The organism is Mucilaginibacter flavus, assembly GCF_030409315.1.
Taxonomy (GTDB): domain Bacteria; phylum Bacteroidota; class Bacteroidia; order Sphingobacteriales; family Sphingobacteriaceae; genus Mucilaginibacter; species Mucilaginibacter flavus.
Window position 1 is genome coordinate 115,344 of the sequence record NZ_JAUFPS010000040.1, and the last position, 57,671, is coordinate 173,014.

55 protein-coding genes (2 of these 55 cut by a window edge) are annotated in these 57,671 nt (G+C 42.6%); 25 read left to right on the plus strand and 30 right to left on the minus strand.

From position 1 onward, the window contains the following. A protein-coding gene (locus QWZ17_RS19100) for a tetratricopeptide repeat protein (protein WP_290306897.1) crosses the window boundary here: on the minus strand, positions 1-1,197 show its 5' portion. Its footprint begins 267 nt before the window's first position; 1,197 of the gene's 1,464 nt are visible here — the first part of the coding sequence; the start codon lies at positions 1,195-1,197; its stop codon lies beyond the left edge, outside the window. A 543-nt stretch (positions 1,198-1,740) separates the two neighbouring features. On the opposite strand from QWZ17_RS19100, the gene QWZ17_RS19105 reads away from it, so the two are divergent. Further along, complete coding sequence (locus tag QWZ17_RS19105; protein WP_290306898.1) at positions 1,741-4,254, plus strand: hypothetical protein; 2,514 nt, start codon at positions 1,741-1,743, stop codon at positions 4,252-4,254. Positions 4,255-4,344: 90 nt separating this feature from the next. Here QWZ17_RS19105 and QWZ17_RS19110 read toward each other — a convergent pair whose 3' ends face one another. Further along, positions 4,345-5,193: a phosphatase PAP2 family protein gene (locus QWZ17_RS19110; RefSeq protein ID WP_290306899.1), complete on the minus strand. Its 849-nt coding sequence runs from the start codon at positions 5,191-5,193 to the stop codon at positions 4,345-4,347. Positions 5,194-5,606: 413 nt separating this feature from the next. Here QWZ17_RS19110 and QWZ17_RS19115 point away from each other — a divergent pair, with 413 nt between their 5' ends. Beyond that, the gene (locus QWZ17_RS19115; RefSeq protein ID WP_290306900.1) at positions 5,607-6,752 is read left to right on the plus strand and encodes a metallophosphoesterase family protein; all 1,146 of its coding nucleotides are present in this window, start codon (positions 5,607-5,609) and stop codon (positions 6,750-6,752) included. An 18-nt stretch (positions 6,753-6,770) separates the two neighbouring features. Here the strand turns inward: QWZ17_RS19115 and QWZ17_RS19120 are convergent, their stop codons facing one another. After that, on the minus strand, positions 6,771-6,929 hold the full coding sequence (locus QWZ17_RS19120; RefSeq protein ID WP_290306901.1) for a hypothetical protein: 159 nt from the start codon (positions 6,927-6,929) through the stop codon (positions 6,771-6,773). 392 nt (positions 6,930-7,321) lie between these two features. Here QWZ17_RS19120 and QWZ17_RS19125 point away from each other — a divergent pair, with 392 nt between their 5' ends. Beyond that, complete coding sequence (locus QWZ17_RS19125) at positions 7,322-8,746, plus strand: inorganic phosphate transporter (protein WP_290306902.1); 1,425 nt, start codon at positions 7,322-7,324, stop codon at positions 8,744-8,746. Between the two features lie 32 nt (positions 8,747-8,778). Continuing rightward, a complete protein-coding gene (locus QWZ17_RS19130; RefSeq protein ID WP_290306903.1) occupies positions 8,779-9,600 on the plus strand; it encodes a universal stress protein in 822 nt (273 codons plus the stop codon). A gap of 360 nt (positions 9,601-9,960) precedes the next feature. On the opposite strand, the gene QWZ17_RS19135 is transcribed toward QWZ17_RS19130, so the two are convergent. The 3 genes from QWZ17_RS19135 to QWZ17_RS19145 all read right to left on the minus strand — a co-directional run bounded on the left by QWZ17_RS19135 (position 9,961) and on the right by QWZ17_RS19145 (position 14,879). Continuing rightward, a complete protein-coding gene (locus tag QWZ17_RS19135) occupies positions 9,961-12,471 on the minus strand; it encodes a glycosyl hydrolase (RefSeq protein WP_290306904.1) in 2,511 nt (836 codons plus the stop codon). Between the two features lie 195 nt (positions 12,472-12,666). After that, positions 12,667-14,190, minus strand: a complete 1,524-nt coding sequence (locus QWZ17_RS19140; protein ID WP_290306905.1) for a Gfo/Idh/MocA family protein — start codon at positions 14,188-14,190, stop codon at positions 12,667-12,669. Positions 14,191-14,195: 5 nt separating this feature from the next. Then, positions 14,196-14,879 (minus strand): 3-keto-disaccharide hydrolase, encoded by a 684-nt coding sequence (locus QWZ17_RS19145; protein WP_290306906.1) that lies wholly within the window; start codon positions 14,877-14,879, stop codon positions 14,196-14,198. Positions 14,880-15,107: 228 nt separating this feature from the next. On the opposite strand from QWZ17_RS19145, the gene QWZ17_RS19150 reads away from it, so the two are divergent. The 4 genes from QWZ17_RS19150 to QWZ17_RS19165 all read left to right on the plus strand — a co-directional run bounded on the left by QWZ17_RS19150 (position 15,108) and on the right by QWZ17_RS19165 (position 17,953). After that, complete coding sequence (locus QWZ17_RS19150) at positions 15,108-16,445, plus strand: OmpA family protein (RefSeq protein WP_290306907.1); 1,338 nt, start codon at positions 15,108-15,110, stop codon at positions 16,443-16,445. A gap of 227 nt (positions 16,446-16,672) precedes the next feature. After that, on the plus strand, positions 16,673-16,942 hold the full coding sequence (locus tag QWZ17_RS19155; RefSeq protein WP_290306908.1) for a helix-turn-helix domain-containing protein: 270 nt from the start codon (positions 16,673-16,675) through the stop codon (positions 16,940-16,942). A gap of 42 nt (positions 16,943-16,984) precedes the next feature. Continuing rightward, complete coding sequence (tatA, locus tag QWZ17_RS19160; protein WP_290306909.1) at positions 16,985-17,167, plus strand: twin-arginine translocase TatA/TatE family subunit; 183 nt, start codon at positions 16,985-16,987, stop codon at positions 17,165-17,167. 225 nt (positions 17,168-17,392) lie between these two features. Beyond that, positions 17,393-17,953, plus strand: coding sequence for a hypothetical protein (locus tag QWZ17_RS19165; protein ID WP_290306910.1), 561 nt, complete (start codon positions 17,393-17,395; stop codon positions 17,951-17,953). A 9-nt stretch (positions 17,954-17,962) separates the two neighbouring features. Here the strand turns inward: QWZ17_RS19165 and QWZ17_RS19170 are convergent, their stop codons facing one another. From QWZ17_RS19170 to QWZ17_RS19230, 13 genes are all read right to left on the minus strand, one after another. After that, positions 17,963-18,418, minus strand: a complete 456-nt coding sequence (locus tag QWZ17_RS19170; RefSeq protein ID WP_290306911.1) for a DsrE family protein — start codon at positions 18,416-18,418, stop codon at positions 17,963-17,965. A gap of 3 nt (positions 18,419-18,421) precedes the next feature. Further along, positions 18,422-19,432 carry a c-type cytochrome gene (locus QWZ17_RS19175; protein WP_290306912.1) on the minus strand — a complete coding sequence of 337 codons (1,011 nt, stop codon included), beginning with the start codon at positions 19,430-19,432 and terminating at the stop codon, positions 18,422-18,424. 88 nt (positions 19,433-19,520) lie between these two features. After that, positions 19,521-21,473: a glycoside hydrolase family 127 protein gene (locus QWZ17_RS19180; RefSeq protein ID WP_290306913.1), complete on the minus strand. Its 1,953-nt coding sequence runs from the start codon at positions 21,471-21,473 to the stop codon at positions 19,521-19,523. Positions 21,474-21,598: 125 nt separating this feature from the next. Continuing rightward, a complete protein-coding gene (locus tag QWZ17_RS19185; RefSeq protein WP_290306914.1) occupies positions 21,599-24,145 on the minus strand; it encodes a T9SS type B sorting domain-containing protein in 2,547 nt (848 codons plus the stop codon). Between the two features lie 198 nt (positions 24,146-24,343). Further along, entirely contained in the window at positions 24,344-26,065 is a 1,722-nt protein-coding gene (locus QWZ17_RS19190) for a hypothetical protein (protein WP_290306915.1), read from the minus strand. A gap of 20 nt (positions 26,066-26,085) precedes the next feature. After that, on the minus strand, positions 26,086-26,859 hold the full coding sequence (locus QWZ17_RS19195; RefSeq protein WP_290306916.1) for an ABC transporter ATP-binding protein: 774 nt from the start codon (positions 26,857-26,859) through the stop codon (positions 26,086-26,088). 317 nt (positions 26,860-27,176) lie between these two features. Next, complete coding sequence (locus tag QWZ17_RS19200) at positions 27,177-27,413, minus strand: UPF0175 family protein (protein WP_290306917.1); 237 nt, start codon at positions 27,411-27,413, stop codon at positions 27,177-27,179. Positions 27,414-27,536: 123 nt separating this feature from the next. Next, positions 27,537-28,325 carry an alpha/beta hydrolase gene (locus QWZ17_RS19205; RefSeq protein ID WP_290306918.1) on the minus strand — a complete coding sequence of 263 codons (789 nt, stop codon included), beginning with the start codon at positions 28,323-28,325 and terminating at the stop codon, positions 27,537-27,539. 18 nt (positions 28,326-28,343) lie between these two features. Next, positions 28,344-28,745: a DUF1634 domain-containing protein gene (locus tag QWZ17_RS19210; protein WP_290306919.1), complete on the minus strand. Its 402-nt coding sequence runs from the start codon at positions 28,743-28,745 to the stop codon at positions 28,344-28,346. 9 nt (positions 28,746-28,754) lie between these two features. Then, the gene (locus QWZ17_RS19215; RefSeq protein ID WP_290306920.1) at positions 28,755-29,588 is read right to left on the minus strand and encodes a sulfite exporter TauE/SafE family protein; all 834 of its coding nucleotides are present in this window, start codon (positions 29,586-29,588) and stop codon (positions 28,755-28,757) included. 4 nt (positions 29,589-29,592) lie between these two features. Next, entirely contained in the window at positions 29,593-30,243 is a 651-nt protein-coding gene (locus tag QWZ17_RS19220) for a FadR/GntR family transcriptional regulator (protein ID WP_290306921.1), read from the minus strand. 368 nt (positions 30,244-30,611) lie between these two features. After that, the gene (locus tag QWZ17_RS19225; protein WP_290306922.1) at positions 30,612-31,094 is read right to left on the minus strand and encodes a DinB family protein; all 483 of its coding nucleotides are present in this window, start codon (positions 31,092-31,094) and stop codon (positions 30,612-30,614) included. A gap of 84 nt (positions 31,095-31,178) precedes the next feature. Then, positions 31,179-31,607 carry an SRPBCC family protein gene (locus QWZ17_RS19230; RefSeq protein ID WP_290306923.1) on the minus strand — a complete coding sequence of 143 codons (429 nt, stop codon included), beginning with the start codon at positions 31,605-31,607 and terminating at the stop codon, positions 31,179-31,181. A 183-nt stretch (positions 31,608-31,790) separates the two neighbouring features. Between QWZ17_RS19230 and QWZ17_RS19235 the strand changes: the two genes are divergently transcribed. Next, positions 31,791-32,885, plus strand: a complete 1,095-nt coding sequence (locus QWZ17_RS19235; protein WP_290306924.1) for a DUF695 domain-containing protein — start codon at positions 31,791-31,793, stop codon at positions 32,883-32,885. A 26-nt stretch (positions 32,886-32,911) separates the two neighbouring features. Here QWZ17_RS19235 and QWZ17_RS19240 read toward each other — a convergent pair whose 3' ends face one another. Beyond that, on the minus strand, positions 32,912-33,895 hold the full coding sequence (locus tag QWZ17_RS19240; RefSeq protein WP_290306925.1) for a LacI family DNA-binding transcriptional regulator: 984 nt from the start codon (positions 33,893-33,895) through the stop codon (positions 32,912-32,914). A 285-nt stretch (positions 33,896-34,180) separates the two neighbouring features. Here QWZ17_RS19240 and QWZ17_RS19245 point away from each other — a divergent pair, with 285 nt between their 5' ends. From QWZ17_RS19245 to QWZ17_RS19265, 5 genes are all read left to right on the plus strand, one after another. Continuing rightward, complete coding sequence (locus QWZ17_RS19245; protein WP_290306926.1) at positions 34,181-34,939, plus strand: DUF6377 domain-containing protein; 759 nt, start codon at positions 34,181-34,183, stop codon at positions 34,937-34,939. A gap of 75 nt (positions 34,940-35,014) precedes the next feature. Beyond that, complete coding sequence (locus QWZ17_RS19250) at positions 35,015-36,370, plus strand: MFS transporter (protein WP_290306927.1); 1,356 nt, start codon at positions 35,015-35,017, stop codon at positions 36,368-36,370. Between the two features lie 27 nt (positions 36,371-36,397). Next, complete coding sequence (locus QWZ17_RS19255; RefSeq protein WP_290306928.1) at positions 36,398-38,344, plus strand: amylosucrase; 1,947 nt, start codon at positions 36,398-36,400, stop codon at positions 38,342-38,344. Positions 38,345-38,665: 321 nt separating this feature from the next. After that, on the plus strand, positions 38,666-38,893 hold the full coding sequence (locus QWZ17_RS19260) for a UPF0175 family protein (RefSeq protein ID WP_290306929.1): 228 nt from the start codon (positions 38,666-38,668) through the stop codon (positions 38,891-38,893). Then, the gene (locus tag QWZ17_RS19265) at positions 38,856-39,341 is read left to right on the plus strand and encodes a PIN domain-containing protein (RefSeq protein ID WP_290306930.1); all 486 of its coding nucleotides are present in this window, start codon (positions 38,856-38,858) and stop codon (positions 39,339-39,341) included. Before QWZ17_RS19260 ends, QWZ17_RS19265 begins: the two co-directional genes overlap by 38 nt. An 87-nt stretch (positions 39,342-39,428) precedes the next feature. Here the strand turns inward: QWZ17_RS19265 and QWZ17_RS19270 are convergent, their stop codons facing one another. Next, on the minus strand, positions 39,429-39,908 hold the full coding sequence (locus tag QWZ17_RS19270) for a Dps family protein (RefSeq protein ID WP_290306931.1): 480 nt from the start codon (positions 39,906-39,908) through the stop codon (positions 39,429-39,431). Positions 39,909-40,003: 95 nt separating this feature from the next. Between QWZ17_RS19270 and QWZ17_RS19275 the strand changes: the two genes are divergently transcribed. From QWZ17_RS19275 to QWZ17_RS19285, 3 genes are read left to right on the plus strand one after another with little or no spacing between them, the layout of a single operon-like run. Then, on the plus strand, positions 40,004-40,768 hold the full coding sequence (locus tag QWZ17_RS19275; protein WP_290306932.1) for a DUF4905 domain-containing protein: 765 nt from the start codon (positions 40,004-40,006) through the stop codon (positions 40,766-40,768). A gap of 21 nt (positions 40,769-40,789) precedes the next feature. Continuing rightward, the gene (locus tag QWZ17_RS19280) at positions 40,790-41,830 is read left to right on the plus strand and encodes a DPBB and LysM peptidoglycan-binding domain-containing protein (RefSeq protein WP_290306933.1); all 1,041 of its coding nucleotides are present in this window, start codon (positions 40,790-40,792) and stop codon (positions 41,828-41,830) included. Continuing rightward, complete coding sequence (locus QWZ17_RS19285; RefSeq protein WP_290306934.1) at positions 41,823-42,455, plus strand: uridine kinase family protein; 633 nt, start codon at positions 41,823-41,825, stop codon at positions 42,453-42,455. Before QWZ17_RS19280 ends, QWZ17_RS19285 begins: the two co-directional genes overlap by 8 nt. A 189-nt stretch (positions 42,456-42,644) precedes the next feature. Here QWZ17_RS19285 and tnpA read toward each other — a convergent pair whose 3' ends face one another. The 4 genes from tnpA to QWZ17_RS19305 all read right to left on the minus strand — a co-directional run bounded on the left by tnpA (position 42,645) and on the right by QWZ17_RS19305 (position 45,237). Next, complete coding sequence (gene tnpA / locus QWZ17_RS19290; RefSeq protein WP_290306935.1) at positions 42,645-43,106, minus strand: IS200/IS605 family transposase; 462 nt, start codon at positions 43,104-43,106, stop codon at positions 42,645-42,647. A 192-nt stretch (positions 43,107-43,298) separates the two neighbouring features. Beyond that, positions 43,299-43,640 (minus strand): superinfection immunity protein, encoded by a 342-nt coding sequence (locus QWZ17_RS19295; RefSeq protein ID WP_290306936.1) that lies wholly within the window; start codon positions 43,638-43,640, stop codon positions 43,299-43,301. Positions 43,641-43,714: 74 nt separating this feature from the next. Continuing rightward, positions 43,715-44,371 carry a 3-oxoacid CoA-transferase subunit B gene (locus QWZ17_RS19300; RefSeq protein ID WP_290306937.1) on the minus strand — a complete coding sequence of 219 codons (657 nt, stop codon included), beginning with the start codon at positions 44,369-44,371 and terminating at the stop codon, positions 43,715-43,717. Between the two features lie 167 nt (positions 44,372-44,538). Further along, a complete protein-coding gene (locus tag QWZ17_RS19305) occupies positions 44,539-45,237 on the minus strand; it encodes a CoA transferase subunit A (protein WP_290306938.1) in 699 nt (232 codons plus the stop codon). Between the two features lie 246 nt (positions 45,238-45,483). Between QWZ17_RS19305 and QWZ17_RS19310 the strand changes: the two genes are divergently transcribed. Continuing rightward, the gene (locus QWZ17_RS19310; RefSeq protein WP_290306939.1) at positions 45,484-46,050 is read left to right on the plus strand and encodes a hypothetical protein; all 567 of its coding nucleotides are present in this window, start codon (positions 45,484-45,486) and stop codon (positions 46,048-46,050) included. A 138-nt stretch (positions 46,051-46,188) separates the two neighbouring features. Here the strand turns inward: QWZ17_RS19310 and QWZ17_RS19315 are convergent, their stop codons facing one another. From QWZ17_RS19315 to QWZ17_RS19330, 4 genes are all read right to left on the minus strand, one after another. After that, positions 46,189-47,274: an SGNH/GDSL hydrolase family protein gene (locus QWZ17_RS19315; protein ID WP_290306940.1), complete on the minus strand. Its 1,086-nt coding sequence runs from the start codon at positions 47,272-47,274 to the stop codon at positions 46,189-46,191. A gap of 150 nt (positions 47,275-47,424) precedes the next feature. Then, positions 47,425-47,793 carry a VOC family protein gene (locus tag QWZ17_RS19320; protein ID WP_290306941.1) on the minus strand — a complete coding sequence of 123 codons (369 nt, stop codon included), beginning with the start codon at positions 47,791-47,793 and terminating at the stop codon, positions 47,425-47,427. A gap of 31 nt (positions 47,794-47,824) precedes the next feature. After that, a complete protein-coding gene (locus QWZ17_RS19325; protein WP_290306942.1) occupies positions 47,825-50,191 on the minus strand; it encodes an endonuclease MutS2 in 2,367 nt (788 codons plus the stop codon). Further along, complete coding sequence (locus QWZ17_RS19330; RefSeq protein WP_290306943.1) at positions 50,172-50,717, minus strand: DUF4296 domain-containing protein; 546 nt, start codon at positions 50,715-50,717, stop codon at positions 50,172-50,174. The genes QWZ17_RS19325 and QWZ17_RS19330 overlap by 20 nt, the downstream gene beginning before the upstream one ends. 44 nt (positions 50,718-50,761) lie before the next feature. On the opposite strand from QWZ17_RS19330, the gene QWZ17_RS19335 reads away from it, so the two are divergent. The 6 genes from QWZ17_RS19335 to QWZ17_RS19360 all read left to right on the plus strand — a co-directional run bounded on the left by QWZ17_RS19335 (position 50,762) and on the right by QWZ17_RS19360 (position 55,626). After that, positions 50,762-51,451, plus strand: a complete 690-nt coding sequence (locus QWZ17_RS19335; RefSeq protein WP_290306944.1) for a YggS family pyridoxal phosphate-dependent enzyme — start codon at positions 50,762-50,764, stop codon at positions 51,449-51,451. A 169-nt stretch (positions 51,452-51,620) separates the two neighbouring features. After that, positions 51,621-52,088, plus strand: coding sequence for a GNAT family N-acetyltransferase (locus tag QWZ17_RS19340; RefSeq protein ID WP_290306945.1), 468 nt, complete (start codon positions 51,621-51,623; stop codon positions 52,086-52,088). Between the two features lie 3 nt (positions 52,089-52,091). Then, on the plus strand, positions 52,092-52,898 hold the full coding sequence (locus QWZ17_RS19345) for a DUF3298 and DUF4163 domain-containing protein (RefSeq protein ID WP_290306946.1): 807 nt from the start codon (positions 52,092-52,094) through the stop codon (positions 52,896-52,898). Beyond that, on the plus strand, positions 52,899-54,155 hold the full coding sequence (locus QWZ17_RS19350; RefSeq protein WP_290306947.1) for an aspartate kinase: 1,257 nt from the start codon (positions 52,899-52,901) through the stop codon (positions 54,153-54,155). A 186-nt stretch (positions 54,156-54,341) separates the two neighbouring features. Next, the gene (locus QWZ17_RS19355) at positions 54,342-55,193 is read left to right on the plus strand and encodes a YitT family protein (protein ID WP_290306948.1); all 852 of its coding nucleotides are present in this window, start codon (positions 54,342-54,344) and stop codon (positions 55,191-55,193) included. Positions 55,194-55,197: 4 nt separating this feature from the next. Further along, positions 55,198-55,626: a VOC family protein gene (locus QWZ17_RS19360; protein WP_290306949.1), complete on the plus strand. Its 429-nt coding sequence runs from the start codon at positions 55,198-55,200 to the stop codon at positions 55,624-55,626. A 4-nt stretch (positions 55,627-55,630) separates the two neighbouring features. On the opposite strand, the gene QWZ17_RS19365 is transcribed toward QWZ17_RS19360, so the two are convergent. Continuing rightward, on the minus strand, positions 55,631-56,401 hold the full coding sequence (locus tag QWZ17_RS19365; protein ID WP_290306950.1) for an SGNH/GDSL hydrolase family protein: 771 nt from the start codon (positions 56,399-56,401) through the stop codon (positions 55,631-55,633). Between the two features lie 95 nt (positions 56,402-56,496). On the opposite strand from QWZ17_RS19365, the gene galA reads away from it, so the two are divergent. Then, positions 56,497-57,671: the 5' portion of a beta-galactosidase GalA gene (gene galA / locus QWZ17_RS19370; RefSeq protein WP_290306951.1), read on the plus strand. 1,651 nt of this gene lie beyond the right edge of the window; the window shows 1,175 of its 2,826 coding nt (coding positions 1-1,175); its start codon is at positions 56,497-56,499; the stop codon falls past the right edge of the window.

Consider the following 57,671-nt stretch of genomic DNA (forward strand, 5'->3'; position numbering starts at 1 on the left):
CGCCACTATTTCGTTTAAACAATCAATGGAGCTTTTGCCGGTATTTTCAGCTTGTTTTTGGGATAGCGCTTCTATTTTTTCGTTGGTTATTTTCAGCTGTCGTTTATACTTATCAAAAAAGATAATGAACGCTGCAACAGCCACAATAAGTAACCCCAGTACCCCGCTTAATATAATGCCTAACTCTATGATATTTTCAGAAGTTTCTTTCCCCTTCGCTTCTATAATATCATTCAATGGCGTTTTAACGGCGGCTTTATCCACCTTGTTTAAACTATCGGCCAGTTTCATACTCGCCTCCAATAATTTGCGGGAGTTTTTGTCATCTTTTAAAGCTGTGTAAACCTTTGATAGGCCGGCATAAATATCTTTTAAGTCGTAATTATTATCTAACTGTTTCGCGGCAGCAGCGGCTTTATAATAACAGTCTTTAGATTGCGTGTATTTACCCTCGCGATAATAAACATCTCCCAGATCGGAGTTGGCAAAAGATTGCACTGTAGCATCTTTATATTGGGCAGCCAAAATGATTGCTTTTTTCAAATACACCTCGGCCGAATCGTATTTTCTGATTTCTAAAAAGCCGGTGCCTACATTATTTGTTGCTAATGCAAGCCCCACCGCAAAACGACTTTTTTTGCTAACCCAGGTAAACTCCTGGTAGCTTTTCTTTACAAGCGCAAGCGAAACATCCATCTTACCTTTGGCCTTATCATTATTTTCGCTCAACGCCGCGTAAATATTCCCCTGGCGGGAGTGCCGGGTATCCGGATCTGGAATAGTTGGCGCCAGCGATAAAGCCATATTTAATACCTGCTTTCCCTGTTCGTAAAAACCAAGGTTGGTATAACTCATTCCCTTAAGAGTCATGAGGTGAACCCGATATGAGCGGTTGCTTATATTAGTTACAGCGCTTTCGGCCCGGGAAACAAATTGAAGCACTTCCTCATTTCGCCCGGCGTTATAACACTTCAATGCTGCAAGTATAAATCCCTCTGTTACACCGTCGTCGTAATGTATTTTTTTTGCGCAATCGCTTGCCTTAATACCAAGCAGAATAGCTTGTTGAACATTATTTGTTCCTTCGGTTACTTTAAGGATACTGTCAATTTGTTTTCTGCTATTGTATTGCCCGTAAACCGTTGTGTTAAGGGTAAGTAAAATCAATAACGATAGTTTTACACCTATCCTTTTCATGTAAGTTTAATTAATTGGGCTTCAATATTAGTAATAATTGGTATACATATGCTGCAATTGCAACCCTTAATTTTCATTATGTATATAAGTTGTTACAATTAATACCAATAGGAGTACCTGTCAGCTCTACATAAAATAATTAATTGATTAACAGCAATTTAAAACAAAATCACGTATCAAAAAAAGCTGATACTTAACCTTCCTTTTGTTAGAAATCCTTTTTTTCGTAGCCCGGGTAGATGTGGGTAGGCCGTTTTGAGGTTGATTAAGAATTAAAATCCTTCTATTTGGAGTCAGAAAAAATGTGGCCGCTTACAAACCCGTAAAACACGGGTTTAGTAATCTGATTTTTTAACTCTCATTTTTGACAGACTGACCTCATTTAAATTAACAACCATTTATTGGGCGGTACAGACTTCATAAACCATGATTTAGCAATCGATTACATATAAAGTAAGCGACGCATGCCTAAATCGGCCCAAGCTATTGCAACGGCTGCCCAAGGCGTAGTTTTAAGTTTAACGTATTAGCCCAGTTCCAGTTATGCAGCAATACCATTTTGAATTGCTAAAAAAGTCCGTGTCCCAAACAGCATCCATCCCAAACGTTGCCCCTTCAGATTGTAAAAACCTAAGTAGTCTTATTTTAAAAAAAACCAGCCTGTGCGTAAGCGAAACAACATTAAAAAGAGTTTTTGGTTTAGTACAAACCAGGCACAATCCATCGCAGTTTACTATTGAAGCCTTATCAAAATATTGCGGGTTTGCAAACCTTGAAGAGTTTTTGGCGAGTTGCGATTATGAAACACCTGCTTTAGGTTTAGCCAGCTGGTATAACATGGCCAATTGCGCCCATAAAGTAACCAACTTTGTTATCAAAGGACTAAAAAAGCGTTCCGGAATCCCGTTTAACCAAACTATAGATCGTAAATCAATTTCATTTCACCTCAACACTTTTATTGAATCTAACGCGGTAGCTACAGCGCTGATTGCGCCTTCCGGTTTCGGAAAAACAACGGCCCTGCTGCATTGGGTTGACGAACAACTGGAGCTTAACGCCGTCCGTAAATCAAACAACATTTTTCTTTTTTTTAGCAGCCAGGTATTGATGTCGGTAGTACATGGCGGCCAAAACATTCACTGTTGGCTGCTATCGCTATTGGGATGTAGTAACAGTGAGTATCATGACATGATCCACAATGCCGGTGATAAAAAATTCTATTTAATTATTGATGGTTTTGACGAAATAAAATTAAAAGCTTCCATGTTTCAGCTGGTGTTGGATCAGCTTATTGATATATTAAACATCTATCAGGAAAGCAGGTGCTTTAAACTTATTTTAACAACGTTGCCAAATACATGGACTAATAACCAGGGTAAATTGGGCTTCATCAGCAAAAAATGGTTTGATGGTTTTGCTACAGATACTCAAAACGCTATTAATATCCCCTTGCTTAGCGCCCATGAGATTTTAGCTATAAGCCGCTTAACCAAGCCCAAAGCCGAACTCAAAATAGACGCAAATGTTATAGAAACCATCTGCCATCCCCTGTATTTTGAGTTATACTGCAAATTGAATACACAAAACAGCTACTGGAAGAAAATTGATCACTTATCACGCTATGAACTGACCAGCCATTTGATACTCGAAAAAATTTACCTTAGTAAAAATGGCATAAAAACCACCAAGTTCCTATATGAGCTTATTGGCCTCATGGATTTAAAAGCGGAAAACAACACTGTTGGGCAGCTTAACGCCTCTGCATTGATCACCAAAAACGAGGAAATTTATCAAACATTAGAAGGTTTGCACCTTTTAAGAACCATTAATAAAAGCACGGCGCTTTGCCAAAATATACAGATTGAATTCTGTTTAAAAGAGACACTTGATTACTTCATTACCCAATGGCTATTATCAATAAATGAGGGCCGGTTCAATGAATCAATTATCCACTACTTAAACAATTGCCTGAATAATGAACTAAGGCTAAGTGTTGTTAAATGGCTGGTATGGAATATAGTAAACAACGGCGAAAAAAATGAGCTTCATCATCTTACACAAATTAAATTCCCCCTGAATTTGAAGGCTAATCTTTTAACCTTTTTATGTGAGATACTGGAATACGAATATGTTACACTTTCTGTTGACGGATTGGGCATGCATAAATTTTGCATGGAAAACAGCTTGCTTGATTATTTCCTGGGAATTGAGTTTATAAGCACAAACTACTCAAAAACGCTAACCACTCTTCTTAGATTTGATCTGAGCGCCGACCGCTCCTTTTTATTGCATTGCTATAAAGCGGTAGCTGCTGTTATAACCCTTGATTTAGAAACACTGCAGCAGCAAATAGAGGAGCTGAAAGAACTGCCGCCGGCCATTGTTTTAAGCTACCCCGTAAACCCGATAAACTGTTTTGTCGCCATTTTCGATTTTTTAAAATATGGAATTGTAAACAAAGCCGTGTTAGCCCAGATTACCACTTTTAGCTTCAACCCGGTATTTTTTGCACGCAACAAATACGATGAAGCTGCCAATAATATGGCGGGAGTATTAATAGCCTCAACATTAATAATAGGGCAAAACCCGCGAAAGCTGCAAAGGGTGGTAAATATATTAAGCAAATCTTATAAGGCTTCGCCGGTTTCGTCTATAGCATATCCGTTTGTTTTAAAAATGCTTTCTGCTGATGCTTGTTTTGCACTTAACAACCAGGAAAAACTTTCGGAGATACAGGAAGATTTTTCAAAAATAATTACCGGCACCCACGCCATTACTCCTTATATGGAGGTGCTTGTTCATATTCTTAAAATTAAGACTGCCATTGCGCGAAACGATCATGAAACCATTGCCAATGAATTTAGGATAGTGATGCTATTAGCTAATAACCATAATTTAAAGCTGATTAAATTATACACTACCTCATTACTATTAAAAAAACATCCGTTGATAGACGAACCACAATTTATTCGTTTTCACCGCGAGGTAAATTACGAACATACCAAAACACTAAGAGAGAGCCGGGTAATTGATTTTTGGGAGAGGCAAACATTATAAGCCATTTTAATGCGGGTTAAAGCCGCTTGCTTTAGCCTGCATTAAAATAAAAAGCATCACTTGATGGGCTGTTACAAAACAACTTCCTACCTAAAACTCCATCGCAAACTGCAATCCCACTGCCCCGTTATTATAAGAGGGTAATAAGATAGTACTCGTCTGATTTTCCTTTTTTAACTCTTTGGGCACATCCTTATTTTTTTCCTTTTCGCGGCCGGCTTTAAACAGGTTGTTGCGAATGTAAGGGTAAAGCAAATAAGCCGCTTTGGTAGATAAGATACCGAAACCGGCACCCGCAACTACATCACTAAACCAGTGATCCTGGTGATAAATCCTGAACACGCCTGTTGTGGTAGCGAAGGTATAGCCAATAATACTGTAGACGATAGAATTATCGCCCAACTCCTGCGACATAAACTCGGCACCGGCAAACGCGTTTGCGGTATGGCCAGACGGGAACGAATAATAGTCGGCATGATTAGGGCGTTCGCGATGCGTTACTTTCTTTAGCGAAAAAGTAGTAAGCTCCAGCATCCCCTGCGACATAAGGTAAATAAGCGAGCGATCAACAAAAGTATTTTTACCATGTACGCCAACCAGGTTTAAGCCATAAACCAATACGGGGGGAGCAAATTGAAAATAGTCTTCATAATGTTTTTTAGTAGAGAAGTTATGCTTCTCGGCCTGGCTATAAATGTAGCTGTCAAAACGCCGCAAAGGATGAAGCGCAAAGGACGCAGCACCGTAACCAACCAATATAGCGGGCGGTATTAAAGCACCTGTTTTACTATGTAGATGCTTTACTGTATCTGGCGCGGTAAAAAGGTCTTTTTTTAATGTATCAGGAATATTAACTTTTTTGCCGGTATCGGCAGGGGTTTGCTGCGCGTGTGCTTTAAACGCTACCAAACAGATAAGGATGTAAATTACTTTTTTCAATTGACAGGATGTAAATATTTGCAGGTTACTTACTGTTTACAATGATAGGATTTGTTAATAACAATTTTTCATTCATTTAACATATAACTAACCCGCTGTATGTACATGATAGCCCCAGAATCTGTAGAAATTCTGTAGAATGCCGTTTTAGGATTTAGAAAAGAGGTTGCAATGACACTTCACACAAAAAAGTGGACAACTGTTGGTAGCGTTCAACTTGCTAACTTTAAAAAGCTTATCTTCATTTTAATGAATATTTAAACCTAACTCCGGCGCGAGTATGCAGCGAGGGCCAAAAGCGGGGCGTACTCGTGACTTTTAGGTAATATGCCTGTCATAAAAGCCTATAGAGTGACTTGCTGGCTAAAAATTAACGCAGGTTTAATAAAGCCGTTGTATTTTTGTGTAATTACATGGAAGTACACAACACCCCGGTTACCAAACCCGTATTTAAACTAAATCAGCCAAACGATCAGTATAAGTTTTTGCCCTTGCCGCTGCCAACCGGCAACTATCCCTACCATTTAGATATACAGGAGGTTGTGCCTGGTATTGATACTCAAAAAATGGTGTTTCATATGGCAGGCGATACCGGCAATGTTAAGCCGGATAGCCAGGTGCATTTAATTGTTAAACAGATGGCTGCCCAGTTTAATACAATTAATGAAGCAAACCGCCCCCGCTTCCTGTTCCATTTAGGAGATATTGTTTACCATCACGGCGAAGCAGACCGGTATGCTAAGCAATTTTTTAAAACGTTTGAACAATATCCGGCTCCCATATTTGCCATAGCGGGTAATCATGATAGCGATGTTAATCCGGCAAGCGCCGTTCCATACCAAAGTCTGGAGGCTTATACCGCGGTATTTTGCGATACCGTTTCAAAGCCTGTTTCCTTTAGTGGCGGCGCTACAAGGAAAAGTATGACACAGCCCAACCCTTACTTTACCTTAAAAACGCCTTTGACCAACATTATTGGCCTGCATACCAACATACCAAAATACGGCACTGTAACGCCCGAGCAACGGGCCTGGTTTGTAAATGAACTGGTTACCGCCGATGCCGAAAGACCGGATAAAGCGTTATTGCTTTGCCTTCACCACGCCCCCTACTCTGCCGATACTAATCACGGCTCAAGCCAGTTGATGATTGAATTATTGAACGACGTGTTTGAGGAAACCGGTATTCGCCCGGATATGGTATTTAGCGGACATGTTCACAACTATCAACGTTTTAACAAATTATACCCGGATGGTACCGTAGTGCCTTTTATAGTTGCGGGCGCGGGCGGGTTTGATGAGCTTAATTTAATTGCCCAGCCCGATGATGATCGGTATAGCAATGAAAGCGATTTATTTGACGATGTGGTGTTACAAAACTACCGCGACCGCGAACATGGCTTTCTGAAAATGAGTATCGAAAAACGCGCCGAGGGTTTGGCTATCACAGGAGAATATTATACAGTTACCTTAAATAATGGCGAGTCGACCGCGACGCTGGCAGATGAGTTTGCAGTACCTGCCTCACAAAAGCAGGGCGGCGATCTTATTTACAGCTAATAAACAGAAAGCCGCGGTTTAAATCTTAATATGCTTTTCGTGGTATTTCTCGGGCTTCAAATCTTCCAGGGTCATTTCTTTGATCACCTGTTTCCCGTCTTTTATATTTTGCCTTGCAAGTAACACCACAATGCCAAGGGCTATTATAACAATTAAAGCTATCAACAGATAGTTCATGGTTGTTTATTTTTTTGATGTAGAGGAAGGGATCGAACCTTCAGCATGCTGCCAACCAGCGCTCTACGCAATATAAGCTTCGGGCTAACCTTGTCATTATCCCAATTAAACTATTAACTGACCTTATTATTAATACTAAAGAACGTTTTACAAGTATTTATTAACGCCACAAAAATAGCCAGGCTATGATACCTCATCGTTAAATCCACATGATATAATTGTTGTATCCGGTAATTTTTTATCGTTTAAATTGACGCTGCTTTTTATAGCCCAAAAGTCTTTATGCATATTTAACACAACTCAATCAATAACATAACAATTTGTTAATCAAATATTTTACATAATTAGCTGTTTTTTGTAGCAGTTATTAAGCATTATAAATAAAGCAGGCTATGATCTCATTGTTTAGTATGGTTACCCTCCCTTTTATAGGCGAAATTGACCTGAGTGGTTCCGTACTTATCGTATTTTTCATTTGTTTTTTGGCGGTAGTTGCTTTTGAGTTTGTTAATGGTTTTCATGATACGGCCAACGCCGTTGCTACGGTTATTTATACCAGGGCGCTAAAACCGGTGTATGCCATTCCCTGGTCGGGTCTTTGGAATTTTCTTGGCGTTTTTTTAGGTGGTGTGGCGGTTGCTATGGGCATATTAAAACTGGTACCCCTAAATGAACTGATGGGTTTGCCGGTTAAAGTAGGTGCCTGCCTGGTATTGGCAGTTTTATTAGGTTCCATTATCTGGAACCTGGGCACCTGGTACCTTGGCATTCCCTGCTCCAGCTCACATACGCTTATTGGTGCCATGATTGGAGGCAGCCTGGCCTTTACCTTATATTATGGAGGCAGCGGTGTAAACTGGGCAAAAGCAGGCGAAATTGGTTCGTCGCTGGTGCTATCGCCGGTAATTGGTTTCGGCGCTGCCTGGCTGGTGATGTACCTGCTTAAAAACGTATTCAAATCGGCACACCTTTTTCATATCCCGCAGGGCGATGATGATCAGCCACCATTGTTAACCCGACTGCTGCTGATCACTACCTGTACCTTGGTAAGCTTTTTTCATGGCAGTAACGACGGGCAAAAGGGGGTTGGGTTATTGATGCTGATCATGATCGCTTTTCTGCCTGCAAAATTCGCGGTTAATCATGCCATCCCTAACGATAAAATATTGCTATCGCTTAACCAAACTGAGCAGGTTATTCAAAAATACACGGGCACTAACCGGCCCGATCAAAGCCTGTTTGTAAAGCTAAATACCTCCATCGAACAAACCAAAGCGCAGATCAGCAATAAAGACCCTAAAAACGCTGCCAAAAGCTACAGCTTTCGTAAACAGATACAAGCGGTAATGAAAAACATTAAAGCCGTAACAGAAGATGAAAAGATAAAATTGGACAACAACGATAAAGCTGAATTGAGCAAAGCAGCTAAAGACTTAGATAAGATAACCGATTTTGCACCTATATGGGTTATTGCCACCATCTCCATATCGCTTGGCCTGGGTACCATGATAGGCTGGAAACGTATTGTGGTAACCATAGGCGAAAAGATAGGCAACCAGCACCTCAACTACGCCCAGGGTGCCACTGCCGAAATTGTTGCCGCGTCAACCATTGGCCTCAGTACAGGGTTTGGTTTGCCGGTAAGCACCACGCATGTTTTATCAAGCGGTATTGCCGGGGCGATGGTAGCATCCGAAGGCACAAAAAACCTCAACAGCGGTACCATAAAAAACATTGCCATCGCCTGGGTACTTACCCTACCGGTATCTATAGCGCTATCATTTTTGCTGTTTATGCTTTTCCATTTGTTTGTTTAAAAACCGTATTAATTGTATATTAACATATCACGATGAAACAGATTCTTGTAGCTTCCGATTTTTCAAAAAGCGCCGCCAATGCCATGGAATACGCCCTGGGGCTGGCCAAGGTATTGCATATGGATATCTGTGTGATACACGCCATTCACCCTACCGAAGGCATCGATAATAATATCTACAACGCTATTTTTATTGAAGACTATTACAATAACAAACGCCAGGCCCTTAGAAGCTGGGTTGACGAGCATACCGATAAAGAAGAGGTTAAAGATGTTGAGATAACAACTCTATGTGGCGTAGGCTTCCTAAAAAATGTAATTGGCAAATATGCCGAAGAAAATAAGGTAGAGCTGTTGGTTATGGGCATTACCGGCTCAACCGGGATAGCCGGCATAGTGGGCAGCAACGTAAGTATTATGGTTTCTAAAATGAAGATCCCTACACTTATTATCCCTTTGGAGAGCAAGCTTCCCAAAATGCCCACCATTACGCTGGCTACAGATTACGAAACCCGCTTATCTGCCGAGGATGTAAAAGCGCTTAACGAAATGGTCAGAGCTTTTGGATCTGAAAAAATGCAGGTGTTATATGTGGTAGAAAAATCGGGCAGTCATTACCTTAAAAGCCGCGAGGAAAAATTACGCGACCTGATAACCCATGCCGACCTGGAGTTCAACTACATTAACGATAGCAAACCGCTAAACGGCATCATGGAGTTTGTAGAAAAACAAGAAACCGATTTGCTTTGTCTTGTAAAACATCATCATAACATCGTTTACCGCCTTTTCAACAAAAGCACCGTTAACCAGGTAATGAACCGTTCTGTTAAAGCGATATTGGTTTTGCACGAGTAGGTGTTGGCAATGTAAAATCACGTTAGGGCTCCATTGAAAAAAGGAAATCACGTGATTTATAGAACTGTCACGAGGCACGAAGCAATCTCCCAACATTACAGAGTGAACCTGTGAGGCCGATGTGCATGTGTAGAGATTGCTTCGTACCTATACATGATAAGTTGAAAAAAACAAAGAGGACCGTCAGTCTGAGCCTGTCGAAGACTCGCGCGCAGAGGCCTTCGCCCGCGTGCTTCGACAGGCTCAGCATGACCCCATTTTTTTGATGTTGTCATTTCCACTTTCAGAGTTCCTGGATTTACAAACTCGCAATTACGATTCTTTTTGTACTATTTTACTTTTACAAAATAAGAGTCTTCATCAATACCTCTCTTCCACCAACCTTACCGGCCCAAGCAATCCCGAAGCCACTAACTCAGATTTTTTATCAAAATATTTCCAGGTGGTAAAGCAAAACCTGCCGGAAGATGGCCGGGGATTGTTTTGCAAAAACCAATCGGGAAACTCTTTGAGGTACTCGCCGCCCTTTTGATGACCGGGGAGCCATTCACAATCGGCAGGCTCCTGCTCGTCGCCTATCAACCGGTTTGCCCAAACATTGCTTACTTCTATTTTAAGCTGATTAACCGTTTTTAATTGCGATACAGGCACTTTGATACGCCATGGGGCAGTCCAAACTACGCCTACTTCTTTATCGTTAACAAATACTTTGGCTATACAGTTCACAATACCCAGATCCAGGTATAGGTTCCTGTTCGTCTTTTTTAAAATAGAATCGGGGAGATTAAATGACTTGGAATACACCGCTGTTCCGCTGTAGTATTTGATGCCTTTGTTGGTATTATCTGTCCAATCGGTTAAAGCGGCAAAAGTAACGGGCGATTGAGGGCCGCCCCATTTGCTATCAAATTTCACTTTCCAGGGCCCGTTTAATTCCAGCAATGATTTATCCGATGGAAAGTTTGGCCGCTTACTAACAACCGCGGCCACTTTTTTGCGAAATACAATAAAAAAACTTTGCGAATTAACAAACCTGAGGTTGATAACAGTGTGTTTCCCTTCCTGTTTAAACTGAGCAATTTCCCGCATTTCACCGCTTACGGGGTCCCACAATTCGGGTTGCATACTGGTTATGTTAAAGCTGCAATTTACCTGCCCGCTGTAGCGCGATACGTTGGCTACAAAGTAGATGTCGGCATTGTCATCCTTACGATGGATATCTTTAATCACCATATTACTGCTGCCAATTGCAGCGCTAAAATCTTCAATTGATTTAGGCACATAATGCCCCCATTGTAAAACGCCATCACAGCGCTGCAAATAGCTTACAAAAGCTTTGGCCGGTTTCCACCAGGTTTGGGTACGATCAAAATGGGTACCCCATTGCCCCATGCTGTTGCCGGGCTGATACTTATCGTCCCAGGGTTGGTGTACAAACCTATGGATCATAATTTTATTAACCCCTACGCAAAAAGCTTCATCGCCAATCGACTTGAGCCAGGCAGGGGTTTCGGTCCATTTACTATCCTGGGGTAAACCGGTAAATGCTTCGGCCGCCAGTATATTTTGCCCATATCTCCTTAATGAAGTAATCACGGGTTCCAATTCATAGGGCGCATAAACACCATCGTGCGTCCAAAATTCGCCCATTACATTGGTAACGTTTGGCAATACATCATCTGAGCGCCAGGGGCCGCCATAAGGCTCACAAAAGAATTTAAGATTTGCCGCTTTTAGTTTTTTAGCAATGGTTGCAAAATAAACCTCGTGATACAAATCCTGTATTGTTTCATAAAAATCATCTTTAAAACGCGAGGTTTGTTCCCTTCCCTCAATAATGCGACCAGCAAAAGCGGCCAAGTATGGATAAAGGTCATAACCCCGCCTTAGTGAAAACTGCTCGCGCATTTTGGGTGTCCAGGTAGGGTCGTTTTCTTCGGCGCTATCAAAATAAACATGGTCTACCGTGTTGCCTACAAATTCGCCAAGGTGGCTTTTCAATTCGCCAACTATATGATCAATATGAAAATCGACAGCTTCCTGGCTCATTTTATCGCACTCAAAGCCGGTGGCCTGCCATTGCGCGGGCTGTACTTTGGCCCCCATGGTGGTATGCCCAAAACGATAAATAGTCCAATCGCCGGTTGGTGGCTCCCAGGTTAATTTACCGGAGGCATCCATTTTGGTTGATAAATCAATAACCTCCAGTTTAGTTACTACATCTTTGGCGGGCATAGCCAACACCACAATATCCCTGTAATAACTCTTACGTTCGGGCACATCCGGAATTTCTACCTTGCCGCTTTGAGGGTCATAAACCGGGAACCTTTCGTTTGATTTAAGGTTTACTGTTGGCCTGTCCAAATCAATCACCTGCACACCCTTGCCGCCGCTGACATTCTTTTTTGAAAAGCACAGCTCCTGCATAGATAGCTCGGGCGTAATCCAAACGCCGCCGCTGGTGGCGTAGCCCGCGCCGTTGAATAGCCCCATGGTCATGTTCAGTCGTTTTGATTCGCGGGCGGCATGCTGTACCAGTTTCCACCAGGGTTCCGTCCAGGCTATAACATCTGGTGTTGGGTCTTTAGCTATCTGGTTGGCCCAGGGTGTGGTAATATCGGCAAGGCCAAGCATGGTGGTTGAGTTAAAGCCTTCGTCCTTTAAAGCTTCCAAATCTTTGGTGATCCCTTTTTCGGTTACATTGGCACCCATCCACATCCAAAGCACACCAGGTTTTGCAGACTCGGGCGGATTAGTAAACAGTTTTTCGGGATTAACCGCAAGTGTTTTTGAACTGGAGGCAACAACCTGGGCATTGGATGGATTTGTAAAAAGCAAAAACAGTAACAAGGCGGTTATAGGCAGTTTCATTTATGGATTATTGTTATAAGGGGAAATTACTGAAAATTAAAACAGGAAAAAAATGAAAGGCAGTAAATGTCCGCACAAGCCCCCGACGGCGAGACGCATATTTGCGCCTCCCGCAGGTAATTCGGAATTACGTGAAGTTAACGTGATCAATTTGCACACGGGAGACGCAATTATACCTCTCTACAAAAAAGAAAACTACAACTTCAACTCGCCCCAACCCTGTCGGTAACTCCGGCGGATGTATTGGTTGGCAGGTTCAAAGTTGGTGATCTTCATATTTTCACCATCCCATTTCAGGCCGGTGTACCTGCCGCTAAACTTATACCCTTCCATGTTGCCATACACCGGGTCATTTCGTTTTATCTTTTCACGCAGGTTAAATGTACGCAACAGCAGGTTACCCATCAGCACGGTTTCTGTAAGCGGGCCGGCATACCCCTCAAATGGCGAATCAACTTCCATTTTACCGTAACCTGCAATGCTGGCATCAACCCATTGCCACCAGTGGCCATCCATACCACCGGCTATGCGTGGATATTTTTCGGGCACGTTCACATCTTTATTCAATGAAAGCGGCAACAACCTTGGGTGACTGCCTCCCCATCCGCAGGAAACCTTCCCTTTGGTGCCTATAAAAACAGTGCAACCCTCAAAATCATTCTCGCCGGGAAAATCGCCTAAAGCTTCGTTCATATTCAAGGCCGGGTCAAGTTCTGTAAGGCGTTCGGGGGTTATGCCGCCGTCCATCCAGTGCAGGTCCAGATTTTTACCGTTTTGTTGTTTAAATTTAAACTTAATAGAGCTGGATACCGGGCCGCTTTCGGGGTAAATCCCTTCTTTAAAAATACCACTGTAAACGGTGCTGGCACTGCCCGATACTTCGGTTGGATATCCTAAACCAAGCAATTTGAAAGGCGGCCCCATAATGTGGCAGCCCATATCGCCCAGGGCACCTGTGCCAAATTCCCACCAGCCACGCCAGTTAAAAGGGACCAGGTTATCAATGTAGTTAGTTGGTTTGGCGGTACCCAGCCAAAGATCCCACTTGAGCCCCTTAGGTATTGGCGGACTTGCTTTGGGCCATTGAATGCCCTGCGGCCAAACGGGCCTATCCGTCCAGCAATAAACTTTTTCAATATCGCCAATCAGGCCGGCCTCAAACCATTCGCGCATGGTGCGCATACCATCGCATGATGCACCCTGATCGCCCATTTGGGTTACTACTTCATATTTTTTTGAGGCCTCGGTTAATATCCGCGCCTCGTAAATATCATGTGTTAGCGGCTTTTGCAGGTACAGGTGCTTTTTAAGCTGCATGGCACTCAAACCAACCAAGGCGTGGTTATGGTCTGGAATGGCCACGGTAACGGCGTCAAAGTTTTTGTGGTGTTTATCAAACAGTTCGCGCCAGTCGTGGTAAAAAGGGGCTTTCGGAAATTCCTTCCGGCGCGGCGCGGCCTGCCTGTCGTCAACATCACATAAAAAGGCGATGACAGCGTTCTTCTTGGGCGCTGTAGCAAAATGGTGAATATCATTCTCCGCTTCGCCACCGCACCCTATGGCGGCTATATATAATTTATCGCTTGGCGCGGTATAGCCTTTGCCGCCTAACACAAACCGGGGCACTATATAAAAACCAGCTGTTGCAATAGCCGCTTTTTTTATAAAATCGCTACGGGTAATGTTGTTTGTTGATTTATTTTCTTCGGTATTTTCCATGGCTATTATTTATGCAATGGTTTTACGGCCACCTCTTTAAAAAACACAATATCATCATCACCATGATTTTGCAGGCCTATATAACCTTCATTAGGGCGTACGCCCCTGAAAGGTTCAAAATCAAACTTGCGGGCCGGCGTTGGGTCACCTTCTTTATAATCAGTAACTTTTTTGCCGTTTACATACACAATAGTGCGCGGACCATCCAAAGTAATTTCCATGGTATTCCATTCTGGACCGGGCTTGCCGGGTTTAGCCAATGGCTTGGTTAAGGAATACAAAGTGCCGGTAATATGGTAATCGTCTTCTTTTGATGTTTCGGGATGATTATCTATCTGCACTTCGTAACCGTAAAATACGGGCATCCATTCCTCGCGCGGCTCTATTGGTATGCGGATGAATACGCCCGCGTTACTGTTAAACTTTTGCATCTTATAAACTACACGAATGGTGCAATTGCTAAACTTTTCTTTTGTCCAATACAGTAATCCCATACCGCCATGGCTGCCGGTTAGGCCGTCTTTTACGTAACGGCTGCCTTTGCCTACCTGTTTCCAGCCATTTAAATCCTTCCCGTTAAAAAGCTGTCGCCAGCCATCATTATTCTGTGCCATGGCATTTGTTGCAGCCAATAAAAAAACTAAAAATGCGCAGGCAATGCCGCCTTTCCGGAGGTGTTTTTTGATCATAACAAATAGGTGTAAAAGGGTTTTACAATTGGTTGTACTAATGTAGTTAATATTTTTTTAGAACATTAAAACCTATACTATCGCTATACTATAATTTATTGCCGCAACCGCTTCACTCCATTTTAGCGTGAGATAGTTTTCTTAATCGGCAAACTTTTATCCTAATGGTAAGGTTCTTGGCTATATTATTGATATGAACTTATCAGAAAGTTAAATTAACCCACAACTATGAATAACTCTACATTAAAGAAAACACTCGCATTATCGTTTGCTTCCCTGCTGGTAGCAGGCATGGCTAATGCACAAACCGACACTACAAAAACAATGAGCGCCATGAGTACCGGCTCAACTACCGCCAAAACATTTGGTGGTATAGGCCAGTACAATACCTTTAGCATTGGTATTAATGCCGGTATTACAGATGGACTTGTTCCGTTTTCGATTAACACTACCAATAAATTCAAGGTTGATTTGGGTTATGGCGCTTCGTTAAGGCAACAACTATCACATACCTTTAGTTTACAATTAGATTACAACGGTGGTAAGGTTCATGGTATTGACAAAGACGGAACCAGCAAGTATGGCATTACCGAATATAAAACAGATTTCAACGCGGCCTCATTAAGCGCAGTATTTAATATTGCCAGCGTAAGCTTTTTACACCGCAAAAACAGCGTTAATTTTTACGGTTCTGCCGGTGCAGGTATGGATTGGTATAAGACCAAAAGCGTAACTCAGGATGCGGCAAGCGGTGGCGGCACATTTGGGCCGGCCGAAACTACCCGCAAAGTATTTGCCCCGGTTGGTGCAGGTGTTAAATTTCGTTTAACAGATGCGGTTGCCTTAAACTTAGGCTACACTGTAAACTTTGTACAAGGTTACGCTTTCTCTGGTGTTAGCACCTACCCTACTTTTAGCCATTACTCTTATACCTATGGTGGCTTAGAGTTTACCTTAGGTTCAAAATCAAAACAAAACATTGAGTGGGTAAACCCGGTAGCAATGATGTATGATGAATTATACGATGCCGCTTTACGCCAGGAAGTTGAAGTATTGAAAACCCGCGTTGGCGCTGTTGAAGGTGCTGTGAGTGATTTGAAAAAAGACTCTGACGGTGATGGCGTTGCAGATCAGTTTGATAAATGCCCGGGTACTGCTGCTGGTACCGTAGTTGATGGTTCTGGTTGCGCTATTGTGTTCCCTAAACCTGATACCGCTATGGCAATGAAAGCCCCTGCTACTGCCTACTCAAACATACAGTTTGAATTTGATAGCTCTGTATTGCGTACATCATCATACCCGGTATTGGATGCTACCTCTGCCGATTTACGTTCATCAGGTAAAAAAGTTGAAGTTGATGGTTTCGCATCTGCCGAAGGTACTGCTGCTCACAACTTACAATTATCAAAAGACCGTGCTAACTCAGTAAAAACTTACCTGGTTAACTCTGGTGTTGATGCTAAAAAAGTTAAAATAAAAGGTTTTGGCGAAAACAACCCGATTGCTGATAACTCTACTGAAGATGGCCGCGTACAAAACCGTCGCGTACAGTTCAAACAAAAATAGTCTTAATAAATTATCCGCGTATAAAGAGGTTGTGCGTAAAGCATAGCCTCTTTTTTTGCACCATTATTAATCACAGCTGGCATCTAACATACACCTAACAACATGTATATAACTGTTTGTCAAAACAATATAATCAATACCGAATCACAAACACAACAATTAGTTGTTAATACTAAAACCGGCCACTGCTTTTTATCGTTACTTATCAATATAACCAATACCCAATTATGCTAACCGAACAGATCATTGCAACAAAGATCCGCACCATCAGGGAGGCAAAAAACTATTCACAATTTTACGTTGCGTATAAGCTAAACATATCGCAAAACACCTTCAGTAAAATAGAATTAGGTTATGTTAAACTTACCGTTGCCAGGCTGATAGAGATAGCCCGGATATTGGAGATAAGTGTTCCCGATCTGCTAAACGAAAACTTATTGCTTTTGCAGCCCGAACTCGCGGTCATCAATCAAACAACTACGATCAACAATAATTAATTTATTCATTCATTACATCATCATATATTAAATCATCAACTTATGGGCGGACTTGGAGCACCAGAAATCATTTTAATACTCGTAGCCATTTTATTATTATTTGGCGGTAAAAAAATCCCCGAACTTATGCAGGGCCTTGGCAAGGGCATGAAAGAGTTTAAAGACTCACAAAACCAGGAAGAGAAAATTCCCGCGCCGGTAAAGGTTGAAGAGCAAAAGCTATAATATCCTTTGCGTAAAAAGTTGTATTGTAAATTGCAAGGCATTGAATATTAACACCAGCCTGGCCATGTTGCCGGGCTTTTTTATTGCTGTGGTTTTGTATTGATAAACAATGTATTCGCTTTAGGCTTTGTGGATTCTGCTTTTAGCTTCAATATAAACAAGTATTTGTAAAATAGATATAAGCTATAAACGTAGTAGTTTTATAACTTTAGCAAAATTTCTAACATGATTAGCGCATTTATAAAGTTTGTGAAGGATACCGAAACCACCATCGTAGCGTGGAAAAGCCGGAACAGCCTTCACCTGCTTAGAATTTGCCTGGGCATTGTATTTACCTGGTTTGGCGTACTCAAATTTTTTCCCGGCTTAAGCCCGGCCGAGGTTATTGCCGGTAAAACTATTTTAAAGTTGAGTTTCGGGCTTATCAAACCCGGTTTATCATTACCCATACTGGCTTGTTGGGAATGCACCATAGGTATTGGACTAATAACCAGACGCTGGCTTAGCTTTGTATTGGTATTACTATACTTCCAAATGGCGGGCACCCTACTGCCATTGTTTTTCTTCCCACATGAAACCTGGACCACCAATTTGTTTGTACCCACCTTATTAGGGCAGTATATTATCAAAAACCTGGTTTTGATATCTGCCGGTGTGGTAATTGGTGCCACCGTACAAGATGGCACCCCGAATGATAAACAAGTAATTGCTGTAAATACGCGGCAATCGGGATTACCTGCCGAAACGCGCCGCGAATTACTTGAAGAAGCATTGATTGATAACTAATCGCGAATTTTACGGGTGCACAACCGCCCAGCCTTCATACTGCCTTATAATGATCTCGCCATTGCCGCTTGGCACGTAAGAGATAAAGGGGAATAAATCGTTTTTGTCAATTTTACGCTCCCTTACGGTATTGCTGCATTGGGCCATTACAACGCCCTTTGCCAACAAATCTTTTAGAGTTTGTTCGTAGATACCCGATTTCATATAAACAGCCACGCCATCGCCAAAAACAATCAGCTCTATGTGCAGCTTTCCTTTCAGACGAGGGTCTTCCAAGGCGTTATCCATGTTGCGCAACGTACCTTTAATCTTTTTTTCATCGGCCGAATTGAGGATATACAGGGCATCATAATGTTTAAGCTTAGCGGTAGCACCGGTAAATTCGGCGGGGTCTGTTTGCGCTTTTACCTTGCCGATGAATCCCATCAGCATAAAGGCGGCTAAAATAAAGGTGTACTTTTTCATGGTTTATGATTTTAAGTTTGATTGTATTTTCTGAGCATCCTTAATGGCTTTAAACGGACCATATTTATGCTGTTGCTCGGTAAATTTATCCGCATAAGGACCAAAAGGAAAGTCGATAGGTTTTTTGTCAGTTGCCGGCCAATCCAGGTGCTGATCTTTATGGGGACGTGGTTGCGAGTTGATAAACGCCGCCACATTCCAGGCTTCCTCATCAGTTAATTGCGGGCTTTGATAGGTAGCGCCAAAAGGCATATTGTTTTTTACGAACCCGGCAAGGCTGCCAACTCTATACATCCCCGCGCCATCGTTATAACTATTGCTGCCCCATAAAGGCGGGTTGGTATATGTAGCTTTATTAGCTGCAAGCATACCTTCACCATTGCGGCCATGACAAACGGCACATTTAGCTATAAATACATTTTTCCCCTTAACAGGATCTGCCGCACTATTCATAAATGCCAGTTTTGGAGAAGTTGTACTTGCTATTTTTTGTCCTTTAACATCTTTCCCAATCCAGGCCATGTAAGCCATAATAGCCTGCATTTCTTTTGACGATACAGCAGGGGCTGTACCCGCAAGGCTTCGTTCAAAACAGTCTGTAATGCGTTGGGTGGCGGGCTCAACCTTTCCAGATCTGCTGCTCATTTTAGGGTAGCTTGATACAAAAGCTACATAAGCATTTCCAAACATACGTGTCCCCGCATCGAGGTGGCAGTTTTGGCAATTCATACCGTTACTTATTTGCGCAACACTACCTTTAGGACCAAGATATTGTGCTGTATGCACTATAAGTTCCCTGCCATACCGAATCAGTTCGCCGGTTGTTCCCTTAGGTATTGTACTGGTATCGGGAGCCTTCCAGGTAATAGATTTATTTCCCGTTGCAACTGTTGAATTATCCTGCTGATAGCCATTGCATCCAACCAAACCAATTATACCTATTAAAATAACCAATACAATACCCGGCATAAACCTTTGTATTTTATTGGGTACTTTTTGTTTTGGCAAATGCATAATAAAGGCACAGGTAATTGGTGGCAGTATTTACCAAAAGTAAACAACTACAGCAACATGTGTCTCGCCGGACAAAAAATAAAGTTTATTATTCTCCTTTTGAGTTTTCGACAGGTTTTGAGCTTTGTTGATGCCAGTAAATCATATACCGGGCATCATGCAGTTTGTAAAAAGGGATAAGTTGCAGGTTTTTAAATTTATCCTGCACAATTAATTGGGGCGCTATGTAGGTTTGCGACTTTCCTTTAACGGGTTTTAGTGCTTGCGAAAGATCCCAGTTATTCACGGCTACTTCCGGGGCCTCGTTCAGTGGATATAATTTACCTCTGGCACGGTATCCGCCAAACTGATCCCCATCAGCAATTAAATTATCCAAATCGGTAGTATCTGTTTTGGCAGCCAAAACTATCGGTCCGTGTAAAAACGCGATGTAATGTGAGCTATCCGGCAGGACTTCGGTAGTTATTTTCATAGGTAGTTTCACTTCAATAAAGTCGCCCTTTTTCCATTTGCGGTATAAATTCAGGTATGATCCCGGCTGGGCATTCACTGCTATGCTCCTGCCGTTAATTTTAACAAGAAGCGCTCCTGCGGATACCCAATTTGGATATCTTATTTTAATACCGAAAGGTTTTGGCCTTGCCTCATCAATTGAAATTTTAGTGGCTTCATCATCCGGAAATTTAGTGGTTTGCGATAGTTTTAACCCTTGTGAAGCCCATTTAAGGCGCGATGGGATAAACAGGTTTACGTATACATCGGTGGCGTTATGGCTATAAATCAGCTCGCCATACTTGCCATGGTTCTCCATGCCCGAGCCTACACAGCACCACATATTTACCTGCGGTTGCGAGTATACCCGGTAATGCCTTGGCCGCATTGAGGTATAATAAACAAAGCCGCCATGTACAGGGTGCTGGCTCGATAAAATATGGTTATATAAAACCCGTTCGTAAAAGTCCATATACTTAACCGCCCCTTCCTCTTCAAACAGGTGCCTGGTTAGTTTGAGCATATTGTAAGAGTTACAGGTTTCGGGGCCTGCCACATCGGTAATTAACTTTGAAAAATTGCCCGTAGGATTAAAATGCTCGTTTACGCTATTCCCTCCGATAACTACCGTACGGTTATTAACAACGGTTTGCCAGAAAAACGCGGCAGCATTGCCATAATCCGCATCACCGCCTACTTCGGCAATGCGTTGAAAACCCACGGCCTTGGGAATTTGCATATTGGCATGCAGCCCGTTAAGGTGATCCTGATGCTCAATTAATGGGTTCAAAATTTGCTTGTCCGAAAACCGGCGCGCCAGGGTAAGGTATTTTTGCTGATGGGTAATTACCGATACATCGGCAAATACCTCATTTAACCCTCCATGTTCTGAAATTAACATGGTTTGAATTTGAGCGTCAGTTAATTTTCGCGATACGCCGTCTATATAATCCGTTAGTCGCACCAATATATATTTGGCTTGCGGCTTACCGGCTATAACATAGGCATCCCTTAAACCAGCCATCAATTTATGAAGATTATAAAGCGGTACCCATTTTTTATTGAGCGCGAAGGTATCGGCCACAATTTTGCCGGCCTCGATATCCTTCCACATGCCAATACCGCCCGGCATGCCGCCAAGGTAACCGCTCCCTATCTTATCCTGGCATTTTTTCAATTGTGCAAGCATGTAATCCAGGCGCCTGTTTGTTTCGGCATTTTGGGTGGCGGCATGCATGAATGATAAAGCCGATAGGTAATGCCCGCCAATATGGCCATCCAAACCGGTATTTTCCCAGTTATCATAATTAGGCTTTAAGGGTTTTAAGCCTGCTTCTTTAAGGTAAGGCGCCAGCAAACGGTCGGGATCTAAGGCAAGCATGTATTTAAGATCAGTTTGCTGAGCATCTTTAAAAACGCCGGGCAAAAGCTTAACATCCTGTAGTTTGAAAGACTGGATAGCAGCTTGTGCCAAAGCTTTACCAGGTAATATCAATAAGGCTATACCGGTAACCAGGTATAGCGGGTAAAAAACAAATTTACGCAGCATTCAGGGCTATTTTAATAATTGTACAAAACACACTAAATTAAACAAAGCCAGTCATCGGTTATAATAGTTTTTTATCCTTTGTTATACTTTTTTATCCAGTCGTCAGTGCATTGTTTTAAATATCATTAACGCACAATCATCACCCAACCGCTCACCGGTTTCATTTGGCCGTTGTTAGGCGCTATGATGTAGTAATAAGTGCCTTCGGCTAATGGTCCACCGTTAAAACGCCCATCCCAGGGCACATGATAACCTTTGGAGTAAAAAACAGCCTGCCCGTATCGATTATAAACACCAACCAGGCAATTAGGATAATATTGCAACGAGCTGATTTCCCAAAAATCGTTAACGCCATCGCCATTGGGGCTAAAACTGTTTGGCGCATCAATAGGGATCACCACGTTTACGGTAACAGGCACTTCTGTTGTACAGCCGGCTGTGGATGTAACCAGCAAGTGATAAACAGTAGGAATAAGCGGACTGGCAACCGGGTTGGCTATCGTAACGTCACTTAATCCTAAAGCCGGCGACCATTGATAACTCATAATATCGCCCGTTATTACCGGTTGCAACTGAATGTTTTTCCCAGGTTTGGTAACGTATTTATCGGGGAAACTCACCTTAGGCAGAGTGTTGATGTGTACCGTTATAGGGTCGCTGCTTTTGGGGAGGATGCAGCTTACGTTATTGGCAGTTACGCAGGTTACTATATCGCCGTCATTAAGCTCTGTTGATGTAAACGTGGGTGTATTGGTACCTACCTTATTGCCATTAACCAGCCATTGATATTTTATAGTGGCATCCGCGGGTTGTATAGTAGCATTAAAGCTAATGGGATCGCCGGCACAGGCCGTAGCATTTTGCGGAGTTACCGTAACCGAGGGCGTTACAACCTGTGCAGGCAAATCTGAACCCAGCGAGTTAAGCACCGTTACCGGGAACGACATAGCGGTTTCAATACCTACCGTTGGCGGTGTATTAGCGTTCCCGTTATGGTTACCTACTACACCATTACCTGTAATAAGGGTTAAATCGCCGGTTGGGGTAATACGCACCAGCCGCTCGTTGTAGGAATCAACCACGATGAAATTATCAAACAAGTCCAATTTTATCCCTACCGGGTTGTTTAAAAGCGCTTTATTATTGGTACCGGCTATGAACAGATCAAGCGTTGTTACATTGCCCAATGGGTCAATTTTGCGGATGGCGTTGTTCTCAGAATCGGTAACGTACAAATCGCCATGTTTATCAAATATGATGCCTTTAGGGTTATTGAAACTTGCCGCCGTGCCCTTCCCGTCATCGGCACCGTTCCCGCTATGGCCGGCAACAATGGTAACATCTCCCTGGGGACTTATCTTTTTTATCGCGCTGCTAAAATCAGTCACATACAAATTACCGGCAGCATCAACAGTTATACCCGTAGGTATTGACAGCTTGGCCGCCGAAGCAGGCGGCGTTACCGTAGTAACCACACCAAAAGGCGATACTTTGCGTATCAGGTAATCGGTGCCCTGGGTTACAAATAAATTGCCGGCGGCATCAATGGTTATTCCCCGCGGGTCTCGAAAGCTGGCTGCCGTTCCAATACCATCAACAGATTTATCCATGCCGTTACCGGCAAGGGTGCTCACTGTTCCATCAGTGGTTACTTTACGGATACGGCTGTTTTTATCCACAACATATAAATTGCCGGCGGCATCAATGGTAAGTCCGTTTAAAACGCCAAATTTTGCTACGGGCGCTATGCCATCGGCAAAGCCACAATCGCCCCCTGCAAAGGTTGTAACGGTGCCATCCGTAGCAATTTTTCTTATTTTACAACTGTAGCCATCGGCTATGTACAAATTGCCCTGCCCATCGGTAACCACATCTGTAGGCACGCTAAAGGTAACCGCCTTGGGGTTGGGCCGCGAAGTGCTTGCCGTAAGCGTTATACTGGTTTTGCCCACATCGGCACAGGTTACATCTGGCGGACTTATGGTTGTGGTGATGGTTCCGTCATCGCAGGTACTTACGCCGGCAAGGTCGCTTAGCTTAATATCGTACTTGCCATTTTCATCAAGCTTAAAAGTAATGGGCGTTTTTACAGGATCAATCACCGGTTTACTGAATGACGTAACCGTAAAAAAGATAGTAGTAGCACCACCGTATTTATCACGGGCGGTAAGGCTTACCGTTGCCGGCTTGTTTACAGTTAGGGCAGTGCCTGCCGCCGGCTCCTGGGTAACGGTAAGCAAAACGTTGGGGCATAAATCTGTTACCTGCGCGGTCGACGCGTAATCGGGTATAACAGCCTTGCAATCGTCATCGGCGGTTATTATTACATCATCGTAAATGGCAAATATGGGCGTACTGGCAATGGTAATATCAATTTTTTGGGTAGATGTGTTGCCGGCGTCATTAGGATAGGAGCTTACGTTGCTGGCAGTAACTGTTATGGTTTGCTTACCCAGCGATGAGCAGTCAAACGTATTGGGGCTAATTTTTACAAACGGTAATGCATTGGCGCCACCTGCCACCGTTACCACATCCGAAGGCTGCAACACCCGCGAGCCAGTGCTATCCAACGTAAAAACAAGATGATTTTTGGGGGTTATTACCGGGGCTTGCGCGTTTGCCGGTGCTGCCAAACACAACAAAAGCCCCACCGTTAAGGCAAGCCCTTTCATAAGCTTAACCAAGGTATATGGAGGTCTTTCTATTGGTGCAACGGTGAAAAAGCAGGCGGTAAACATTTTATCCCTTGTCAAAAAAATGAACAGAGATAAACAACTAATTAATAGATGGTTAAAGGTGAGTTTTTTTGTTTATTTTAACGTTGTTCGTGTTATTCATTTTTAGGAGAAAAGTTGACGATTAGTCTCCGTTTAAATTTCCTCCAGTTCGATATTATCCCAGGTTTGTTTCTTGTAATACCTAAGCATAATCCAGTAAATGAGCAATGCCGGCACAATGGCTATCCATACCACCATTTCCCAACGCATTAACAAATAATGTCCAAAACCTATCCCGCCAATAAACAATAACATCAACAGCGAGGTTATCAATTTGCCGCCCCCCTGTTTTACAACTACCGGCTTTGAAAAAGGCAAACCTTTTACCATAAACAAAGCCATCAGCATACCATAAATAAGGCTCACAAAAAAAGCGAGGATAATATCGTTAATGGCCTGCGGCCCCCATACAACCGCTATGCCGATACTTAAAACCAGGCAGTAAGGTAAAAAATAAAGCGTGATGATGGCTTTATACATGCCCGATAATATTTTACCAGGCTTATCAATTGGCAAGGCGTAATACACCCAGGCCGACTTATATTTTTCAGTCATGGAAATATTCATCAACATAGCCGAAAGTATAAACGTACACAGATAGATCAAAAAGACATAGTAATGCCCGTTTTGGAGTTTATTCCATCTATCGCTAAGGTTATCACCCTTCCCGTTTAAAGCAAAGTATAAAAAGTAAATAGGCACATAAGCAAAAGCAGGGTACACTTTCATTTTGAACTCGCGCATACGGGCAGCTAATTTCCAGGTGATGCGGAAGCCGGCATTCTCAATAGGATCTGGCGCTACGATGTTTGCCAATTTCGATATCAGGCTGAATTTTCCGGCCTTTTTAACTTCAGTATTGGCGTTGGCGTTACCATCAGAAGTTGCGATAACCGCCAGTCGCCTGTTGAAACCGGGGGCTAATACCTTAGCTACAAACCATAAGCCTAAAAAAGGTACGGTAAAGCCAATAATGGCCAATATGCGGGTAATGTAATTTGCATGGGCAGCATGTATAAGTGATTCATTCAAGGCGGCTATCCAAACCGGCGGCAGCAAATAGGCCCACCAGTGGCTCAGCAGTTCTACGTTGCCCAAAACTGATACGTTGATCAGCCTTGGCAGCAGGTAATAAGCCGCGAAGATCATCACCGAAAACGCGATTTGGAAATAGCTGATCACATCCTTAAAACGCTGCGGACTTACCGATTTCATCAACAACAGGTAAATAATATTCACCAAAAAGATGCTGAGGAAAGTAGCTTCCAGTATCTGGAAAAAGAACAAAGGCACAGCAAAGCCCCCATCAACAAAGCCCACGATAACCAGGGCCGGGAAACCCTGGATCAACGCTATCCTCAACACATAGATACTAATGTGCAGGATTCGCGATACCGCCACAGTACGGTCACTAGCCGGGCGCGGTAATAATATAAATTGATCGCGGGTATCTATTAATACGGTGGTAAAATCTGATATAAGGGTAAGCGCCATAAGCACCATAAATACCAGGAAATAGTAAGTTTCGCCTACGTAAGGCTTTTGGTTTAACATAAGCAGCAAGCCGATAAAAAAACCCATGAGCAGGGTAAGAATGCTGACAAGCCAGGGTGATTGCTGTCCGTCTTTTTTAGCGCCCTTACGTACCGCGAACATGGCTTTGGGGCGGCGGTTATCCATCAGTATTTTTACCCGCAGTATTTGATCCAGCTGTTCGGTATCAACACCTGTTTTTGCTAATACCGGGTAAAAAAGAGAAACCAAACGTAAAAGCAGTTTATCCATTGATAAAAACATTAAAAGAATATCGTTCATTGTAGCAGATAGCAGCTTGATTAATCAAATGCGTTAATGATGGCATCAGTTTCGGTATGGGAATCGTCGCGGCCGGTAAGCTTAGAAAAAATGCGTTCCAGCGTATCGCTATGGTTTTGTTTTAATGATTCAAATGTGCCATCGGCAATAATTTCGCCTTTGTTAATGAGCAGGATACGATCTGATACCTTTTCAACCACATCCATCATATGCGAACAATAAAATATGGTTTTCCCCTCCTGCGATAAGCGCATGATCAATTCTTTAATCATAATCACCGCGTTAGCATCAAGACCGGATAACGGCTCATCCAGGATGATGATCTTTGGGTTATGGATAATGCCCGAGATAAGCAACACCTTTTGTTTCATCCCTTTTGAGAAGGTATCCATCCGGTCATCACCATTGGAGCCCAGGCCAAAGGCCATGAGTAGTCTGCGTGCCCGGTCGTTTAGTACGTTCTCTTCCATGCCGTATAGTTTACCTATAAAATCCAGGTATTCCATTGGGGTAAGTACATCGTAGATCTCGGCGTTTTCGGGTACGTAGCCTATTAGTTTTTTAATATCGAGGGCATTCGTGGCCATATTAAAGCCATCCACAATAACCTCGCCCTCAAAATCGGGAATTAAACCGGTGAGGATTTTTACCGTGGTTGATTTACCGGCACCATTAGGGCCTATATAACCAATTACCTGCCCCGGATAAATATCAAGGGAAAGCCCCTTTAATACCAATTTGGAGCCGTACGATTTAGTTAAATTACTAATTTGAATAAGGGGTTGATCAGACATAAAGATGTATTACAATGCCCCGGTAAATTAGCAAAAAAGCGGATGTTATTGTAAGGAAATCTCTTTAATAAACGCAGAGCCTAATTGGGCTAAAGCCACCCTACTTATTGCTATTTTTTCGCCCCATAAATGGGACGGCAATGAATTTTCAGCAGGCTTTGGTTCAGACTCTTTTATTTCATTGCCGTTTTGGCTTCAGCCAACGGTTCATAACAACAATCAAACAAGCGGCTTTAGCCCAAATCTTACTGGTTAGATTTTTAAAAGTATTTTTCTTAAATGTTATTACGACTGGGAATAATTATTATTGAGGGTGATTATATTCCTGAGATTCCGTTGAGTTCATCTTTCAAATCTTCAACTGAGTAATTGATGTAGGAAACGCCGTAATCGTTAAGCAATTCAGCAAATGTGCGTTTAGTAAGGCCAGACATTACAGCGGCCTGCCCAAGAGATAATTTACCCGATTCATAAAGCTTGGCAGCAATAAAGCGGACGGTATCTTTTTCATACTCTCCAAGGCTATCAGGTACCTCTAATGTAATCGTAGTCATATCGTAAATATACAAATAAATAAAACCTGAAAAAATAAACGCAAAACAAAAAGCCCATGCTTTTGCAAAGGCTTTCTGTTCAATTAAAGTTGAATATATTCAGCTACAATTACCAGCTAAAGATCATTTTATCTCAACATGGTGCGATGCCATGATAATAAGCCCAGCCACCTTTTTAGGCTGTGATTCAAAAACAGAATGGCTGGCGCCCTTTACCTCAACGGTAGTACTATTGGCTCTTTTGGCATACATACGTTCCAGTTCTGGATTGATGATCCTATCTGCTCCGGCCACCATGTACCAGCTTGGCTTGGTACGCCAGGCCGGATGCTGAATAATGCTGTGGAACACGCCATCAGCTGTTGGCATTTGGGCGTTGGCCATAAATTCAGCTTTTTCGCGGGGCAAATCTGCTGCGAAATCAGGATAAAAGCGGGTAGGATCAATATAGTCGAAGCCGTTGACAGGCTTCTGTAATGATTTGTAGGCAGGTGGATAGCGCTTGCCATTATCGGCTTCGCTTTCGCCTTTATCCGGCGCGTGAGCCGCTATATAAACCAGTCCGGCTACATGGCTATCATTACCGGCTTCGGTAATCAGGCCGCCACCATAGCTGTGCCCCACTAAAATACAAGGACCGGTTTGCATATCAAGCACGCGCTGCACTGCCGCCAAATCATCCTGAAATGAAGTTAAGGGCTGTTGTACAACGGTAACGTGATAGCCCTTTTTAATCAGGATATCATAAACAGGCTGCCAGCCGGAACCATCAACAAAAGCGCCATGCACCAACACAATATTGTTAACCGGAACTGCCCCCTGCGCATTAGCGACTGCCGAACTAAAAATAAAACCAAAAGATAAGCTAAGCCCCATCATTATATTGATGATCGTTTTATTTACATTTTTCATGGTAGATAATATTAATTTTTAAACTTTTAAACCACCAAACACACTAAACATCATTACAGAAAGCACAACAATAGTTATGGCGATATACATTTTATCTTTTTCCATAATGAAACCTATGAGCGAAAAGAAGATCCTTAAAATAGGGGTAGCAATCAAAATAACTACACCAAACTCAATAATACCTTTAGGGTTAAGGCTCAATACCCCTTGCCATAATTGTTTGCCGGTAGTAAACCCGGCTTGTTCGCCAATAAACTTTGCATAATCCGGCAGGCCCTGGCTACCGGTATTGATGAGGTATAACACGCCGCCCGCAAGTACCGTAAGACTGGCTATTATAACGCCATACCTCAATTGCAGGCCAATAAATTGTTCAATATCATGATCGGCAAAGCGATGTTTGGAACTTACATTTTTCATAACTGATTATTAAAATTTGTGGTTATAGCCGTTAAAGATCATCTCGACAGCAACGAATACTATTGCTGTACAAAAGATGTATTTGAGCACTTTGGCATCAATACGGCTTAATAACTTCGAACCGGTAAACGCGCCAGCAAGCACACCCAACACTACCGGGAAAGCGATACCGGCATCCATGTACCCGCGTTGCAGGTAAACCACCGCGCTGGCTGCCGCGGTTACCCCAATCATAAAATTGCTGGTGGTTGTACTTACCTTAAAAGGGATGTGCATGGTAGAATCCATGGCCAATACTTTAAGCGCGCCCGAACCAATGCCCAGCAGACCCGAAAATACACCGGCAAGCGTCATGATAGAAAAGCCCGCTCCAACGTTTTTCAGTTGGTAATTTACCAAACCATCTTTAGCTGGATAGTTATTATTGAGCTGTAGTACTGCTGCCGCTTTACTGCCAACGGCCAATGCGTCCTGGTTCTTTTTTCTAAGCGTCATGGCGGCAGAGAAGAGCAGGATACTACCAAACAATATGGCTATGGTATTGGTGGGCGTATAAACTGCTATTAAGGCCCCGATAACCGCGCCCACCGTGGTGGCAATTTCTAAAAACATTCCTAAACGAATATTGGTGATCCCCTCCTTAACGTAGGCGCTGGCCGCGCCTGATGAATTAGCTATAGATGCCAGCAATGCCGCGCCGATTGCGTAACGGATATCAACATGAAAAACCAGCGTAAGCAAGGGGATAATTACCACCCCGCCACCTAAACCGGTAAGCGAGCCTACAAGCCCAGCAAGGTATGCGCCGGCCAACAGCAAAAGTGTAAATGTGAGTATAGTCATGATATTAATAGTTATTGTTTAAAATGTGCCTGGTAATTTCCAGGGCAAGGTTCTTTTTCTTAGTGCGGATGGCGTTGTATAAATCTTCATGCAGGTGGTGGCTCATGGCAAAGTTGCCCAGCCCCAGTAATTCTCTTTTTGCAAAAAAAGCCCGTATGGTTTGGGTGAAAGTTTGATACAAGCCGCATAAAACGCTATTGCCGGATGCATTAGCTATGGCGAGGTGAAAAGCGATATCTGCATTGGTACAAGCCTCCCTGTCTTCGGCCAGGATGGCTTGCTTGCGGTCGGCAAGGTGGAGGGCTATTTCTTCCAGGTCTTTTGGGGTGTGGTTTACGGTGGCAAGGCGCACAATTTCTTCTTCCAGCAAAATCCTTACGGCGTTAATCTCATCAAAATCGGCATTACGGATGCGCTGATCCATGGTGATATCCGGGCCGGCTTCCCTGATGTAAGTACCATCGCCCTGCCTTACCTCCAATATCCCCGTCATGGCCAGGCTTTTTATCGCTTCTCTTACCGACGACCGACCAACGGCGTATATTTTCATCAGTTCAGGCTCGGCGGGAATCTTCTCGCCAGGCTGGTATTTTTTCTCTTTGATATCCTGCCGGATTTTGGCTGCTACCCGGTCAGAAAGTTTTTCCTTTTCCATCGTGTTTAATTACAATACAAACATCATACTTTTAATTTAAACATCAGATGTTTAAATTTTGTTTTAATATTTTGTGACGGTGTGTTGACAATAGCTGCGCGGCTAATCGATCATTTTGAATAGACTATTGCAGTGTTAAAGAAGGTGTGATTACGTGGAATAGCCTGATTTTCAAAAGGCCTGTAAAACAAAAAAGCCCTTGCATTTGCAAAGGCTTTTTGTTTTCCCACATGGACTCGAACCACGATTGTCTGAACCAGAATCAGAAGTGCTACCATTACACCATAGGAAAATAACAAAACTGGATTATAACACCCGGAATAGTGCAAATATAGCATGGATGCCTCATTTGGCAAAATTATTTTAGGCTACCGCTCCCAGTTGATACCCCTGATTCCCACCTGGTGCAAGCGCTCCGTAAGCTGCCCCGTATGGTGTTGCACATGCCTTATGTTGTATAAATGCAGACCAAAACGATTAAGCGCTATCCATTCAAACCCGGTTGCATCAGTAAAATTGGCGTTGTTAACCTTATCTTCCAGGCTATTAAAAATGACATCGGCGTAACCAAGTAAGTCGGCTTTTGAATAACGGTGTTTGATTACCAAAGGCTGCCCATCATGCGCTGTAGAGCCCAAAACATGGTAATTAGGCTGATGTTTATCCCAGGGAATAAACCCGTCCGGCCCTGCTGAAAGATAAAACGCGGTGTAAAAAAGCGTATGGTAAACAATGCGCCAGTAAGGATTTTCATAAGCTGCGCTTTCCCACAAATCATCGGGGCATTTATGTACCGTATCTATAAGCATTTTTAGGCTGCCTTTGTATTCGGTAACAATTTCGTTTTTCATATCGGCGGCTCCTTATTTAAATTAAAAGCCCGGTTTATAAATATACACCAGGCTTTTATTGATGAGTAACTTAAATAATAAATTTTAAATACTTGCTTCTGTATGTTTTTTAAAGTTATTTAAAATAGCCTGCCATCCGCCGCGCTGCATTTCAATGGGGTTAATAGTTTCGGGATCAAAGCTTTCGGTTACTTTAGTAGTATCACCCAGGCTTTCAAAATTAATTTTTACTTCGCGGCCATCGCCCAAACCGTATTCTATATAGCTATTTTCAATAACCTTGCTGTAAACACCCTCAAAATCAAAGCTAAAGCTGCCATCTTTAGCGGCCATGGTTGTTTTAAACTTGCCACCGGTTTGCGGGTCGTTGTCGGCGTAAGGAGCATGCCAATCGTCAGATGCAAAGGCCCACTGGGTAATATGTTCGGGGTTTGTCCAGCATTCCCAAACTTTTTCAATAGGCGCGTCAACAGTAGCTTCAACTGTTATGGTGTTTTTGTTTGCAGTTTCCATTATAATATGAGTTGGTTTTATGATGATAAAATTAGGGCAATATTTTTAAAATAAACATGGGTGAATGCGACAATTATGGGGTGGGAAAAATCACTTACAATAGCCATAAATATCAGTATGGCGCTTATATTTGGCAAGCGGACGTAATTCTAATTCTTACCCGCTAACAAACATCTAAAATCAATGGGACTACTAAATACCTTATTTAAAAGAAAAGAAGAACCGATAAAATCATATGCCGATTTTTGGAACTGGTTTCAAAAAAATGAACAAGATTTTTTTAAGGTAGTGAAAGCCCAGGGCAACATTGAGGAGCTTTTTTTCAATAAACTTTCGCCCAAACTAAATGAGCTTAAAGACGGCTACTTTTATTTAACGGGCATGCTTAGCCCGGATACTGCCGAATTAGTTTTCACTGCCGATGGCGCCATCAAAAACATCCCTTTTATTGAAGAGTTCGTAGCTGCCGCCCCACAAATTAATAGTTGGAAGTTTACCGCCCTTAAACCGGCACTGGATATTACGGATGTGGGTATCAAGATGGCAGGCTACCAGTTCAATGCTGAGAACATCCACTTTTACGCAAACGATACCGTAGGTGCTCCTGATGAAATAGATATAACGCTGATACATGATGACCTTGATGAGCAAAATGAAGCAGCAATTACCAACGGCATTTACATTTTTTTGGATAATTATTTAGGCGAACTCAACTTTGCTACTGCTATTGATCACATTAGAATCGTCATCAAAAGCGATGCCGAAAAGGAACTGGTACCGATAGTAAAGCTTAAGGATTTTTTAATTTGGAGGGAAAAAGAATTTATTGAAAAATATGAGGATGTAAGACATAACACCGATGAAGACGAATATGCAAGCCTGACTGCCGATTTAAAAAGCGGTAATAAATTGATAGCTATTGTTAACACGGCCTTACTTAACTGGGATAGCAAAGCTTCGCACCCATGGATTTTAACTGTGGAAATCAAATACAATGGCGAAAAGAACAATGGCATGCCTGATAATGCTACCTACCAATTATTGGATGAAATTGAAGACAAAATGAGGGAGGAATTAAAAGACCATGATGGTTACTTGAACATTGGCCGACAAACAGCCGATAGCGTAAGGGAAATTTATTTTGCCTGCAACGATTTCAGGAAACCATCAAAAGTGTTATTTAATGTAAAGCGGCAATATGCTGACAGGCTTAAGATAGATTACGATATTTATAAGGATAAGTATTGGCAATCATTTGACCGGTTTATTCCCCGGTAAAATTTCAACGCTGCCGGCTTAACAACCTACAACGATCCCCCTTCAACCATTACCGATTCAATTTTCAACTCCTGTATATAGGCGCTCCCGGCCACGCAGGCCAGCATTTTTGAAAAAGCCATTTTTGCCAGTTTAAAACCGCTGGTTTCTATGTAGGTAATTTGTGGGTAGTAAAAAGTCGGGATCAATCCACCGCTAATTGCTATTACGCCTACTTGATTAGGAATTTTTAAACCAAGTGTTTGTATAGCCTTCATCACCCCTATCAGGATTTCATCGCTCATACAAAAAACAGCATCAGCTCCATCTAAGCCCTTCATCGCTACATCAAAGGCTTCGTTGGTCGAGCTTGCATGGTAAATGGCAATAGCAGCCTCTGAGTTGTATTTAATAAAGGTTTCATCGAACGCCTTTAGTCGTTTTTGGGTGATGGATAGTTGATCGTTGCCAAAAACGGCGAGTATATTTTTCTTCTTTTTAAGTATTAATGCTTCGGCAGCAAGCGTTGCGGCATGTATATCATCAACACAAATTTTATTGCAAGCCTCATAAGCAGGCACCTTGTCAAAAAAAACTATGGGTATGGGAGGTTCGCCCAGTTTCAAATAACTGCTTACATCATTGGTTTTTGCTGTTACAGAGATAAAAATACCCGATACCCTGTTTTGCTTGCAGCGCTTAAGGTTTTGAAGTTCAATAAGCGGATCATCGCCCGATTGCAGGATAATGAGCGAATACCCATTGAGCCGGGCCTCCTCCTCCAACGAACTGATGAACGACTGGTAAAAATCGCTGACAATAGCAGGCACTATCACCCCAAATTCTTTACTGTGATTGGTGCGCAGGTTTATTGCATAAGTATTAGGCTCATAGTCCAATATCAAAGCCAGCTCTTTAACCTTAAGCCTTGTTTCTGCAGAAATATCGGGATGGTCTTTTAAGGCCCTTGACACTGTGGATACACTTAAGTTAAGCATATCAGCAAGCTTTTTCAACGTAACTTCTGACATCTGTTTTTTATAATCGGCAATTAAATATAGGATTATTTTGGTAATGGATAAGGGGATCACCCTTGCAGACGATTGGGGTTTATAAAGGAGACACGTACGGAGTCAAATCGCAATATAACCCAAACTATTTTTCCACCGCAAACATTACCGCAATCGTTTGCGGTGAATTATTTACATACGAAGCCTTTTCTGCCAATAAAAACATCAAAACCAAGTATTAATTTTAGGGACAATACCAATTGTAAGCCATTTACACCTTTTTAACTGCTGCAAAAATTATAAGAAATGAAACGTTTCCTTACCTGCGTATTTGCTGTGTTATCCGGTATCCCAGTGTTTGCTATCACGCCAAAAACCGTCAATTATGCATCATTAATTTTCAACCGCACGATGGCCATGTCATTGATCTTTGCCATTGTGGTGATGATGGTGTTAATCGCTGTAATCATTAGGGGCTTATTGAAAAGACTAAAGCAAAAGGATTTAATTATTGAAGATAAAATAAACCAGTTAGAAGGCTTAAACGAAAAGCTAACCACCAACGCGCTGATTAACGAAGAATACATTGGATACTTTGTGAGCATGATATCTACCTATATTTCCAAATTGGAAAGGTTAAAAAGGGTGACAGAGCGAAAGGTAGCCACCAAAAAGTATGAGGATATCCTGTTGCCTTTTAATGAAATAGATATCAAAGAAGAGCGCAGGGCGCTTTACCAGAATTTTGATGATACTTTTTTAAAAATCTTTCCCAATTTTATAACTGAGTTTAATGCCATGCTTAAACCGGAGGATAAAATATGGCCCAAAAAGAATGAAGGTTTAAATACCGAACTCCGAATTTTTGCCTTGATGCGATTGGGCATTACTGATTGCGAAACTATTGCCGGTATACTTGAATATTCGTCAAATACCATATATGTATATAAAATGCGTATCAAAGCCAAGTCGATTATTGAGGGCGATGCTTTTGATCAAACCATCAAATCAATAAAAGCGACAACTTTTGAGGAGCCGCCTCTATTGTACATTAAATCGGCATAATTAATTAAATACCCCTATATTATACAACCAATTGATGGGCACCATGTTGCCCAAATAACCTTATAACCTATACATATGGCGTTTTCAAAACCGCGGCTAAGTTTTTGGCAAATCATTAACATGAATGTGGGCTTTTTTGGCATTCAGTACAGCTTTGGGCTGCAGCAAACCGCCATTAACCCGCTTTACACGTTCCTGCATGCCCGGCCGGAAGATTTGCCCCTGCTTAACCTGGCCGGCCCCATGACGGGTTTACTCATCCAGCCACTAATAGGCGCGCTAAGCGATCGTACCTGGCACCCGCGTTGGGGGCGGCGTAAACCCTTCTTTTTAATCGGGGCTATCTTTTGCAGTATCTGCCTGTTCGCGTTCCCGTTTAGCAGGGCATTGTGGATGGCCGTTGGTTTACTCTGGATTTTGGATGCCGCCAACAATACCGCCATGGAACCTTACCGCGCCTTTATTGCCGATAAACTGCCCGAAAAGCAAAGGGCATTTGGCTTTTTAACCCAAAGCTTTTTTACGGGGTTGGGCATTACGCTCGCTAACTTATCATTAGGTTTTTTCAAAAACATCATAACCGGCGAAACCCATACATCGGATGGGCAATCGGGTATTCCATATTGGGTATTCGGGTCGTTTTTTGTTGGCGGGGTTTGTTCTATTGTTTCGGTAGTATGGTCAATAACCACCACGCCCGAAATCCCGCCTACGCCCGAGGAACTGGCCGAACTCCGCGCTCGCAAAAAGGGACTATTTGAACCCATAAAAGAAATTTTTGCCGCCATCAATAATATGCCCGGCATTATGTGGAAACTGGCGCTGGTTTACCTGTTTCAATGGTACGCCATGTTTTGCTACTGGCAATTTGTATCGTTAAGTATCGCCAAATCGGTATTCCATACCACGCCCGATGGCAATAAGGAACTTTATGAACAGGCTGTGGTTTGGGCCGGCAAAGTGAATGGATTTTATAATATTGTTACCTTTTTATCGGCCTTTGGCCTGGTTTGGCTGGCCCGTAAATTTAGCGCCAAGTATGTGCATATTGGCTGCTTGGCTATGGCGGGTATAGCCTTACTTATCTTCCCCCACCTTGCCGATAAGGATTTGTTATTTGCGCCGATGGTTGGCTTTGGCATTGCCTGGGCCAGCATGATGGGTGTGCCCTACATAATGGTTATTGGCAGTATACCCAAAGAACGTTACGGGGTTTATATGGGCATTATTAATATGATGATAGTGGTGCCTATGATACTGCAAACGGTAAGCTTCGGTTATATTTATAAGCACTTTTTGGGCGATAACCCATCAAATGCCATAACCTTTGCAGGTGTGTTGCTGTTATTGGCTGCCACCGCTACCACCCGCATTAAAAAAGATAGTGTAACAGATGAAGATGTATTAATGCCCGCCGGGGCCGGGCATTAATTGTTAAATAATAAGTATAAAATTCACGTGTATAATTATTCCTTACATCAGCATATCAACGCTTTATTAAGCAAGCATAACATAGCCATAGCAGGCGATGATAACCTGTTTTATGTCCGGATGATTGCCAACGCCGATGCTATTCAGGATCTTTACAATGAGATCTACGGCGACCATCCAAAAGCGACGGAACTGTTTAGCAACCTCATAGAAAGCGTCATTCGGGCCTATGTAAATCGTTCAGAAAACTTCAGAAAAAAAGACTCGGATAAAGCCCAAAAAGGCGATTGGTTTTTAAGCAACACCATCACAGGCATGAGTTTATATGTTGATCGCTTTTGTGGTTCCATTAACAACCTAAGTGATAAATTAGGCTATTTTGAACGCCTTGGTGTAAGCTTTTTGCATTTGATGCCACTGTTTGAAAGCCCCGAGGGTAAAAGTGATGGCGGTTACGCGGTATCAAATTTCAGAAAAGTTGATGAGCGCTTTGGAACATTAGATGATCTTAAAAAACTAAGGCAGCACATGGACCAGCAGGATATGTACCTGATGATTGATATTGTGCTTAACCATACATCCTACGTACACGAGTGGGCCACAAAAGCCAAACAAGGCGATAAGCAATACCAGGATTATTTTTACATGTTTGACGACCGCCGGCTTCCCGACGAGTACGACAAAACCATGCCCGATATTTTCCCGGAAAGTTCGCCCGGTAATTTTAGCTACGTGCCCGAATGCAATAAATGGGTCATGAGCGTTTTTCATGATTACCAGTGGGATTTAAACTACACCAATCCAGCTGTTTTTTTGGAGATGCTGGATGTTATCTTCTTTTACGCCAACCTTGGCGTGGATATCCTGAGGATTGATGCGCCCGCATTTATATGGAAGCAATTAGGCACAAGCAGCCAAAACCTGCCGCAGGCCCACACGCTTTTGCAGCTTATTAAACAATGCATCCTGGTGGCTGCACCCGGTATGGCCTTGTTAGGCGAGGCTATTGTAGCCCCGAAAGAGATCATGAAATACTTTGGCACGGGAGCTTACACAGCAAAAGAATGCGATTTTGCCTATAACGCCACCCAAATGGCCCTGCAATGGGATATGCTGGCTACCGGCGATACCCGGGTAATGCTGGCCGCACAAAACGATATTTTGCAAAAACCATACGGTACTACATGGCTTACGTATACCCGCTGCCATGATGATATTGGCTTAGGCTATGGCGATGATATGATTGAAAGCGCCGGCTATAACCCATATCAGCATCGCAAGTTTTTGCAAGATTATTATTCTGGCAGTTACCCTTCAAGCCCCGCGACAGGCGCCTTATTTTCATCCAACCCCAAAACAGGCGACGCCCGCATCAGTGGCTCGCTGGCATCACTTTGCGGGTTGGAAAAGGCGATTAATGAAAATGATGCGGATGCTATTGAAATTTCTATCAGAAAGATTTTGCTGATGCAAGCCCACAGCTTTTTCCTGGGCGGCGTACCCATGATTTTTTATGGCGATGAGGCTGGTTATACTAACGATTACTCCTATTTAACCGATCCCGGTAAAAGTTATGATAACCGCTGGATGCATCGCCCGGTTATCAACTGGCAAAAAAATGAACTGATCAACGAAGCAGGGACAATAGAAAACCGCATTTTTTCGGACACGCAAAAGCTTATCGCCATCCGCAAAAAACTGCCCGTAATAGCCGATCATAAAAACATTACCTGGTTAAATCCTTACAACATCCATGTAGCGGGCTATTTAAGAAAATATGGTAAACAGGAGCTTTACTGCGTTTTCAACTTCAGCAATTCGGTATCGTACCTTGACTGGGCGGCCTTTAAAGAACAAGGCATGAACTCAACCATCATGTATGATTACTGGACAGGAATGATGCTCCCCGTTGGCTATAATGACGATTATCTGATTATGGAACCGTATAGTTTTCATTTGTTGGAGCCGCAATAATTGACTTGCACCAAAGGCAGGGAAGTTTTTAGAATTTCATAGCTCATTTAGGCTAAAGCCACTTTGCTTATTCCTTTTTTCCGCCCCATAAATGGGACGGCAATGAATTTTCAAATTGCTTTCAAGTCTGATTTTTAAAGTTCATTGCCGTTTTGGCTTTAGCCAACGGTTAAGGAGAGTAACCACAAAGGTGGCTTTAGCCCAAAATTGTAGTATTAGGTTTTAAAAACGATCCTCTTATACCCAAAATACATCGCACATTTAACTTTACGATTTATTTGTATCTTTAACTAATCAATAACTATTACCATTATGACTACAATGACACTTCAGGTTCCTGACGCGCTTGAAAAAGAGCACGATGAAACCGTACGTTTCCTTGCAGCTAAGCTATATGAAGCCGGCAAACTGTCCTTAGGGCAAGCGGCTGACATGTGCGGTATAAAAAAATGGGACTTCCCGGCCGTGTTAGCTCAATTTGAAGTAAATTACTTTCAATATACTGCCGAAGATGTTATTGCCGATGTCGAGAGAGTATCAAAATATTAATACCATCATCACCGATGCCAGTTGTTTTATCTTACTGGAAAAAATAAACGGCCTTGATATACTTGAAAAACTTTACGGCACGGTTACCACTACACCAGAAATTGCTGCTGAATATGGGAAAAGGCTTCCCCTTTGGGTAAATGTTAATGCGGTAAATAATAGAGACTTGCTTTATACCTATGCAGAATTAGTAGATATAGGAGAAGCCAGCGCTATCGCGTTAGCGCAAGAAGTAACCTCGCCATCACTTATCCTTGATGATCTTAAGGGGCGAAAATTAGCACAGCAATTGAATCTTGAATTTACCGGAACAATAGGGGTGTTGGTACTTGCACGCCAACGAAAAGTTATCCCCCTGCTACTACCATATTTTGAAAAAATAAAGAGTACCAACTTCCGTATTTCGAACGATTTTCTGCAAACGCTTTTAGATAAATACGACATCTAAGTTGAGTAAAGCTCAAAAGTAATCACCTTCAACAAAAAAAGCCGCCTGTTCATCACAAGCGGCTTTATATTTTCAACCACACGTTACTTAGTCCTCATTTACAAATGAGCGTAGCATCCAGGTATTTTTTTCGTTGAACTGCATAAAGCGGTTTACCATATCATTGGTACCGTCATCGCCTGCATCAGCGGTAATGTTTAGAATTTCGCGCTCTTTTGCAATCAAAAATGCAAGATCGTCAATAATGGCTTTAACCATTAAAGTATCCTTTAAGCCAATGGTTTGGATCTCTTTAATTTCGGCAGTTTTAATGTAATCGTTAAAAGTACTGTAAGGGGCTTTACCTAATGATAAAATCCTTTCGGCAAGTTCATCAATAGTTAAAAGAGCAGCAGTGTACAGCTCTTCAAATTTAAGGTGCAGGGTAAAAAAGCTTGGGCCTTTTACATTCCAGTGGCATCCGCGCAATTTCTGGTAGTGAATATGGTAGTTGGCTAACAGATCATTCAGGTGATCTACAACGGGTTTTACTTTTACTTCTTCGAGGCTGATTTCTTCGGCATTCATGTTATTAGTGATTTTAGTTTTTAAACACAGGTTGGGTATCAATGTTTGGTAAAAATAAACAGTTTTGAACATAAGTAAGCATATTTGCAAACTTTATGACAAAGCTGCTACCAACCATACAACATCAATGCAAACTACCTATCTGGCGGTTAGAAATTGACGAAATAAGCAATCTTATTTTTCTTGAAATAAGGGATACCGCAAATAAGCAGGTAAGCTTTACGTCGATAGAATTGAATAATGGAACAGTTAATTTTGAAGATATAAGCATGCCCGAGCGTTGGCTTACAGGCATTGAAGCCGCTTATGATGGCGTACTGCTCATCCATAATTATCAATCAGAAAACGGACCTGTGCACAAGGGCTTAACAGCCATTGATGGCATCACTGGGCAAACCTTATGGAGCAATTACACCCTGGGCTTTGATCAGCTATCGGTAAACGGTCCGGTGGTTTATAATTCCCAGATCCAGCCTAAAAGGCCGGCGTTAGTCGATATTAAAAATGGAACTACTTTAAGGGCCTATGAGCCTGTAATCGATACGCTTTTACACAACCAAATATTTGCCGCCCAGCTACTTCCCACAGCCTTTTTAAACACGGTTGAACTCCCTGCCAAACCTTACGGAAATACGGTGCATTACATGGAGTACAATAGTTATAGAATTGTATCTTTGCACACGTTTTTGGCCGAACAGCTTGAACAGCACCTTTACATTTTTAATGGCGAAGGCAATGTTGTTTACCACGATTTATTGCAAAGCGGTATACAAAAATTACAACCCGAGGCGTTTGTAGTACATAAGAATAAGCTGATCTACCTCAAAAACAGATCGGAATTAATAATTTTAAATTTATAAAATACTGTATTGTAACATATTATGAAATTAAAGATCCTTTTATTGATCGCTCCTTTATTAACCATCTCTGCGTCACTTTTCGCCCACACCGCCAAAGATTCTATCGGTGTTGAAAATCAAAACGGCAAAAAAGTTATCCTTCACAAACTTGATCCTAAAGACAATTATTACTCGATAGGTCGCCGCTATAAAGTGAGCCCGAAAGCCATTATTCAGTTCAACAACAACGCGCCACTTAAAATTGGCGGTACCGTTAAAGTACCTACCGATTTGCCATTTGATGGTTCGACAGCCCAGGTTGCAGAGCAGGTACAACAAACTAAAGCCGCTGTGCAACAAACTGTAGTTCAGCAAAAACCACAGGTACAGCCAGCGGTTACCAAACCGCAGGTACAAACGCCGCCGGTTACCCAACAACCAGCTCCTGCTGTACAACAGCCGGTTGCCGTTGCTCCAAAACCGGTTACACCAGCATCCACTCCAGCACAGCAAACAACTGCGGCTGTTAATTTAGATAACGTTCAACAGTACAAAGTATCGGCCGGCGAAACTGTGTTTTCTATTGCCAAACGTTTCAATACTTCTGTTGATGACATTCGTACGCTTAATAATTTGCCTAACGACGACCTAAAAGCCGATCAGATTATTAAAGTGCGTACCGGTATGCCGCCAGAAGATCGCCCGGTAGCAAAACAGGATGCTTTAAAACCGGATTCAAATACCATGGCTACGGATACCGCTGGTGCTGATGCCAAATTTAAAGCCAATCGTTTTGGCTTATATGAAAAGAATGAAAAAGGCGTAGCTACCTGGATTGATGATACCAGTCTTGACCCTAAAAAAGAATTGGTTTTACACCGCACCGCTCCTATTGGCACGGTAATTAAAATTACCAACCCCATGAATAACCATACCACTTACGCAAAAGTAGTAGGCCGGTTTACGGATAGCGAGGCTACCAAAAACGTACTCATTGTAATGACCAAAAATACCGCCGATGCATTAGGCGCTTTAGATAAACGCATTAACGTAAATATCAGCTACGGTAGTCCGAATGAATAAACCATATATTATTGGGATTGCCGGCGGAAGCGGGTCTGGCAAAACTTTTTTTTTGAAGTGTTTTTTGGAGCATTTTACTGCCGAAGAAGTATCACTTGTTTCGCAGGATGATTATTACATCCCCGTGGCCCATAACATGACCAAGGAGGAAAATAAGCTGTACAACTTCGATTTGCCATCAACTATAGACGACCGGCATTTTCATGATGATATTGGTAAGCTTTTAAACAAAGAGCCAATCATCAAACATGAGTATACCTTCAATAATCCCGATGCTATACCCAAGGTGCTTGAAATAAAGCCTGCGCCGATACTCATTGTTGAAGGATTGTTTATCCTTCACTTTAAGGAAATTGCCGGCATGCTGGATATGAAAATATTTATTGAAGCTGATGATGAGGTAGCCCTTCAACGTCGCCTTAAACGTGATTTAATAGAGCGCGGCTATTCGCACGATGATGTGATGTATAAATGGGAAAACCATGTTGTACCGGCCTACAAAGAGTTCCTGTTGCCTTATAAATACGAGTGTGATAAAATAATCACCAACAATACCCACGTTGCCGATGATATCATCGCGGTAACGGAAGAGATTTCAGCAGATTTGAGGAAGAGGCTATTTTAAAAGAATTTGAGGATTTTAGAATTTGAAAATGATTTTTCAGGTGGATATTCATTAGTTTAATATCAATAAGAGTTTCGACGGTATATGCCAAAATATTAAACCACCAGTTTCTCCTGCTCCATAGGAGCAAAAGCTTTGTAGCAAACAAAACCACAAGAATTTTGCTCCGTAGGTGCAAAACCTGACAAACTATTCGGGCAATCTGAAAATGTATTGTTCTTCAAAAGGGATATCGAAATTCTTTAACATTTCCCGGTATTCGTCTAAAAAGGTTTTCTTTTGATGATGTTCCTGCTGACTTAATATGTATTTCACCACCTGGTCTATTTGCGACCTGCTATGACTAAAAGCGCCGTAGCCTTCCTGCCATTGAAATTTCCCCAATGTTAATTTTTCTTTATTGATCCATTCGGAGGAATCGCCTTTAACCTTTCGCATCAGATCTGAAATGGATTGATTTGGGTTTAGGCCGACGAACATATGCAGATGATCGGGCATATTGTTAATGGCAAGCATTTTATGCCCGTGATTTTGGGTGATAGCAGTGATGTATAAGCGCAGTCGCTCATCCCAATCGGTATTTAATAATGAAGCACGGTATTTAGCGGCAAATACGAAATGAATATAAAGTTGGGAAAAGGTGTTAGGCATAAGGTTGAAATGGCACGAGGGTTTAATTAAAATATATGTCGAAATGGCGATTAGGTCGAGGCCCTACGGGACTCCAAAATGAGGCTTACATTATTTCTACAAAGCTTTTGTCCCTACGGGACATTTCTATCGAATAATTTTGTGGTGAATACTGTTATATCAAAACTATTTTCAAATCCTCAAATTCAAAAATTAAATCCTGTTCCCAATCAATTCCCGTGTTTGGTTGTGGTAGTCTTCTTTGTTGATGGCACCAGTGTTGAACATATCCCTGAGACGGATGAGTTCGGCTTCTACTTTGGGACAGCAATCGGCGGTGTTTGAGCGGTATGCTCTAAGTGGATCTTTATCGGTATTGAGGCCCCATACCAGCGAAATTACCCAGCCGATGATAGTCCACCCTAAAAAGATGTTCAATAGCAAAACAGTCCTGTAGTTACATTTTTCGCACGCCAAAATCGACGGCAAAAAGTAAATCGGTGTTATAATTACCAGAAATACAAACAGTAGTATCAATTCAGAAGATCCTATCATATCAATGTAAACTTTTGTACTTATACGCAAGTTAACAATTTTAAGATATGATTTGATTTAAAATTTATTTTTTATCAAATTAAAATTTCGGGTATCTCCCCCTCTACCAGCAATTTCCCGGCAGTTGCATTAATAATTTCTTCCACGCTGACGCCCGGGGCACGTTCTAATAACTTAAAACCTCCCTGCGGCAGTACATCAAATACACCCAATTCGGTCACAATCTTTTTAACACAGTGTACTCCTGTAAGCGGCAGGGTGCAATTGGGGAGTAATTTAGATTCTCCGGCTTTATTTACATGCTGCATGGCTACAATGATATTTTCGGCCGAGGCCACCAAATCCATAGCGCCGCCCATTCCTTTCACCATTTTTCCGGGAATTTTCCAATTGGCTATATCGCCGTTTTCTGACACCTCCATGGCCCCCAAAATAGTAAGGTTAACTTTCCTGGCCCTGATCATGCCAAAGCTCATGGCAGAATCAAAAGTAGCCGAGCCGGGCAGCATGGTAATGGTTTGTTTACCAGCGTTAATCAAATCAGGGTCTTCCTCCCCCTCAAACGGAAAAGGCCCCATACCCAGCAACCCGTTTTCTGATTGTAAAACCACATCCATAGTTTCGGGAATGTAATTAGCCACCAGTGTGGGAATGCCAATACCCAGGTTTACATAGTACCCGTCTTTTATCTCTTTGGCGATGCGTTTAGCTATGCCTTGTTTGTCTAACATAAATCTTTTAATTTGAATTGTTGATGAAGTTATGCCGAACTTGTTTCGGCAACCCACTTGCTAAATGTACTTCATGCTAATTACCTGTTCCGTGGGGTCCCGAAACAAGTTCGGCATGACTTACACTTTTCATCAATAACAGGGTAGTTGTCCTTGTTCCTTTGTCCTTACTCCTTCTTTCTCACCGTCCTCTGTTCAATCCTCTTTTCATAATTCACTCCCTTAAAAATCCTATGCACATAAATACCCGGTGTATGAATATGATCGGGGTCTAACTCGCCAGGTTCAACTAACTCTTCCACTTCGGCAATGGTGATTTTGCCGGCCATGGCCATTACCGGATTAAAATTGCGGGCTGTCGACTTATAGATAAGGTTGCCCATGGTATCGCCTTTCCAGGCTTTTACAATAGCGAAATCGGCATCAAAGGCCATTTCCATCAGGTAATCTTTGCCGTTAAAGTTTCTTACTTCTTTGCCGATGGCTACTTCGGTGCCTACGCCGGCGGGGGTAAATATAGCTGGCATGCCGTAGCCGGCTGCCATACAACGGGTAGCAAGGGTTCCTTGGGGAATCAGGTCCACTTCCAATTCACCGCTTAACAGTTGCCGTTCAAATTCGGCGTTTTCGCCTACGTAGGAGGAGATCATTTTTTTTACCTGCCGCTGTTTCAGCATCAGTCCGATACCGAAGTCATCAACGCCGGCATTGTTGCTGATACAGGTGAGTTGCTTTACACCTTTTTTTACCAGGGCGGCTATACAGTTTTCGGGTAATCCGCACATGCCAAAACCGCCCAACATCAAAGTCATACCATCCTCAATGTCGCGGATGGCCTCATCGGCACCACTAACTACTTTATTCATGTTTTATAATTGGTTATATCAAAGCTACGTGAATAGAATCAGGAATCAAGAGTCAAGAATTAAGATTTTATGGGGTAACCAGGAAATTTTGTATTTACAATGCATTTGATTTAACAGCAACGATTTACCGTGCCGAAGCTGTCCTAATTCTTGATTCTCAATTGTATTTATGTCGCCGTAATTAAATAAATAAAACAATTAGAAAATTCAGGCCTTATAATTATTACATCAACACTATAAAAACCAATGGAATTAAGAGATGACGAGACCCGTGAGGAGAAAGTTCTTCAAAACGAGCAAACACAGGGTAAACCTAATGCTTACCAGATAGATGACGACAGCAACCTTACCGAAGAAGATTTGCAGCGCGGTTTTTTCACCTCAAAAGAGGATATGAAAAAACAGGATGCACCGGGGATGGAAGGACATGGGATGGGGGGCCAAAATTTCGGCGAAAATAACCTGACGCCATCGGGTAATGACCCGGCAAATCCATCACAAATGGCGGGGGATAACAATGAATATTTTAGACGAACCCAACCGGCTGAAGAACATCCGGAAAATAATAACTTTAAAGACCCCAAACAGTTAGGGCAATCAAATTATAGCGGAACAATGACTGCATCGCAAAACGGCAGATCGGACGAAGACAGCGGAGAAACTACAGCAAGCGACGACGAAAAACAGCCCGATCCGCAAACTCAGCAACCTTACCAGGAAGGCACCGCCGATGACGATGGAAAAACAAGCGACGACCAACCTAACATCCCCGGGCCAAACGAGGTACCGGACCAGCAAAAGGTGGGGGAGTGATTTTGAGCGATGTGCAGATGAAGGGTATGATGTGCAGATATGCAGATTTCAAACATGAAGATGAATTTAAAACAGATTCCGATTTTTAAATCATTTTTTCATCTGAAATCTGCACATCTGAAATCTGCACATTTAATCTCACCATTTAATGTTCTTATCCATATACCCAATCAAATCATCGGCCATGGCCTGTTGTTCTTTGGCGCTGGGGTGGCCGGGGGTATTTTTATAGGGGATCATGTGGGTGTAAATGGCTTTATCATTTAAGCCGGCGACTGCTTTTTCAATATATCCCGGCCATGGCGAACCTTCTTTAGTACCATCCATGGCTCCAAGTATGCAAAGTATTTGCGCCTTAGGATACTTTTTGCGGATGTTTTTAACCAGTTCGCGGTAGGCCTTTACAATCTGATCCGGCTCGGGAGCCTTGGTGCCAAAACGCTCCTTAAATTGCGGATTATCCGGCATTTTAGTTATCCACGAGTCGTTTTGGAACAGGTTGATCACAACCACATCCGGCGTGTATTTGCTAAAATCCCACATGCTGGTTGGGTCAGTAGGATCTAAGCGGTTGTAAAGCTCGGGCATAATAAGCGGGAACCAGCTCACCAGTACACCTATACCACTTTTAGCTGTGCATACGTAAGAGGCATCGTAATGGCGGGCGGTGATGGCGGCATAGCTGATATAGCCGTTTTCATAAGGAGCGCTACCCCTATCCTTGCCGGTGGTATCCTCATCGGCGTAACCACAGGTAATGGAATCGCCAAAAAATTCAACTTTGCGTTTCTTTACCGGCGGCGGTGCTAATACCGAGGCTCCTTTATCTAAAATAAACTGGTAAAAAATGGTTTTGCCCATCTCCCACTCACTGCGCTTAAAAATTTCGACGCTATGAGGACCGTTGGATAAGCCTTCGGCAAGGGTGTATGTTCTTTTGGTATTATCCAGATGAATAGTGTTGGTTACTTTACCATCAACTATTACCGTAAAATAGTTATCCCCCCGCTCATCCTGCAAAAGTACCGATGCGCCGGTACCATTAAAATTAATCATAGCTGAAGACCCAGTCCAATAAAACTCGGCCGCTTCGTCAGTTTGATTTATCCGGCCGGTATACCGAATGTGGGCATCCTTACTTTTAAGCACCAGGCTTTGGGCCCTACAGTCTGAAAGCGCACCAGTGGTAACCAGGAACAAAACTATGAGGTATATCTTACGCATATTTTAGGACTATTAGACTGTTGGACAGTTGGACTGTTAGACAAAAGAGTAAAGACTTAAAGATAAAGGACTATATTATTAAATTAACTATACTTTTTCACCAATGGCCAATGACGCGAAGCAAATGACCAATGACTGCGAAGCAATGAACTAATCCAAATCCATCGGGGTGCCAAACTGCAATAGGTAACCGTTATAATCATATACGGCAAACTCGCGCATGCCGTAATCAAAGGTTTCTATAGGATAACAGATGACGGCATTGTCTTTAAGTTCGTTCCAAATGGCATCAACCTTATCGGTACGGATATACAATGACCCTGTAAACTTAGGCATGTTGAATGGCTCATGCTCAATAGGTAAAGAAAACATTACCTCAACTTCATCCCTGCTCACCGTGGCCCAGCTCCAATCATCTGCATAACCCACGCAGGTAAAGCCCAGGTTATTGATATAAAAATCGACTGTCGCCCGTACTTCACGGGTGTATAACATGGGGGTAATGTTCTTTAAGGCCATTGGTTCTATAATATTTTGAAAATATACTAACTTATTTCAAATAAACATAAGTTATGCCATCGCCGCCCCTATCCGCGTGTTCATCTTCCATGCGGTCAACCTGGTCGTATTTTTTGAGATATTGGCGTATCATTTTGCGTAATATGCCATCGCCTTTGCCATGAAGAATTTTCAGGTTGTTAAAACCCATCATCAGCGCACGGTCAAACAGTTTTTCAATATTATGCAACGCATCCTCGGTACGCTGCCCGCGTACATCAATCTCCGGACTAAAACTGGCAAAATCGCTGGTGTGCGAGTTCATACTCCGCCTGATTTCCTTAGGGACCGATGATTTGCTTACCCTTTCAACCTTTTTCTTTTTGGCTACCGTGCGTAAATCGCCAATGGCAATCACCACGTTATCTCTGATGATTTCAATCACCTGGCCCGTGGTTTCAGAGTCGACTAATTTTACCCAGTCGCCTGCTTTCAACTCTTCATCTACAGCAGCCGGGTTGGGCTTCGGCGCTTCAACTTTAACGGTGTTCTTTTTTAGTTCGATGTTTAAGTTTTCACGCAGGTTACGGGTTTTCTCTTTATCGGCATTGTTGCTTTTAATTTCGGCAATGGTGTTTTCAACCAATTTGTTGGCGTTCAGGATAATGTTTTTGGCCTGGTCTTTAGCATCTTTAATGAGTACCTTTTTATTTTCTTCCAGGTAGCTTTTCAGCTTTTCATTTTCGGCCTGCAGCTCGTTAACGCGGCGTTGCTGTTTATCCAGTTTTTGCTTGGTTTCAAAAATTTCGCGCTTCTCTCGTTCCAAATCAACCAGTAAAGTATCTACCTTTTTTTGCCCTTCGCTTATCTTGTTTTTTGCCAGGTTAAGCACGTTTGGTGGTAAACCGATTTTTTGCGCTATTTCAAACGCATAGGAACTACCGGGTTTACCAACTTCCAGCCGGTAAAGTGGCTTCATCTCCACGTTGTTGAACAGCATCGAGGCATTTTCAATCCCCTCAGTATTGCTGGCAAATATTTTGAGGTTACTGTAGTGGGTGGTTACCATGCCACGCACTTTTTTATGGTTAAGCGATTCCAGCACTGCCTCGGCAATTGGACCGCCAAATTGCGGATCGGTACCTGTACCAAATTCATCAATCAGGATCAGCGTTTTGCCATTGGCCTGCTCCACAAAGTTTTTCATTTTGGATAGGTGGGCGCTGTAGGTACTCAAATCGCTTTCAATGGATTGATCATCGCCAATATCAACAAACATCTGCTTAAACACCCCAACCACACTGGCCTCGGCGGCAGGGATCAATAGCCCCGCCTGCACCATCATTTGCAGTAAACCAACGGTTTTCATACAAACCGATTTACCGCCTGCGTTAGGCCCCGACACCACAATAATGCGTGTACCTTCATCTATCTGCACATTAAGTGGCACCACCGTTTTTTGCTCTTTTTTAAAATTGAGGAACAACAACGGATGGCGGGCATTGAATAACTTAAGCTTTGGCTCGTTTACCACCTGGGGCATATCGCCTTCAATATCTATGGCAAACAAGGCCTTAGCGCGCACAAAATCCAACTTGGTGAGCAAACTATGGTACGATAGCAAAAGCGGCGTATAAGGCCTTAATTCATTTGTTAAGGCAGTAAGTATTTTTACAATTTCGCGGCGACGTTCAAATTCCAGATCGCGCACACGGTTATTGAGCGTAAATACCTCCTCGGGTTCCATGTAAACGGTTTGGCCCGATGCCGATTCATCATGAATAAAACCTTTCAGTTTTCGTTTGTTTTCGGCAAGCAAAGGGATACATAAACGGCCATCGCGCACGGTAAGCGATCCATCAGCCGTCCAGCCGCTTGATGACGCGTTTTTAAAGATCATGTCAATCTTTTTGCGTGCTTCCTGCTCGGCCTTCGCAATACCGGCTGTAATTTCCTGTAGCTCGCGCGATGCGTTTGGCCTTATCTTTCCCTTCGGGTCAATAACGGCATCTATCTTTTTAAGGATAGCCTTTTCAATAGGCAGGTGTTCAAATAAGGCTTCCAGATTAGGGTATAAGCCCTCGCGCTCACTAAAGTAAGCTATAACGGCAAATACGGTTTGCAGGGAGGCCTGCACCTGGTAAAACTCTTCCTCGCTCAAAAAAACACCTTCAATACGTGCTTTATTAGCCAGGGATTTTATATCAAAAAAATGGTGAATGGGTAGTGCGGCATCGTTTACCAAAATATTTTTAAACTCGTTGGCCTGGCTTAAAAACTTGGCTATCAAATCAAAATTGCTCATCACCTGGATCTTGTCGACCATTTGTCGACCCATATCGCTCAGGCAATGTGCTTTTATCAGTTCTTTTACTTCGGTAAACCCAAGCTTATCTACACTATTTAATGGGTACAGCATTAGGTTTTGTTGTGTGTTTAATTTTTTTCATTGAATCTATTTTTGCATCCATCGCCTTTTTGGTTTTGGCCTGCTTAACAGAGTCGGCTTTTTGCGCGGGTATTTTATGCAGCAAGTTTGCCTTTTTTGTTGAATCGGTTTTAAGCGAATCTTTTTTCAATTGCCGGGTACGTTCTTTAGCCTGCTCGGCATTAAGTGAATCGCTAAGTGCTTTTATCTGCTTATCAACTTTATCATAAATAGCCGTCAACTTATCAGGTTCACCCGAATAGTAGTTCATACTTTTCCTAAACTGGGCCGAATCTGTATGAAATTTACGGAAAGCATCCAGGTACTTGCCCATGCCGTATTTGTACAGGCTATCGGGTGCTTGCGTACCGTTATACAATGAGCCATCAATAAGATGAATTTGCACTAATAAACCCGTCATTGCATCGGGCTGAATAAATTTACCGGGCACACTATCACTTTTACAACCGCACCAAAAAAGTGTAACTGAAAAAAACAAGATTATATATTTATGCATTCTGTAATTTAGCGGCTGAATTAATTAAGCAAATTTAAGGATAAATGAGCATTGCAGATAACATCAAAGGCTTAAAAAAAGAAACGGAGGCCGATAAGGTAATATTGTTGGCCGTATCAAAAACAAAACCAGCCGCCGAAGTACAGGAGGCTTATGATGCCGGGCAACGTTTATTTGGCGAAAACCACGTGCAGGAGTTGGTTGAAAAATACGAGCAATTGCCTAAAGATATTGTGTGGCACCTGATAGGGCACCTGCAAAGCAACAAGGTAAAATACATAGCCCCTTTTGTGAGCATGATACAATCTGTTGATAGCCTGAAGCTTTTGCAGGAAATTAACAAACAGGCACTAAAAGCCAACCGTGTGATTGATTGCCTGCTGCAAATTTACATTGCCGATGAGGAGACCAAGTTTGGGCTGGGTTTTGACGAAGCGATAGAACTGCTACGATCTGAAGAATTTGCCTTGCTTAAAAACATACGGATTTGCGGTTTAATGGGCATTGCCACCAATACCGATAATGAAAAGCAAATTAAAGAGGAATATTACGAGCTGAAGACATTTTTTGACGGCATTAAGGTGAGCTATTTCAGAAAAGATGATAGTTTTAGCATTTTATCGATGGGCATGTCTGCCGATTATAAACTGGCCATTGAACAGGGCAGTAACCTGGTACGCCTGGGCAGTACCATATTTGGCAAAAGGGTGATTAAGCATTGGAAGAATAATTAGCCGTTAGTTGATTAAGTGAATGGTTGATTGGGGTGATTGGGTTGTCTGAATCAGAATTTACAGAATTTAAGAATTTACAGAATTGAAAAAGGAGTTGATTGAGTGAGTGGTTAACTGGGTTAATTAAGTTACCTGCAACTCACCAATGAACTGATGAATTAATAAACTAATGAACAAAAAAATCCGTGTTGCCACTATTGATGATTGCCCACGCATGATGGAACTGATTCATGAGCTGGCTTTATATGAAAAAGCGCCGGAGCAGGTTACTGTTACCTTACAGGAATTTGAGGAGGCTGGCTTTGGGCCTAAACCTGTTTGGAAGGCTTTTGTGGCTGAGGTTGACGGTCGCATTTTGGGTTTTGCGCTTTACTATGTGCGATACTCGACATGGAAGGGCAGCCGCCTTTACCTGGAAGATTTAATAGTTACCGACGAAAGCAGAGGCATGGGGCTGGGAAAACTTTTGTTTGCCCAATTGTTTGAAGAAGTTAAAGAGCAAGGCTTTAGCGGCATGGTTTGGCAGGTTTTGGACTGGAACGAACCCGCCATCAATTTTTACAAAAAATATAAAGCTGATTTTGATGCGGGTTGGATCAACGTATCCATTTCAAAAGAGCAACTGGAAAATCTTTAAATTATGAAAATCATCGGCAGGTTATTGATTATTGGGGTCGCGCTTTCAGCTACATCCTGTAATTGGAATGGTTCGGGTCAAAAGGATGACGGCACGGTAAAAGACACACTAACTTACACGTACAAAACCGTACATGAACGCGCTGCCGACTGTGGCAATAAGCCCGATAGTGCCTGCACGGTGCCCAATATTAAATACCCGGTTTTTACCGGTCAACAAAAGCTGAATGATACGGTAGCCCGCAAACTTACCAGCTTATTTGCCATGGATGGTAAAGCCGATACCAACGTTGAACAAATGAGCAAGAACTTTTTGAAAGCCTACGCCGATGCCAAAAAGAGCGACCCAAGGCTTGGTATGTTTTATGAACTTAACAGTTACGCCAAGATATTGATGCAGGATTCAAGCATTACCACCTTAGAAATTGGCGGCTATAACTATACCGGTGGCGCTCACGGCGCATCAATCACCACCTTTATCAACTGGAATACCAAGGCCAATAAAAGCATCACGCTAAATGATCTTTTTACTGCCGGTTACGCCGGTAAGCTTAAAATCATTGCCGAGAGTATTTTCAGGAAAGAAGAAAAGCTAAGCGATACCGCGTCATTAGCGCGCGATTACTTTTTTAAAGATAATAAATTCGCGCTGAACGATAACTTTTTGATAACCCCGATCGGGCTGAAGTTTATTTATAACCAGTACGAAATTAAGCCCTATGCAGCCGGTCAAACCGAGCTGTTTATCCCCTATACACAACTCAAATCATTGCTGCAACCAAATTCGGTGGTGGCTAAATTCGCTAAATAAATGCTTGTTTTTAAATTCGGAGGCGCATCGGTTAAAGATGCAGATGGCATCATTAACCTGGCCAGTGTTGTAAATCAATATACAGATCAACAGTTGCTCATCGTGGTATCTGCCATGGGCAAAACTACCAACGCGCTTGAAAAACTGACCAGGGCCTACGTTAACCAGGCCGATGATATGCACGATATTTTTGAAGAAATTAAAAAATATCACTTTGATATATTGCACCAGCTTTTTGAAAACGGCCACCCTGTTTTTGATGACGTAGCGAATGCCTTTGTAGAAATTGACTGGGCCATCGAAGATGAACCACACGATAGCTACGATTTTATTTACGACCAGATTGTATCTATCGGCGAGTTAGTATCTACCCGCATCGTATCAGCCTATTTAAACAAAGCAGGCATAAAAAGTCAGTGGCTTGATGTACGTGGTTATATCCATACCGATAATACTTACCGCGAAGGCACCGTACAATGGGATAAAACCCGCGAAAGCATCAATAAAGATTTACCTAATATGCTCACTAAAGGCCCCGTTGTAACGCAGGGCTTTTTAGGCGGCACATCTGAAAACTTCACTACCACCTTAGGACGAGAGGGGTCGGATTATACAGCTTCAATCTTCGCGGCCTGTTTAAGTGCCGAGTCGGTTACTACCTGGAAAGATGTTCCGGGTATCCTGAATGCTGATCCCAAATTTTTTAACGATACCGTAAAGTTTGATGAGTTATCCTACACCGAAGCTATTGAAATGACTTATTACGGTGCAAGCGTTATCCACCCTAAAACCATCAAACCTTTACAAAACGCTAAAATCCCTTTGCTGGTAAAATCCTTTACAGATCCTGCCGCCTCGGGAACTATTATTAAGGAAGATGGCATTAATAAATTTGAAAAACCGGTTATCATCCTTAAGCAAAACCAGGTATTGGTATCTATTTCGGCTAAGGATTATTCATTTATCACCGAAGATCATTTAAGCGATATTTTTGGCCTTTTGGCTAAAAACCAGGTAAAGGTTAACGTAATGCAAACCTCTGCATTAAGTTTCTCAGTATGTTTCGATTATTACGAAGAACGTTTTGAAAAGCTGCTTGCCGATTTGAAACAGGATTTTAAAGTAAAATACAACAATGGCTTAAGTTTAATAACCATTAGACATTATGGAGATAGCTCATTAAAAGAATTAACTGCGGGTAAGTTTGTGTTACTGGAACAAATCAGCAGGAATACAGCTCAGGTGGTGGTGAGGTAAAAGACTACTAACGTCATGCCGAACTTGTTTCGGCACCCCATTTGCTAAGTGTACACCATGCAGAAAACCTATCTTATGGGGTCCTGAAACAAGTTTAGGATGACTTAAAGTTAATTTTCAAGCTTATCTAAACGATTTTCAATTCCCTACTTCTCCCCTTATCCCCTATATTTGGGCATGAAGGTAATGAAGATAGTAAAAGACTCCATTTCTATAGGGCTGGGAATTTTATCCGCGGGGTTTGGTTTGAAGGGCTTCCTGTTATCGAGCCATTTTATTGATGGCGGTGTTACGGGTATTTCCATGCTGATAGCCGATCTTTCGGTAATTCCCATCTCGGTACTTATTTTTATCATCAACGTACCTTTTCTTTGGCTGGGCTATAAAAAATTGGGCTTATATTTCGCTATTAAAAGCACCATAGCCATAGGTTTGTTATCGGTAAGCCTGGTAATAATCCATTTCCCGGATGTAACACACGATAAACTGCTTACCGCGGTATTTGGCGGCGTTTTTATCGGTACAGGCAGCGGCCTCGCTATCCGTGGGGGTGCAGTGCTTGATGGCACCGAAGTAGCGGCAGTGTTGATCAGTCGTAAAACCCAACTCTTAAAAGTAAGCGATTTTATATTGTTGTTAAACGTTTTGATCTTCGGGCTGGCTGCATTTTTTCTGGGTGTAGAGCCTGCAATGTATTCCATTTTAACGTATATGGCAGCCGCCAAAATGATCGACTTTATATTGAATGGTATTGAACAGTATTCGGGCATTACGGTGGTATCCATGCATAGCGAGGCCATCCGCAAGGCTATTACCATTACGCTTGGCCGCGGGGTAACTATTTACCAGGGCAAAAGCGGCTATGGGAAAGATGGGCATGTGAATGACCCGCGCGATATTGTTTTCACCGTGGCAACCCGGCTGGAAATTCCCTCATTAAAACAAACCATATTACGGATAGATCCCAAGGCATTTATTGTACAACAAAGTGTTGATGATACTACCGGCGGACTTTTAAAACGTAAAGGATTACATTAATACCATGAGCAAAATAACACCGTTTCATGTTGCAGTACCGGTTTACGATCTGGAAGAAGCCCGCAGGTTTTACCGCGAAGTGTTAGGTTGCAGCGAAGGCCGCAGCGATACCCATTGGACAGATTTTAACCTATACGGTCACCAGTTTGTGATTCACCTGAAACCCAAACCTGCAGAAGAAGCAAAACACCACTTTAACCCGGTAGATGGCCATGATGTACCCGTGCCGCACTTTGGTGTGGTGTTGGAATGGGAAGACTGGACGGCCTTGGAAGCCAAACTCAAAAGCCACCATATTAAATTTGTAATAGAGCCCTACATCCGCTTTAAAGGCCTTCCCGGCGAACAAGCCACCATGTTCTTTTTAGATCCATCGGGCAATGCGCTGGAGTTTAAAGCTTTTAAAGATATCGGGCAGCTGTTCGCGGTTTAATTAATCAACCGGGAAAACCGTAATTCTTTTTTACCGCTTTAACCCATTCACGCGCTATCAGTTCATGACCGGCCGGCATGGGATGTATACCGTCCCATATCCAAAAGTCAGCAGGGGCCTTTTTTAGTGCGGCGTTAAAAATGCTTTGCAGGGGGATAAAAACGGCATTATATTTTTGCGCCAGCTCTTTCACTACCGCTTGCCTGGGCGTTATTTCATCCTGCCAACGTTTAAGGTCATTATTTACCTGGCCAACGGGCAGTATGAATGGTTCGCAAATTACCAGTTTAACATCCGGGAGCGCAGCCTTGGTTTGGCTCAATAATGCGTCGTAATCCGTTTTAAACTGTTCGGTTGTATTTGGGCTGATGTTATGAATTACATGGTAAACATCATTTACGCCAACCAATATATTCAGGATATCAGGCTTTAAATCTAAAGTGTCTTTTTGCCAACGCGCCTGCAAATCGGTGACGGTATGCCCGCTGATGCCCCGGTTTAAAAACATCATCTGCTTATCGGGATGATCAAACCATAACCTTCCCGATATAAGGTATGGGAAACTTTGCCCCATAATATGGTTCCAATCCTTATCATATGACCGTCCGCCATCCGTTATCGAATCGCCCTGGAAAAGGATGGTTTTAGCACTACCATCATCAAACACTTTTGATAAAGGAGCGGCAAAAGCATGTGACGCGGCAATGGTACCCAACGCGGTTAAACCAACTTGTTTAATAAAATTGCGCCTTTTATTTGTTTTATCTACAGTCATTGAACTCGTTCTTTATTTTTTTGATCATTCATGAACAGGAATAAATATAGGCCTTTTATTTAAAGTGTTATATTTACAATTAAATTATTATCCCGGTGAAACCAATTATCTATTTCCTTACTGTTCTTGCTTTTTTTAGTTTATCTGCTTCTGCCCAACAAAATGACAACGCCTACAGCGCCCGCGAAAAACTATCGCTTGATAATGGCTGGCGCTTTCATTTGGGCGATATCCCCTTCCCTGTAGTACGTGGGCATGGTGCCAGCTATAATAACGCCAAAGCAGGAAAAGCAGGCGGCGCGGCCGCACCGGATTTCGATGATACCGACTGGCGTTTACTCAACCTGCCGCATGATTGGGCTATTGAAGGTGGCTTTGATCAAAATGCCAATCTATCCCAGGGTTACCGCAACAGGGGCATTGGCTGGTACCGCCGCAGCTTTAAAATAGACGCTAAAGACCGTGGCAAAAACCTGGAATTACAGTTTGATGGTATAGCTACCCATTGTACCGTTTGGCTAAATGGTATCGCAGTGCACCGCAACTGGTCGGGCTATACCTCTTTTTATATAGATATGACCGCCATGGCCAAATATGGCGACGAATTAAATACCGTTGCTATCCGTGTAGATGCCGTTGACCAGGAAGGCTGGTGGTATGAAGGCGCTGGTATTTACCGCCATACCTGGCTGGTAAAGCGTTCGCCGGTACACATTATTACCGATGGTGTATTTGCCCAACCGGTGAAAAAAGCGGCAGGTAATTGGGAAATACCGGTTGAGGCCACATTAGCCAACACGGGCAAATTAATTGCCGATGCCACCGTAACCTCAACCCTAATTGATAACAAAGGCAATAAAATTGGCAGCGCGACAGCTGCCGCAAGCGTATTGCCGCTTCAGCAAGCGGTAGCCCGCTTATCCATACCGGTAAATAACCCTGTATTATGGACGCTGGATACCCCTACCCTTTATAAAGTAAAAACCGAGGTAAGCCAAAACGGCAAAATAACAGATACGTCAGTTACCTCATGCGGTTTCCGTACCATCCGTTTTACTGCCGACTCTGGATTTTACCTGAATGATAAGCATGTAAAATTATATGGCGTTTGTAATCACCAGGATCATGCCGGTGTAGGCGTGGCAGTGCCCAACGCGCTTTGGGATTTCCGTATAAAAAAGCTTAAAGAAATGGGTGCCAATGCTTACCGCTGCGCGCACAACCCACCATCGGCCGAGTTTTTGGATGCCTGCGACCGGAATGGCATTTT

What these genes read in the sequence shown, in the direction of transcription:
- QWZ17_RS19105 (WP_290306898.1), top strand. Translation starts at nt 1,741, where the DNA reads ATGCAGCAATACCATTTTGAATTGCTAAAAAAGTCCGTGTCCCAAACA.
- QWZ17_RS19115 (WP_290306900.1), top strand. Translation starts at nt 5,607, where the DNA reads ATGGAAGTACACAACACCCCGGTTACCAAACCCGTATTTAAACTAAAT.
- QWZ17_RS19120 (WP_290306901.1), bottom strand. Translation starts at nt 6,929, where the DNA reads ATGAACTATCTGTTGATAGCTTTAATTGTTATAATAGCCCTTGGCATT.
- QWZ17_RS19125 (WP_290306902.1), top strand. Translation starts at nt 7,322, where the DNA reads ATGATCTCATTGTTTAGTATGGTTACCCTCCCTTTTATAGGCGAAATT.
- QWZ17_RS19130 (WP_290306903.1), top strand. Translation starts at nt 8,779, where the DNA reads ATGAAACAGATTCTTGTAGCTTCCGATTTTTCAAAAAGCGCCGCCAAT.
- QWZ17_RS19135 (WP_290306904.1), bottom strand. Translation starts at nt 12,471, where the DNA reads ATGAAACTGCCTATAACCGCCTTGTTACTGTTTTTGCTTTTTACAAAT.
- QWZ17_RS19140 (WP_290306905.1), bottom strand. Translation starts at nt 14,190, where the DNA reads ATGGAAAATACCGAAGAAAATAAATCAACAAACAACATTACCCGTAGC.
- QWZ17_RS19145 (WP_290306906.1), bottom strand. Translation starts at nt 14,879, where the DNA reads ATGATCAAAAAACACCTCCGGAAAGGCGGCATTGCCTGCGCATTTTTA.
- QWZ17_RS19150 (WP_290306907.1), top strand. Translation starts at nt 15,108, where the DNA reads ATGAATAACTCTACATTAAAGAAAACACTCGCATTATCGTTTGCTTCC.
- QWZ17_RS19155 (WP_290306908.1), top strand. Translation starts at nt 16,673, where the DNA reads ATGCTAACCGAACAGATCATTGCAACAAAGATCCGCACCATCAGGGAG.
- tatA (WP_290306909.1), top strand. Translation starts at nt 16,985, where the DNA reads ATGGGCGGACTTGGAGCACCAGAAATCATTTTAATACTCGTAGCCATT.
- QWZ17_RS19165 (WP_290306910.1), top strand. Translation starts at nt 17,393, where the DNA reads ATGATTAGCGCATTTATAAAGTTTGTGAAGGATACCGAAACCACCATC.
- QWZ17_RS19170 (WP_290306911.1), bottom strand. Translation starts at nt 18,418, where the DNA reads ATGAAAAAGTACACCTTTATTTTAGCCGCCTTTATGCTGATGGGATTC.
- QWZ17_RS19175 (WP_290306912.1), bottom strand. Translation starts at nt 19,432, where the DNA reads ATGCATTTGCCAAAACAAAAAGTACCCAATAAAATACAAAGGTTTATG.
- QWZ17_RS19180 (WP_290306913.1), bottom strand. Translation starts at nt 21,473, where the DNA reads ATGCTGCGTAAATTTGTTTTTTACCCGCTATACCTGGTTACCGGTATA.
- QWZ17_RS19185 (WP_290306914.1), bottom strand. Translation starts at nt 24,145, where the DNA reads ATGAAAGGGCTTGCCTTAACGGTGGGGCTTTTGTTGTGTTTGGCAGCA.
- QWZ17_RS19190 (WP_290306915.1), bottom strand. Translation starts at nt 26,065, where the DNA reads ATGAACGATATTCTTTTAATGTTTTTATCAATGGATAAACTGCTTTTA.
- QWZ17_RS19195 (WP_290306916.1), bottom strand. Translation starts at nt 26,859, where the DNA reads ATGTCTGATCAACCCCTTATTCAAATTAGTAATTTAACTAAATCGTAC.
- QWZ17_RS19200 (WP_290306917.1), bottom strand. Translation starts at nt 27,413, where the DNA reads ATGACTACGATTACATTAGAGGTACCTGATAGCCTTGGAGAGTATGAA.
- QWZ17_RS19205 (WP_290306918.1), bottom strand. Translation starts at nt 28,325, where the DNA reads ATGAAAAATGTAAATAAAACGATCATCAATATAATGATGGGGCTTAGC.
- QWZ17_RS19210 (WP_290306919.1), bottom strand. Translation starts at nt 28,745, where the DNA reads ATGAAAAATGTAAGTTCCAAACATCGCTTTGCCGATCATGATATTGAA.
- QWZ17_RS19215 (WP_290306920.1), bottom strand. Translation starts at nt 29,588, where the DNA reads ATGACTATACTCACATTTACACTTTTGCTGTTGGCCGGCGCATACCTT.
- QWZ17_RS19220 (WP_290306921.1), bottom strand. Translation starts at nt 30,243, where the DNA reads ATGGAAAAGGAAAAACTTTCTGACCGGGTAGCAGCCAAAATCCGGCAG.
- QWZ17_RS19225 (WP_290306922.1), bottom strand. Translation starts at nt 31,094, where the DNA reads ATGAAAAACGAAATTGTTACCGAATACAAAGGCAGCCTAAAAATGCTT.
- QWZ17_RS19230 (WP_290306923.1), bottom strand. Translation starts at nt 31,607, where the DNA reads ATGGAAACTGCAAACAAAAACACCATAACAGTTGAAGCTACTGTTGAC.
- QWZ17_RS19235 (WP_290306924.1), top strand. Translation starts at nt 31,791, where the DNA reads ATGGGACTACTAAATACCTTATTTAAAAGAAAAGAAGAACCGATAAAA.
- QWZ17_RS19240 (WP_290306925.1), bottom strand. Translation starts at nt 33,895, where the DNA reads ATGTCAGAAGTTACGTTGAAAAAGCTTGCTGATATGCTTAACTTAAGT.
- QWZ17_RS19245 (WP_290306926.1), top strand. Translation starts at nt 34,181, where the DNA reads ATGAAACGTTTCCTTACCTGCGTATTTGCTGTGTTATCCGGTATCCCA.
- QWZ17_RS19250 (WP_290306927.1), top strand. Translation starts at nt 35,015, where the DNA reads ATGGCGTTTTCAAAACCGCGGCTAAGTTTTTGGCAAATCATTAACATG.
- QWZ17_RS19260 (WP_290306929.1), top strand. Translation starts at nt 38,666, where the DNA reads ATGACACTTCAGGTTCCTGACGCGCTTGAAAAAGAGCACGATGAAACC.
- QWZ17_RS19265 (WP_290306930.1), top strand. Translation starts at nt 38,856, where the DNA reads ATGTTATTGCCGATGTCGAGAGAGTATCAAAATATTAATACCATCATC.
- QWZ17_RS19270 (WP_290306931.1), bottom strand. Translation starts at nt 39,908, where the DNA reads ATGAATGCCGAAGAAATCAGCCTCGAAGAAGTAAAAGTAAAACCCGTT.
- QWZ17_RS19275 (WP_290306932.1), top strand. Translation starts at nt 40,004, where the DNA reads ATGACAAAGCTGCTACCAACCATACAACATCAATGCAAACTACCTATC.
- QWZ17_RS19280 (WP_290306933.1), top strand. Translation starts at nt 40,790, where the DNA reads ATGAAATTAAAGATCCTTTTATTGATCGCTCCTTTATTAACCATCTCT.
- QWZ17_RS19285 (WP_290306934.1), top strand. Translation starts at nt 41,823, where the DNA reads ATGAATAAACCATATATTATTGGGATTGCCGGCGGAAGCGGGTCTGGC.
- tnpA (WP_290306935.1), bottom strand. Translation starts at nt 43,106, where the DNA reads ATGCCTAACACCTTTTCCCAACTTTATATTCATTTCGTATTTGCCGCT.
- QWZ17_RS19295 (WP_290306936.1), bottom strand. Translation starts at nt 43,640, where the DNA reads ATGATAGGATCTTCTGAATTGATACTACTGTTTGTATTTCTGGTAATT.
- QWZ17_RS19300 (WP_290306937.1), bottom strand. Translation starts at nt 44,371, where the DNA reads ATGTTAGACAAACAAGGCATAGCTAAACGCATCGCCAAAGAGATAAAA.
- QWZ17_RS19305 (WP_290306938.1), bottom strand. Translation starts at nt 45,237, where the DNA reads ATGAATAAAGTAGTTAGTGGTGCCGATGAGGCCATCCGCGACATTGAG.
- QWZ17_RS19310 (WP_290306939.1), top strand. Translation starts at nt 45,484, where the DNA reads ATGGAATTAAGAGATGACGAGACCCGTGAGGAGAAAGTTCTTCAAAAC.
- QWZ17_RS19315 (WP_290306940.1), bottom strand. Translation starts at nt 47,274, where the DNA reads ATGCGTAAGATATACCTCATAGTTTTGTTCCTGGTTACCACTGGTGCG.
- QWZ17_RS19320 (WP_290306941.1), bottom strand. Translation starts at nt 47,793, where the DNA reads ATGGCCTTAAAGAACATTACCCCCATGTTATACACCCGTGAAGTACGG.
- QWZ17_RS19325 (WP_290306942.1), bottom strand. Translation starts at nt 50,191, where the DNA reads ATGCTGTACCCATTAAATAGTGTAGATAAGCTTGGGTTTACCGAAGTA.
- QWZ17_RS19330 (WP_290306943.1), bottom strand. Translation starts at nt 50,717, where the DNA reads ATGCATAAATATATAATCTTGTTTTTTTCAGTTACACTTTTTTGGTGC.
- QWZ17_RS19335 (WP_290306944.1), top strand. Translation starts at nt 50,762, where the DNA reads ATGAGCATTGCAGATAACATCAAAGGCTTAAAAAAAGAAACGGAGGCC.
- QWZ17_RS19340 (WP_290306945.1), top strand. Translation starts at nt 51,621, where the DNA reads ATGAACAAAAAAATCCGTGTTGCCACTATTGATGATTGCCCACGCATG.
- QWZ17_RS19345 (WP_290306946.1), top strand. Translation starts at nt 52,092, where the DNA reads ATGAAAATCATCGGCAGGTTATTGATTATTGGGGTCGCGCTTTCAGCT.
- QWZ17_RS19350 (WP_290306947.1), top strand. Translation starts at nt 52,899, where the DNA reads ATGCTTGTTTTTAAATTCGGAGGCGCATCGGTTAAAGATGCAGATGGC.
- QWZ17_RS19355 (WP_290306948.1), top strand. Translation starts at nt 54,342, where the DNA reads ATGAAGATAGTAAAAGACTCCATTTCTATAGGGCTGGGAATTTTATCC.
- QWZ17_RS19360 (WP_290306949.1), top strand. Translation starts at nt 55,198, where the DNA reads ATGAGCAAAATAACACCGTTTCATGTTGCAGTACCGGTTTACGATCTG.
- QWZ17_RS19365 (WP_290306950.1), bottom strand. Translation starts at nt 56,401, where the DNA reads ATGACTGTAGATAAAACAAATAAAAGGCGCAATTTTATTAAACAAGTT.